Origin of the sequence: Xanthobacter autotrophicus ATCC 700552, from assembly GCF_043194565.1 — a bacterium.
GTDB lineage: Bacteria > Pseudomonadota > Alphaproteobacteria > Rhizobiales > Xanthobacteraceae > Xanthobacter > Xanthobacter autotrophicus_F.
Map to the genome: position 1 here is coordinate 1 of NZ_JBAFVS010000008.1, position 55938 is coordinate 55938.

Genomic DNA, 55938 nt, shown 5'->3' on the forward strand with positions numbered 1-55938 from the left:
GGTGCTGGGGATAGCCCGGCGGCGAGACGGCGGATGCCGCCTGCCCCCACCCTGCCCTCCCCCGCAAGCGGGAGAGGGTTCTACGCTGGTCCCTGCCCAACCAACCCGTTTCACCTCCGAACACCGAAGGTATCTACGCGCCCTCGTCCTAAAGCCCCAGCGCCCGGGCCGGCGCGCTGGTGCGCAGGCTGGCGCCGCAGGCCGCGCCCAGGCGGGCCGCGTCGGCGATGGGGGCCCGTTCCACGATCTCGGCCGCGTCCGTGCCGTCCGGCGAGAGGACGAGACCGTGCAGGCGCACGTTGTCCCCCTCCACCGTGGCGAGGCCGGCGATGGGGGTGCGGCAGGAGCCGTCCAGCGCCGCGAGGAACGCCCGCTCGGCCGCAAGCGCGATGCCGGTGTCGCGGCAGGCGATGGCGGCGATGGCGGCGTTGGTATCGGGATCGGCGATGCGGCACTCGATGGCCACCGCCCCCTGCCCCACGGCCGGCAGGAAATCATCGGTGGGCAGCACGCAGCTCGCCGCCTGTGCCATGCCGAGGCGGGTGAGGCCGGCCAACGCCAGCAGGGTGGCGTCGAAATCGCCGTCCTTCACCTTGGCGAGGCGGGTGTGGACGTTGCCGCGCAGCAGCTCCACCTTCAGGTCCGGCCGGATGCGGCGCAATTGCGCTTCCCGCCGCAGCGAGGCGGTGCCCACCTTGGCGCCCGCCGGCAGGTCGGCCAGCGCCGCGCCGGTCTTCAGAATGAGAGCATCGCGCACGTCCGCGCGCGGCAGGTAGCCGGCCAGGTGCAGGCCATCGGGCAGCACCGTCGCCACGTCCTTGGCGGAATGCACGGCGAGGTCCACGCGGCCGTCCAGCAACGCCTCCTCGATCTCCTTGGTGAAGAGGCCCTTGCCCCCCGCCTCGGACAGCGCCCGGTCCTGGATCTGGTCGCCGGAGGTCTTGATGACCTCCACGGCGATGGCCTCCTCTTCCACCCCCAGCGCGGCCGCGAGCGCGGCGCGCACCGCATGGGCCTGCCACAAGGCCAGCGGGCTGCCACGGGTGCCGATGCGCAAGCGGGGGTGGACGGAATGGTAAACGGATTTCGTATTCTCGGTCATGGCGGCGTACAATGCGCGACGGAATCAAAATGGGATAGAGCGGCGTTCGGGCGCAGCAGCGCCATATCAGGATACCGCAGAAGAACGGATCTGGGAGGGTGAGGGCGTGGCCGATCTTCTGGTGCTCGGCATCGAGACCACCTGCGACGAGACATCGGCGGCGGTGGTGGCGCGCTCGCCTTCGGGGGCGTCCGACATCCGCTCCAACGTGATCCGCTCGCAGGTGGAGATCCACTCGCCCTATGGCGGCGTGGTGCCGGAGATCGCGGCGCGCGCCCATGTGGAGATCCTCGACCACGTCATCGCCGAGGCCATGCGCCAGGCCAAGGCCGATTATTCCGAGCTGTCCGGTATCGCCGCGGCGGCGGGGCCGGGGCTCATCGGCGGGGTCATCGTCGGCCTCACCACCGCCAAGGCCATCGCGCTGGCGGCGAAGAAGCCGCTGGTGGCGGTGAACCACCTGGAAGCCCACGCGCTGACTGCCCGTCTCACCGATGGCGTCGCCTTCCCCTATCTGCTGCTGCTCGTTTCCGGCGGCCACACCCAGCTGCTGGCGGTGGAGGATGTGGGCCGCTACACCCGCCTCGGCACCACGCTGGACGATGCGGTGGGCGAGGCCTTCGACAAGGTGGCGAAGATGCTGAGCCTGCCCTATCCCGGCGGGCCGCAGGTGGAGGCGCAGGCCAAGCTCGGCTATGCCGGCCGCTTCGCCTTCCCCCGCCCCATGATGGGCCGGCGCGAGCCCGACTTCTCCCTCTCGGGCCTCAAGACCGCCGTGCGGCTGGAGGCGGACCGCATCGCCCCCCTCTCCGACGACGACGTGGCGGATCTGTGCGCCAGCTTCCAGGCGGCGGTGGTGGACCTGATCGCCGACCGGGTGCGCGCCGGCGCCCGCGCCTTCCGCGACCGGCTGGGCCGCGGCCCCACCGCGCTGGTGGTGGCGGGCGGGGTCGCCGCCAACGGCATGATCCGCGAGACCCTGGTCAAGGTGGCCGCCGAGCTGAACACCCGCTTCGCCCTGCCGGCGCCGGAGCTGTGCACCGACAATGGTGCCATGATCGCCTGGGCCGGGGCCGAGCGGCTGTCGCGCGGCCTGCGCGACCGGTTCGATTTCAGCCCCCGCGCCCGCTGGCCGCTGGACCCGGTGGCCGCCGCCTCCGCCAACGCCCGGGCCTGACGCGCAATGGCTGTTGCTTACGGACGCATCGGCGTCATGGGTGCGGGCGCGTGGGGCACCGCGCTCGCCAATGCCGCCGCCCGTGCGGGCCGCCAGATGGGCCATGAGGTGGTGCTGTGGGGCCGCGATGCCGCCGCCATGGCCGAGATGGCGCAGCTGCGCGAGAACCGGCCGGACCTGCCCGGCATCGCCCTTGATCCTGCCGTCACCCCCACCTCCGACCTTGCCGCCGTGGCCTTAACCGACGCCTTGCTGCTGGTGGTGCCGGCCCAGGCCTGCCGCGCGGCGCTGTTGCGGCTGGCCCCGCTGGCCCGCGACGGCCTGCCGGTGATCTCCTGCGCCAAGGGCATCGAGCGCGGCACCCGCGCCTTCATGAGCGAGGTGATCGGCGAGGCCATGCCCGGCGCGCGCCCGGCGGTGCTCTCCGGTCCCAGCTTCGCCACCGATGTGGCCGCCGGCCTGCCCACGGCCGTCACCCTCGCCGCCCACGACGCGCAGTTGGCGGCGGACCTCGCCGCGGCGCTCGGCTCCTCGACGCTGCGGCTCTACCATTCCACCGATGTGCGCGGGGCGGAGATCGGCGGCGCCACCAAGAATGTGCTGGCCATCGCCGCCGGCATCGTCTCCGGCCGCCGGCTCGGGGCGAGCGCTGCGGCGGCGCTGGTGGCGCGGGGCTTCGCCGAGCTGATGCGCTTCGGCCGCGCCTATGGGGCGAAGGCGGAAACCATCACCGGCCTGTCGGGCCTCGGCGACCTCATCCTCACCACCTCCGGCCCGCAATCGCGCAACTTCGCCTTCGGCCAGGCTTTGGGGGCCGGCACGGCCACCGGCGACAAGCTGGCGGAAGGCGCCTTCACCGCCGCCGTGCTGGTGGAGATGGCGCGCGCCAAGAGCGTGGACGTGCCGGTGAGCGCGGCGGTGGACGGGGTGCTGCAGGGCCGCCTGTCCATCGACGGCGCCATCGAGGCGCTGATGGCCCGGCCCCAGCGGGCGGAAGGCTGAGCCGCACGCAGGGGCGATCCGCGCGCAGGGGCGACCCGCGCCTTTGGTCGGAAGCGCTTCTTGATCCGGCGCAACATCCTCCCCGGCGCGCTGGAATATGGTATGTCAAGAACAACACGGCAGACATGCCGGAACCCAAGCCACGGCCAAGATGCACGGCCCAGGGAGACGCCAAGGCACATGCACACGCTACTCGTTACCCATCCTGCCGGCCTCAACCATGTGACCCCGCCCGGACATCCGGAGCGCGCGGACCGGTTGCGGGCCCTCGATCGTATCTTCGAGCAGGAGAAGTTCTCCCACCTCATCCGCGACCTCGCCCCCCTCGGCGCGCGCGAGGACATCATCCGCGTCCATCCGGCCGATTTCGTGGATGCGCTGGGCGAGGCCTCGCCGAAGGACGGGCTGGTGCGCATCGATTCGGACACGGTGCTGTCCCCCGGCAGCTGGGAAGCGGCCCTGCGCGCGGTGGGCGGCGCCTGCTATGCGGTGGACGAGGTGCTGGACGGCAAGGTGCACAACGCCTTCGTCGCCATGCGCCCGCCGGGCCACCATTGCGAGACGCGCAAGCCCATGGGCTTCTGCCTGCTCAACCAGGTGGCCATCGCCGCCCGCCACGCCCAGGCCAAATACGGCCTGAGCCGCGTCGCCATCGTCGATTTCGACGTGCACCACGGTAACGGTACCCAGGACATCTTCTGGGCCGACGACAGCGTGCTCTACTGCTCCACCCACGAAATGCCGCTCTATCCCGGCACCGGCGCCGTGAACGAGACCGGGGACGCGAATACCATCGTCAACGCCCCGCTGCGCTCGGGCGACGACGGGGCGGTGTTCAAGGAGGCCATGGAGACGCGCATCCTGCCGCGCATCTCCGCCTTCTCGCCGGACCTGATCCTGATCTCGGCCGGCTTCGATGCCCATATCCGCGATCCCCTCGCCTCCCTGCGCCTCGTGGACACCGACTTCGGCTGGGTCACCCGCCGGCTGATGGACATCGCCGACGAGAAGTGCGCCGGCCGCGTCGTCTCGGTGCTGGAAGGCGGCTACGACCTGGAAGGCCTCGCCTCCTCGGCCGCCGCCCACGTCTCCGCGCTCATGCACGGCTGAAGCGGGGCCGGGCTTGAACGGCGTGGCCCCCTCTCCCCAGCACGCTCCCGCGCGCGGGAGAACGCGCGAGGACGGCCGGGGTGAGGGCCATTCGCCGGGGCGGAAGCCCCGTGGCCGGACGGCGGAAGCCGCCGGCCCCGTCCCGCTGGCGGAGCCGGCTTGCTCGGCGGGGCGGCGGTCGCCCACCTGGTGGAGATCGTCACGACCGGCACCTTTGCCGCAGGCCATGCCGGGCCGATCCTCACCACAGACGTGCTGACGCCGCTTTTGCCCTTCATCCTGCTCGCCCTCACCCATCGATCCGGCCGGGCCGCCTGAGCGTAGAACCCGGCGGAACCAGCGAGCCGGGGCGCATGTCCGACAAGATCGCCGACGACGAACGCAACCGCTTTTCCGCCCGCGCCGCGCGCTATGCCCGCGTCGGCGCCAATGTGGGGGGCGTGGCGGCGCGCATCGCCGGCACCCGCCTCATGGGCCTCGACCGCGACAGCTCCAATGCCGCGGCCCTCACCGCCGCGCTCGGTGGGCTCAAGGGGCCGCTGATGAAGGTGGCGCAGCTCATGGCCACCATCCCCGATGCGCTGCCCCCCGAATATGCCGCCGAGCTGCAGAAGCTGCAGAGCGATGCCCCGCCCATGGGCTGGGCCTTCGTGCGCCGGCGCATGATGGCCGAGCTGGGACGCGACTGGGAGACGCGATTCGCGTCCTTCACCCACCAGCCCGCCGCCGCCGCCTCCCTCGGCCAGGTGCACAAGGCGCTGACGCTGGACGGGGAGGAAGTCGCCTGCAAGCTCCAGTATCCGGACATGCAGGCGGCGGTGGAGGCGGACCTCTCCCAGCTCGACATCCTGTTCTCCATCCAGCGCCGCATGGATGGCGCCATCGACACCCGCGAGATCGCCACCGAGATCGGCGAGCGGGTGCGCGAGGAGCTGGATTATCGCCGCGAGGCCCGCCACGCCGCCCTCTATGCCCTCATGCTCGCGGACGAACCGCGGGTGCGCGTGCCCCGCGTGCGCGACGACCTGTCCACCGGGCGCCTGCTGACGCTGCAATGGCTGGAGGGCGAGAAGATCCTCACCTTCACCGGCCATCCGCTGGCGGAGCGCAACGCCCTCGCCGAGGCCATGTTCGCCGCCTGGTGGCTGCCCTTCAGCCGCTTCGGCGTGATCCACGGCGACCCGCACCTGGGCAATTACACGGTGTTCTCGGAAGGGGGGCGGCCGGCCGGCATCAACCTGCTGGACTACGGCTGCGTGCGCATCTTCCCGCCGCGCTTCGTGGCCGGGGTGGTGGACCTCTATCGCGGCCTCATGGCCGGCGACGAGGCCCGCGTGGTGCACGCCTACGAGACCTGGGGCTTCAAGGGGCTGAAGCGCGAGCTGATCGACGTGCTCAACATCTGGGCGCGGTTCATCTACGGCCCGCTCATGGACGACCGGGTCCGCTCCATCGCCGACGGCGTGGCGCCGGGACACTACGGGCGCAAGGAGGCGTTCACGGTGCACAAGGCCCTGAAGGAACTGGGGCCGGTGACGGTGCCGCGCGAGTTCGTGTTCATGGACCGCGCCGCCATTGGCCTCGGCGCCGTTTTCCTGCACCTGAAGGCGGAGCTGAATTTCCACCGCCTGTTCGAGGCCGCCATGGGCGACTTCTCGGCCGAAGAGGTGGCCGCGCGCCAGTCCGACGCGCTGAAGGCGGCGGGGCTCTGAAGCGTTTTCGAGCGAAGTGGATACCGGTTCGCGTGAAGAAAACGCGTCACGAAAAATCTACAGCGCTCGCCCCTCGATCACCAGCGCGCCCTCCCGGTCGCGCAGCAGCGGCAGCGGTGCAATGCGGCGGTGGAAATGCACCATGAAGGCGGTGCCGAACACCGGCAGGATGAGGTTGAGGATGGGCACGAACAGGATCGGCGCGATCAGCAGCCCGGCCACGAACACCTGCACCCCATGGGCCTGCCGCAGCCGGCGCGCCTCCTCCGGCGTGCGATAGCGCATGGCCGCCAGCTCGAAATATTCCCGGCTGATGAGATAGGCGTTGGCCACGTAGAAGATGATGATGTTCACCCCCGGCACCAGCAGCAGCAGCAGGGCCGCAAGGTTCACCGCCAGCACCACGCCGAAGAAGCGCAGGGAATAAAATAGCGAGCGCAGCACCGGCTGGGGGCGGCCCGCCGGATCCGTGGGATAGCTCGCCTGTTCCACCCGCTCGGCCACGTCGTCGAGAAATAGGCCCGCCACCAGCGAGGACACCGCCGGCATCAGATAGATGATGCCGAAGACGAGGCCGAAGCCGGCGATGATGGCCAGTGTGGTTTCCACCCAGGGATAGGACGGCACGTGCACGAAATGGGCGAGCGCCGCCTCCAGGCCGATGGCGAGGCCCGCCAGCAGCAGCGCCGCCAGCGCCATGGACTTCAGCAGCAGGCCGCGCAGCAGCGGCGAGAAGGTCTGGCGAAAGGCGTCGAATGCAGCCGCAAGCATGGCACCGTCCCGGTTCGAACCAAGCGAGAGGTAATGCGCCGGCCGCAGCGGCTCAAGGGGACGCAGGACGAAGTCGGGCCCGCGGCCCCAGACAGGGTGACGTTCAGCGGGCTCTCCGCCGCAGCGCGCCCATAGAGCATTTCCCCGTTTCATTGAAACGTGGAAATGCTCTATATTATTGAGTTTACGCATTTTCTTTACGCGAACCGGTATCCCCTTCGCTCGAAAACGCTCTAGGTGGAACCGCGGGGGGCGCCTCGGGTCAGAAGTGCGAACGAACGTTCACTCTTGCTTGATGCACCGCAACATGTTATTGTGAGCGAACATTCGCTCTCGCATGCTCGCGCTTTCGCCGCCGGGCGGAGCCGCCGGCCATGACCTCGACCACCGCGCCAACCAAGCCCGCCCCCGCGACCCGGGCGGACCATCGCACCGGGCAGCGCCAGCGCATTCTCGCCGCGGCCGTGGCCTGCTTCTCCCGCGACGGCTTCCACGGCGCCTCCATGCAGAAGATCTGCGCCGAGGCGGGCATGAGCCCCGGCGCGCTCTATCGCTATTTCCCCTCCAAGGAATCCCTCATCGCCGCCATCGTGGAGGGGGAGCGGGCGGAGCGGCTCGCCTTCTTCGACGCCGCTTCCAAGGCGCCGTCCGTGCTTGCCGCCCTCACCGACTGCATGGCCTTGATGATGGAGGACGGCTGCCTTGCCTCGGCGCGGCTCGGCCCCGAGGTCATGGCTGAGGCCATCCGCAACGCGGACCTGCGCGCCGCGGTGGAGCCCCATGAGGAAGAAAGCCGCGTGCAGCTGCGGGCGGCCCTCGTCAATGCGGTGGAGCAGGGCGAGATCGACCCGACGCTGGACCTCGACACGGTTTTGCTGCTGCTCCAGATCGTCGGCGACGGGGTGCTGCTCCACCACCAGCTGCATCCCGAGTGGAAGCTTGCCGAGCGGCTGCCGGCCTTCGCCCAGCTGATCAAGCGCATGCTGGCGCCCCAGACCCAAGCTCAGGCGTGACCTCCATGCCACAGCCCCCCGCAAGCGGCACCGTACCCGCCTCCCGTCACGTTAATGCCGTGGTCTCGCCCCACGGTCCCGCCCCGATCCGGAAAAAGGCGTCCTTCATCATGTCCGCGACTGTCCGTCCTGCGACCCGTGCCGCGCTGGCGGCGGCCGTTCTCCTCGCCTGCGCCGCGGCGCCGGGCGGCGGGGTTCTGGCGGCGGAGCCGGCCAAGGCCGCCGAAAGCCCGATGCCCAAGGCGCCGCCCGCCCTTTCGGTGACGGTGGTGAAGCCGAAGCCCGACACCATGACCGACACCCTCCTCGTCACCGGCACCCTGAGGCCGCGCGAGGAAATCGAGGTGGGGCCGGAGATCGAGGGCTACCGCCTCATGGAGATCCTGGTGGAGGCCGGCGACAAGGTGGAGAAGGGCCAGGTTCTGGCCCGCCTCTCCCGCGAGGTGCTGGAGACCCAGCTGGCCCAGAACACCGCCTCCGCCGCCAAGGCCCGCGCCGCCATCGCCCAGCAGCGCGCCGCCCTCGACCAGGCCATCGCGCAGGAAACCGAGGCCACCTCCGCGGTGGAACGCACCCGGCAGCTGCGCAAGACCGGCACCTCCTCCCAGGAGCAGCTGGACGAGCGCGAGCGCGCCGCGAAGGTGGCCACCGCCCAGGTGGCGGCCGCCCGCGAGACCCTGATCGCCGCCGAGGCGGAAGCCGTGTTCGTGAAGGCCCAACGCGACGAACTGGACGTGAAGATGAAGCGCACCGACGTGCGCGCCCCCGCCGCCGGCCTCATCCTGTCGCGGGAGGCCCGGCTCGGCGCCATCGCCCTGTCCACCCGCTCCTCGCCCCTGTTCCGCATCGCCGAGGACGGCGCCATGGACCTGCAGGCCGACGTGCCCGAGAGCGCCATGCCGCGCATGCGGGACGGCCTCCTCGCGCAGGTGCAGCCCGCCGGCTTCGATGCGCCGCTGGACGGCAAGGTGCGCCTTGTTTCCGCCGAGGTGGACCGGGCGTCGCGGCTCGGCACGGTGAAGATCGCCCTACCCGCCGATCCGCGCCTGAAATCCGGCGCCTACGGTCGTTCCATCATCACGCTCGGCGAGGTGAAGGGGCTCACCGTGCCCCAGTCCGCCGTCATGTTCGATGCGGACGGGGCCTATGTGCTCACGGTCACCGACGGCATCGTCGGCGTGCGCCGCATCGTGCCCGGCCTCAAGAAGAGCGGGCGCATCCTGGTGGCAAGCGGGCTTTCCGGCGACGACGCCGTGGTGGCGCGGGCCGGCAGCTTCCTGCGCGACGGCGACCGGGTGACGCCGGTCACCCAGCCGCTCTCCTTGGGCGAGGCACGCTGATGGCCCTCAACGTCTCTGCCTGGGCGATCCGCAAGCCGATCCCCTCCCTCGTCTTCTTCTTCATCCTGGTGGTGCTGGGCATCGTGCACTTCCGCGGCCTGCCGGTGACGCAGATGCCGAACATCGACGTGCCCATCGTCATGGTTACGGTCACCCAGTCCGGCGCCGCGCCGAGCGAGTTGGAAACCCAGGTGACCAAGAAGGTGGAGAACGCCATCGCCGGCGTCTCCGGGGTCAAGCACATCACCTCCTCCATCTCGGAGGGCGCCAGCATCACCACGGTGGAGTTCCACCTGGAAACGCTGGTGGACCGCGCGGTGAACGACACCCGCGACGCCGTCACCAAGATCCGCCAGGACCTGCCGCGCTCCATCGACGAGCCGCAGGTGCAGCGGGTGGACATCGAGGGACTGCCCATCGTCACCTATGCGGTGTCCTCCCCCAACATGACCACCGAGGAACTCTCCTGGTTCGTGGACGACACCATCGCCCGCGCGCTGCAGGGCGTGCGCGGCGTGGCGCAGGTGAAGCGGCAGGGCGGCGTCGACCGGGAGATCCGCATCGCCCTCGACCCCGACCGGCTGATGGCGCTGGGCATCACCGCCGCCGAGGTGAGCCGGCAACTGCGCGCCACCAATCTCGACGTGTCCGGCGGGCGCGGCGAGGTGGGCACGCAGGAGCAGTCCATCCGCACGCTGGCCGGCGCCACCACCATGGAAGGCCTCGCCGAAACCCGCATCGTGCTCTCCAACGGGCGCTTCGTGCGCCTCGGCGACCTCGGCCAGGTGGTCGACGGCGCCGCCGAGCAGCGCGTCTTCGCCCGCCTCGACGGCAAGAGCGTGGTGGCCTTCGGCGTCTACCGCGCCAAGGGCTTCTCCGACGTCACCGTCTACGACCGGGTGAACGAGGACCTCGAAAAGCTCAAGGCCGCCCATCCCGGCATCACCGTCACCGAGATCGACACCACGGTCCGCTTCACCAAGTCGGACTACCGCTCCGCCATGCACACGCTGATCGAGGGCGCCATCCTCGCGGTGATCGTGGTGTTCCTGTTCCTGCGCGACGTGCGGGCAACCCTGATCACGGCGCTGGCCATCCCGCTCTCCATCCTGCCCACCTTCTGGGTCATGGACATGCTGGGCTTCTCGCTGAACGCGGTGAGCCTGCTTGCCATCACGCTGGTCACCGGCATCCTGGTGGACGACGCCATCGTAGAGATCGAGAACATCGTGCGCCACATGCGCATGGGGAAATCGCCCTATCGCGCGGCCATCGAGGCGGCGGACGAGATCGGCCTCGCGGTGGTGGCGACCACGCTCACCATCGCCGCCGTGTTCGCGCCGGTGTCGTTCATGGGCGGCATCGCCGGGCAGTATTTCAAGCAGTTCGGCCTGACAGTGGCCATCGCTGTGCTGTTCTCGCTGGCGGTGGCGCGGCTCATCACCCCGCTGGTGGCGGCCTATTTCCTGCGCGATACCGGCCACCGGGAGGCCGGCGACGGGCCGGTGATGCGCGGCTATGTGCGCCTGTTGTCGTGGTCGGTGCGGCACCGCTTCGCCACCATCGGAATGGGCATCGCCATCTTCATCGGCAGCATCTTCCTGTCCACGCTGCTGCCGTCCGGCTTCCTGCCCACCAACGACATTTCCCGCGCCCTGCTCTCGGTGGAGCTGCCGCCGGGCACCACGCTGGCCGAGACCCAGAAGGTGTCCGACGACATTACCCGAACCTTGCTCAAGCTCCCGGAGGTGCAAAGCGTCTACGCCACCGCCGGCTCCGGCGGCTCCGGCGGCCTCTCGCTCACCGCCGGCGAGGTGCGCAAGGCGCAGATCGTCATCAATTTGAAGCCGCGCGCCGAGCGGGACATGGACCAGAAGTCGTTCGAGACCGCATTCTCGCGAACGCTGGCCGCCATTCCCGACGCGCGCTTCTCCTGGAGCCAGAACGGGCAGAACACCCAGCGCGGCTTCCAGGTGGTACTCTCCGGCAATGACGGGGCGGCGGTGGAGGACGCGGGCGTCGCGCTCGAAAAGGACATCCGCGCCCACGTGCCGGAACTGGCCAACGTGGTCTCCTCGGCGGCGCTGGACCGGCCGGAGATCCGCATCGTGCCCAAACTCGACGAGGCGGCGGAGCTGGGCGTCTCGGTGGACACCATCGCCGAGACCGTGCGCATCGCCACCATCGGCGACATCTCCGCCAACCTCGCCAAGTTCTCGGCCAAGGACCGGCAGATCGACATCCGCGTGCAGCTGGATGAAAAGGCCCGCACCAGCCTTGCCACCTTCGACGCATTGAAGGTGCCCACCGCCGCCGGCGGCGCGGTGCCGCTCTCCGCCGTGGCGGACGTGCGCTTCGGCAAGGGCCCCACCGCGCTCGACCGCTACGACCGCGCCCGGCGCATCGCGGTGGAGGCCGACCTGGTGGGCGAGACCCCGCTGGGCGACGCCCTCGCCCGGGTGAAGGCCCTGCCCACGGCGCAAAGCCTGCCCGCCGGCGTGACCCTGAGGGAAGCGGGCGACGCCGAGATCATGGAGGAGGTGAACACCGGCTTCGCCATGGCCATGGCCGCCGGCCTCATGCTGGTGCTGGCGGTGCTGGTGCTGCTGTTCCACGATCTGCTCCAGCCCATCACCATCCTGGTGTCGCTGCCGCTGAGCGTGGGCGGCGCCTTCATCGCCCTGCTCATCACCGGCAATTCGGTGTCCATGCCGGTGATCATCGGCTTCCTGATGCTCATGGGGATCGTGACCAAGAACGCCATCCTGCTGGTGGACTTCGCCATCGAGGCCATGCACCAGGGCATCGACCGCACCACCGCCCTCATCGAGGCGGGCCGCAAGCGGGCGCAGCCCATCGTCATGACCACCATCGCCATGGTGGCGGGGATGATACCCTCGGCCATGGCGCTGGGCGAAGGCGGCGCCTTCCGTGCCCCCATGGCCATCGCGGTGATCGGCGGCCTCATCACCTCGACGGTGCTGTCGCTGGTGTTCGTGCCCGCAGTGTTCTCGGTGATGGACGATCTGAGCCACATCCTCGGGCGCATCTTCGGCCGCTTCATCGGCGGCAAGGACGAGCCGGGCGACCCCCACGCGGGAACCGCCCCGCCTCACGCACGGCCCGGCCTGCCCCACGCCGCGGAGTGACCCGAGACACATGAAGTCAAGCGGGGCGGGAGAGATCCCGCCCCGCTTGACTCGTGTCTGTTTATGTACCATTCAGTACATTATTGACTGATTGGTACAGGAGACGACCATGAGCCAGCGCCCACCCCTGCCGCCCTTCACCGTGGAGAGCGCCGCCCAGAAGGCCCGCCTTGCGGAAGACGCCTGGAACAGCCGCGATCCCGAGCGGGTCTCCCTCGCCTACACCCCCGACAGTCGCTGGCGGAACCGCTCCGACTTCCTCGTCGGCCGTCCCGCCATCGTCGCCTTCCTGACCGCCAAGTGGCAGAAGGAGCAGGACTATCGGCTCATCAAGGAGCTCTGGGGCCTGAACGACAACCGCATCGCCGTGCGCTTCCAGTACGAGTGGCACGATGCCGATGGCGCCTGGTTCCGCTCCTACGGCAACGAGCAGTGGGAGTTCGACGAGAACGGGCTGATGCGCCGGCGCGAGGCCTCCATCAACGATGTCGCCATCCGCGAGAGCGAGCGCCGCTTCCTGTGGCCGCTGGGTCCGCGCCCGGCCGACCATCCCGGCCTCACGGAGCTGGGCATGTGAGTTTCAGGGTATGAGTTGCAGGGACAGGAGGCCGCCATGGCACGGACGGTGAGCGAGCGCGCGGACATCCTGCCCCTGTTGGGCGAGGTGTTCCGCGAGCATGGCTTCGAGGGGGCGAGCCTCGCCCACATCACCGCCCGCACCGGGCTGGGCAAGGGCAGCCTCTATCACTTCTTCCCCGGCGGGAAGGAGGAGATGGCGGCCGCCGTGCTCGCCGAGATCGACCTCTGGTTCGAGACCAACGTGTTCGCGCCGCTGCGAACCGGGGAGGACGGCGCTGCCGCCATCCGCGACATGCTGGCCCGCACCGACGCCTATTTCCGCTCCGGCCGGCGGGTGTGCCTCGTGGGCGTGTTCGCCCTGGGCGAGGTGCGCGACCGCTTCTCCGAAGCTGTGCTCGGCTATTTCGCCCGCTGGCGGGAGGCGCTGGCCGGCGCCCTGATGCGGATCGGCCACCCGGCCGCAGTGGCGGGCGAAGAGGCCGAGGATGCGGTGCTCGCCATCCAGGGCGCGCTGGTGCTGGCCCGTGCGCTGGACGACGCCGCCGTCTTCACCCGTGCCCTGGCCCGGCTGGAACGGCGCCTGTTGCATCGGGACCTTGGCGGAACGCGCAATCAAAACTAAGTTGATTGGGTTAATTCGTGACTTGACGCGTTCGGTAAAGAGAACGATATAAAAAGGGAACATTGCCCCAGCACGGACGGGCGTCGCCATGATGATGTGTTGCTGAAACCAGCCGGAACCCGCCGGAATGCTGAGCTTATTGAAGCTTGTGCGACCCCGCGGTTGCCTCGTCGTCCCCGTAGCGTGACGCTCGCCTTCATTCGCGCGCCCCTTCCACCGGCTTGCATGGCAGGATAAAGGGACCGGTCTAGCGAACAGGCGGCAAGCCCGGAGCCTCCCGTGAACGCCCCACTCATCCTATCGGCGGATCAAGTGCAGACCCCCTCGCCCTCCCCCGCCTCGCCCTCCCCCACTTGGGCGGCCGCGCGCCCCATCATCCGCTTCGAGAGAGCGGCGAAGATCTATGCCGCGCGGGGCGCCAGTGCGCAGGTCGCCGCCCTCTCCGACATCACGCTGGACGTGCCGGAAGGCGCCATCCTCGGCGTCATCGGCCGGTCGGGCGCGGGCAAGTCCACCCTCATCCGCCTCGTCAACGGGCTGGAGCGGCCCACCTCCGGCCGCGTCACGGTGGACGGGGTGGACATCGGCGCCCTGGACGAGAAGGCGCTGCGCGCCGAGCGCCGCTCCATCGGCATGATCTTCCAGCATTTCAACCTGTTGGCGCGGCGCACCGCCTTCGACAACGTGGCCCTGCCGCTGGAGATTGCCGGCGTGCCCGGCCGCGAGATCAAGGCCCGCGTGGAGCCCTTACTGGAGCTGGTGGGCCTTTCCGACAAGCGCAACCGCTATCCGGCCGAGCTGTCCGGCGGGCAGAAGCAGCGCGTGGGCATCGCCCGGGCGCTGGCCACCCGCCCCCGCGTGCTGCTCTCCGACGAGGCCACCTCGGCCCTCGACCCCGAGACCACCAACCAGATCCTCGCTTTGCTGCGCAAGGTGAATGCCGAGCTCAACCTCACCGTGCTGCTGATCACCCACGAGATGGCGGTGATCAAGGCGGTGGCCGACCGGGTGGCGGTGATCGACGGCGGGCGCATCGTGGAGGAAGGCGCCACCTACTCCGTCTTCGCCGCGCCCCGGCACGCCACCACCCGCTCCTTCCTCTCCGCCCTCACCGGCCAGAGCCTGCCGCCGGAGCTGGCCAACCGCCTGAAAGCCGAGCCGGGACAAGGCCGCGACGCGGTGCTGCGCATCGTCTTCACCGGCACCCATGCCTCAGATCCCGTGCTGTCGCGGGTGTCGCGGCTGCTGTCGGTGGATGTGAACATCATCCAGGCGCAGGTGGACGAGATTGCCGGCGCCCCCTTCGGCGTCATCATCGTCTCGGTGCCCGGCGACGCCGCCACCGTCTCGGCGGTGGTCAATACGGTGGAACGGCTTCATCTGTCGGCGGAGGTGCTCGGCTATGTTTGATCTCAGCTTCGGCCTGCTGCCGCCCGCCATCATCGACCTGATCTTCGATGCCACCCAGCAAACCCTTTACATGGTTGCGGTTTCCGGCCTGCTGGGGACCCTCGCGGGGCTGCCGCTGGGGGTCTTCCTCGCCACCAGCCGCAAGGGCGAGCTGTTTGCCGCCCCCCTCGCCAACCACGTGCTGGGACTGGTGGTGAATGCGGCGCGCTCCACCCCCTTCATCATCCTGGTGGTGGCCATCATCCCCTTCACCCGGCTGGTGGCGGGCACCTCCATCGGCACCAATGCGGCCATCGTGCCGCTGACGGTGGCCGCCGCGCCCTTCATCGCCCGCCTCATCGAGGCGGCGATCCGCGAGGTGGATCAAGGGCTTGTGGAAGCCGCCCGGGCCATGGGCGCCAGCCCCCTCCAGATCGTCGCCAAGGTGCTGCTGCCGGAGGCGCTGCCGGCCATCACGCTCGCCCTGACGCTGGCGGCGGTATCGCTGCTCGGCTACTCGGCCATGGTGGGCGCGGTGGGCGGCGGCGGGCTGGGCGACCTCGGCATCCGCTTCGGCTACCAGCGCTTCATGCCGGAGGTGATGGCGGCGGTGGTCATCGTGCTCATCCTGCTGGTGCAGGGGGTGCAGACCCTGGGCGACCTCATCGCCCGCCGCCTCGACAAGCGCAGCCGCTCCTGAACTTCTCCACCACCTCCACGTTCGACTTCTCAACGGAGACTTCCATGAAAGCCCTCGCGACAGCCGGCGCGCTCGCCCTCGCGCTTGCCGCCGGCCTTTTCACCGCGGCGTCCGCCGAGACCATCAAGGTCGGCGTCACCCCCGGCCCCCACGCCCAGATCCTGGAGAAGGTGAAGGCCGAGGCGGCGAAAAAAGGCCTTGATATCAAGGTGATCGAGTTTTCCGACTATGTGGTGCCCAACGCCGCGCTGGCCGGCGGCGACCTGGAGGCGAACGCGTTCCAGCACCAGCCCTACCTCGACAACCAGATCAAGGACCGCGGCTACAAGATCGTGCCCGTGGGCCTGACGGTGAATTTTCCCATCGGCGTCTATTCGACGAAGTACAAGAGCTTCGACCAGATTCCCGCCGGCGCATCGATCGGTATTCCGAACGATCCCACCAACGGCGGGCGCGTCCTGCTGCTTTTGGCCGACAAGGGCATCATCAAGCTGACGGACGGCATCGGGGTGAAGGCCTCGGTGGTGGACGTGATCGACAACCCCAAGAAGCTCAAGTTCGTGGAGATCGACGCAGCCCAGCTGCCGCGCTCGCTTCCGGACCTCGCGGCGGCCGGCATCAACACCAATTATGCCAAGGAAGCCGGCCTAGACCCGGTGAAGGACCCCATCCTGCGCGAGGAGCCCAAGGGGCCTTACGTGAACATCATCGCGGTGCGGGCCGAGGACAAGGACAAGCCCTGGGTGAAGACCCTGGTGGAGACCTACCAGTCCCCCGAGACCCGCGCCTTCATCCTCGAGACCTTCAAGGGCTCGGTGCTGCCCAGCTGGTGATCCGGCGGCGACTTCTTACCGCGGAGCCGCTCACCTTTATTCTGAAGGCCGATGCGTTCAGCGCACCGGCCTTTTTCATGACTTCACCACAACCATGAACAGGCGCGGGAAGGCCAGCAACACCTTGCCATCCACCCGCGGCCGATAGCAATCGGCGAGGCGCGCCGCGTAGTCCTCCACGAACTGCGCGCGTTCGTCGCCCTCCAGCGGATCGAGGAAGGGGCGCAGGCCGGTGCCTTTCAGCCACTCGACGATGGCCGAAACCCCGTCCAGGGGGTGGTTGTAGATGGTGTGCCAGATGTCCACGCGCGCGGCGTGGGGCGCCAGCATATTGTAATAGCCGCCGGGCTCCGGCAGCACCGCGCGGGCGCGGGTGGCGTCGGAAAGCTTGTCCGCCCACGGCCCGGACATGGCGGTTTCCCGCATGGCCACATGGGACGGCTCGTCCAGATTGTCCGGCATCTGCACCGCCAGCACGCCGCCGGGCGCCAAAAGCGACACCAGCCGCGGCAACAGCACCGCATGGTCGGGCACCCATTGCAGCACCGCATTGGCGAAGATGAGGTTCGCCGGCTTGTCGAGCGTGAAGGTGGAGGCGTCGCCGGTCTCGAAGCGGGCCGACGGCAGTCGGGCGCGGGCGGCATCCAGCATGTCCGGCGAGGTATCGAGCCCCAGCACCTCGGCGCCGGGGAAGCGCTCCGCCAGAAGCTGGGTGGAATTGCCGGGGCCGCAGCCGAGATCCACCACGAAGGCGGCATCCGCAAGGGGGACTTGCGCCAGCAGATCGCGGGACGGGCGGGTGCGCTCGTCCTCGAACTTCAGATACTGGCGGGCATTCCAATCGGCAGGCATGGATCACAATCCCTCGATCCGGTTTCGCCGGTGAGGCCGCTGGAGCCCGAACGGCGAATCTATCCGTGATCTTAGCAAAGTGAGCGGCCCGGTCAGGCGGGAAAAACGGCGCCCATGTCAATGGCTGGGGAAGCCGATGGCAATCCGGTGGCGGGCGACCTGCGAAGGCGCCGGCGCGATATCATCTGAACGCGCCCTGAAGGGTGCCACGGCGCGCAGGACGCGCCGTGGCTTTCAAGATCAGGCGGCAACCGAGACGTCGGTGGGAACCGACGCGATGGTCTTCAGGATCTGCGAGGCGATCTGGTAGGGGTCGCCCATGGAATTGGGGCGGCGATCCTCAAGATAGCCCTTGTAGTCGTTCTTGACGAAGGAGTGGGGCACCCGGATGGACGCGCCGCGGTCGGCCACGCCATACGAGAACTTGTTCCACGGCGCGGTCTCATGCTTGCCGGTGAGGCGCATGTGGTTGTCCGGGCCGTACACCGCGATGTGCTCCTCGATGTTGGCATCGAAGGCCGCCATCAGCGCCTCGAAATAGGCCTTGCCGCCCACTTCGCGCAGATAGGTGGTGGAGAAATTGGCATGCATGCCCGAGCCGTTCCAGTCGGTGTCGCCGAGCGGCTTGCAGTGGAACTCGATGTCCACGCCGTACTTCTCGGTGAGACGGAGCAGCAGGTAGCGCGCCATCCAGACTTCGTCGGCCGCCTTCTTGGAGCCCTTGCCGAAGATCTGGAATTCCCACTGGCCCTTCGCGACTTCCGCGTTGATGCCTTCGTGGTTGATGCCGGCCGCGAGGCAGAGGTCGAGGTGCTCCTCGACGATCTGGCGGGCGATGTTGCCGACATTCTTGTAGCCGACGCCGGTGTAGTACGGACCCTGCGGAGCCGGGAAGCCGTTCTCCGGGAAGCCGAGCGGGCGGCCGTCCTTGTAGAAGAAGTATTCCTGCTCGAAGCCGAACCAGGCGCCGGCATCGTCCAGGATGGTGGCGCGCTTGTTGGTCGGGTGCGGCGTGACGCCATCGGGCATCATGACTTCGCACATGACCAGGGCGCCGTCGGTGCGGGCCGGATCGGGATAAACCGCCACGGGCTTGAGCACGCAGTCCGAGCTGCGGCCTTCGGCCTGCTGGGTGGAGCTGCCATCGAAGCCCCACAGCGGCAGTTCCTCGAGGGTCGGGAACACGTCGTATTCCTTGACCTGCGTCTTGCCACGCAGATTCGGGGTCGGGGTGTAGCCGTCCAGCCAGATATACTCGAGTTTAAACTTTGGCATTGCAGTCTCTCATAAGCCGATGACGTGAGATCTTGGAACTCGTGACTGAGCGTCCGGCCGCGAAGGATCCACTGACCGTTTGAGCCGCCGTTTCTCTAGCAAGCCGCGTGCCAGTGTTCATGCAACCGCCACACAAGGGCGCGCAGCGCCCTGTTCAGGCGCTGCATGCTTAGTTCTGCATCGGGATTGGGCCTTACGCTTGGGCGGCTCGCCCACGATTCGGGCAAAGCTGGAATATCCCGCAGCCCAAGCGCCACCGCCGCTGATCGTGGGGAACAAATGCGCGCCACAGGCGATGGATACGGAGCACCCTCGCTGCACTGCGATAGACGCACGGATGCCATGCACCATGCGCGCAAACAAATCGTATATCTGTCTTTAAATTATCTACGCCTATAATTTAGGCATCATACTAATTTTTTAGGCAATTTATGTATATGAAGATCCAAAACTCTGCTAAGATTGAATCAATGGATGGTGCCCAGGAGGCTCATCGACCGGAGCTTGAATGATGACTGTGATGCAGAAGCGCGAGACGGCGAAAATCTACCCCTTCCCGACGAAGAATGGCGCGAATGGCGGCATGCCTTCCAAAGAGGCGAAATGGGCGGCCGAGATCGCGGCCATGGGTGCCACCCACGCGGTCATCGGTTCCAGCTGGTATCACGACGAAGCCGTGAAGGCCGACACCCGGCCGGAGCGCCGCTGAGCCGTCCGCCACTCGGGCATCGGTTGCCGGGACAGGTCCCGGCGCCGCTCTCCCTGGGCTTGCCCGACGAATGTTAGGGTCCCGCCTCACTGGCTGGACAGGCGCAGAGCGGGTTCAGGGTTCGGCCGCGCCAGCGGCCGTTTCTGTCTTCGCCTCCCCCCTGCTCCCCTTCAGGGGCTCCGAAGCGCCGCCCCGCCGCGCATGGATCGGCTTTTGCTTCTCCTGCCTCGGGACACCTTTTCGGGTAGGGAATGCGACATGGCTCTCGACATCAACGGCGACTGGACCGACGCCGACCTCGCCAAGCTCATCGGCTCGGTGGTGGATGACCGCGACTGGCGGCTGGAAGTGACGAAGGAGGGTGTCGCCACCCTCGCCGACAAGACCGCCAACCCCACCGGCGCGGACTATGACGAGAACCTGCACTGCTTCTTCGAGACCTGGATGTCCGGCACGGACTTCGTCGGCCCCTCGGCGGCAGGCGACAAGACCCTGGTGGGCAAGATCGCCACGGCGCTGCGCGCCAATTATCCGGCGCTGCAGGGCGAGAAGTTCATCTACGTGAGCCTCTGAGCCGGCCTTTCGGCTGGCGCGAGCGTTGGCCCGGCCCTGCGCCGGGCCGCCTCACTGGCCAACTCACTGGCCGACTCACTGGCAAAGAAAGCCGCCATCCACCGGCAGGATGTGGCCGGTGATCATGGACGCCATGGGGCTTGCCAGGAACAGCACCGCATCGGCCACCTCCTCCGGCTCGGCGATGCGGCCCATGGGCATCAGCGCCTCGATCCGGGCGAGTTGCCCGGCATCGTTCATCAGCGGCGCGATGAAGGGGGTGCGCACCCAGGTGGGGGCCACGGCATTCACCCTTATGCCCGCCGGGGCCAGCTCCACCGCCAGCGCGCGGGTGAGGTTCACGATGGCGCCCTTGCTGGCCTGATAGGCCGGGTTGGGATAGGGCCCGCCCCCCGACAGCCCCATGATGGAAGCGATGTTGACGATGGCGCCCGTGCCCTGCGCCCGCATGGCCGGCACCACGGCGCGGGTGGTGAGGAAGGCGCCGGTGACATTCACCGCAAACACCTTCTCCCAGTCCGCCAGCGCCAGTTCGGCAATGCCCTTGCGGATGGAGAGGCCGGCATTGTTGACGAGAATGTCCACGCGGCCATAAGCGGAAAGGACACCATCCACGCCCTCCGTCACCGCCGCCTCGTCGGTCACGTCGAAGGCCTGGCTGGAGGCGCGCGCGCCCTGCGCCCTCAGCGCCTGCGCCGCCACCTCGGCCGCCGCGCCGTCGCGATCGGACAGCACCACCTGGGCGCCCTGCCGGGCGAGAATTTGCGCCGCCGCAAGGCCGATGCCGCTGGCCGCCCCCGTCACCAGGGCCACTTTCCCGGACAGATCGAGATCCGCCGCCATTCCCGCTTTCCTCCCCGCGATTCGCAGCGCCGATCATCCCACATGCTGAACGATCGCGCGCCCGCGCGGTCCGGCGTTGCAGGGGCGCCGGCCGGTGCCAACTTTCGGAAAGCCGGCTGCGCCCCGTGAGCGGACGCCGGCCGCTCCACCCCTCCCGTTGACGAACGCCCGCCTCAGGGTCTTACCTCCCCTCCCCTTCCTTTGCCCGTCTCCGGAGCATTGCCCTTCATGCTCGACTATCGCCCCCTCGGGCGCACCGGCCTGTCGGTGTCGTCCATTTCGCTCGGCACCATGACCTTCGGCCAGCAGAACACCGAAGCCGAGGGCCATGCCCAGCTCGACCGCGCCCGCGACGTGGGCATCAACCTGATCGACACCGCGGAGATGTATTCCATCCCGCCCCGGCCGGAGACCCAGGGCTCCACGGAACGCATCATCGGCACCTGGCTGAAATCCCGCGGCGGGCGCGATAAGGTGGTCCTCGCCACCAAGGTGTCCGGCCGCACCGACAACAATTGGCTGCGCGAGAACGGCGCCAAGACCCGGCTCGACGCCAAGAACATCGCCTATGCCATCGAGGGTTCGCTGAAGCGGCTGCAGACCGATTATGTGGACCTCTACCAGTTGCACTGGCCGGACCGCGCCGTGCCCCTGTTCGGCCAGCCGGCCAGCGCCGTCACCAGCAGCACGGGAGACGGTCCCGAAGTGCCCATCGAGGAGACGCTGGGGGCGCTTGCCGATCTGGTGACGGCGGGCAAGGTGCGCCATATCGGCCTGTCCAATGAGACGCCGTGGGGCGTCCACCGTTTCCTCAAGGCGGCGGAGACCGGCGGCGGGCCGCGCGTCGCCTCGGTGCAGAACGCGTACAATCTCATCAACCGCGTCTATGAGGCGGGGCTCGCCGAATTCGCCGCGCGGGAGGATGTGGGGCTGCTCGCCTATTCGCCCCTGGCGCAGGGCTATCTCACCGGCAAGTATCTGGATGGCGCGCGCCCGGCCGGCGCCCGCTCCACCCTGTTCAACCGCGGCCAGCGCTACCAGAAGCCCGGCGTAGACGCGGCCATCAAGGCCTATATGGCGCTGGCGGCGGATCTCGGTCTCACGGTGGTGCAGCTGGCGCAGGCGTGGGTGACGAGCCGCTCGTTCGTGACCTCCAACATCATCGGCGCCACCTCCATGGCGCAGCTGGAGGAGACCCTTGCCACCCTCGACGTGGTCATCACCCCGGAGATCGAGGCCAGGGTGAACGCGCTGTTCCAGCTCCACGGCAGCCCGGCACCCTGAGGGGCCTCGCCGGAGCCGGCAGCCCCTGCGCCGGCTCCAAACCCACGCCGGCTCCAAGCCCGTGCGGCGCTTGAGCATCGCCTTCCCGGCGCCGGTCAAAGGCCGGGGCCGCTGGTCTCAGTCACACACGGTCAGGCGGACCGGATCGGCGGCGGCGGGCGAAAGGTCGGCGGACAGCGCGCCCAGCAGCGTGCCCATGGGCCGGCAGGTTCCGTCCATGCACACCCGCCAGTCGGCGGTGGCGCCGGAGCGGCGCAGCAGCACCTCGCTCTGGGGCGGCAGAAGGGGATGGGCCACGTAGAAGCGGCCCTCCCGCGTCGCGTCCTCGGGCGGCTCCATGCCGGCGCCGGAGCCCTCTACCCGCACCGCGTCCAGCACCAGCCCCCGGGGCGTGGCGCGCCAATCCTCCTGCCACTCGGTCTTTTCGACCGAATGGGTCCAGGCGAGGGTGAAAGCCACGGCGAGCCGCGCCACGTGCGCCCCCGTGATCAGGCAGGCGACCGGCACCCGCTCAGTCCTGCGCGGACATGGGCTTGCGCGTGCACCAATAGTGCCAGGCGAGGAAGCCCACCGCCATGGTGAAGCCGGCCTCGTCGGTCAGGGGCAGGGCCACGATGAGCGCCGCCGCCGCCGCGAAGGCGAAGATGCGCTCCAGCGCGTTCAGCGGCCCCAGCAGATAGCCGGTGGCGGTGCCCGCCCACAGGATGATGGCCATGACCGCCTTCAGGAACACATAGACCACCGACGGCCAGAAGCCGATGGCCGCCGACATGGGGTCGCCGTCTTGCAGCATCAGGGCCGGCGAATAGACCGCCATGAACGGCACCACATAGCCGGCGAGGGCGATGCGGGTGGCGATCCAGCCGATAGCCTGCCCCGATGCCCCCGCGATGGGCGCGGCGGCGAACGCCGCCAGCGCCACCGGCGGGGTCAGGTCCGCCATGATGCCGAAGTAGAAGACGAACATGTGCGAGACGATGAGCGGCACCCCGAGCGACAGCAGCGCCGGCCCGGCGATGGAGGCGGTGATGATGTAGTTCGGGATGGTGGGCAGCCCCATGCCGAGGATCAGGCAGGCGATCATGGTGAGGACGAGGGACAGGAACAGGGAATTCTTGCCCACCTCCACCACGAAGGTGGCAAACGTGGTGGCCACCCCGGTCAGAGTGAACACGCCGATCATGGTGCCCACCAGCGCGCAGGCGATGCCCACGGGCAGCGCGTTGCGGGCGCCGTCCGCCATGCTCTCCAGGCTGATGCGCAGGGTCTCGCGCCCGCCCTTGACGAACAGCAGCAGCAGCACGAGCCCCGCCACCACCGCGGCGACACCATTGATGCCGTATTCAACGAAGCTTGCGGCGGCAAGGCCCAGCGCGATCCAGAACGCCACACGCAGGCCATAGGGACCGATCAGCCGCGCCACCGGGGCGCCGAGCACGATCAGCGCCGTGAGGGCAAGGCCCACCGTGCCCGCGAACAGCGGCGTGTAGCCGGAGAACAAAAGCCACACCAGCACCGCCAGCGGCAGGATCAGGTACCAGCGCGCCTTCAGCGCGGCCAGGGCGTTGGGGCACTGCTCCCGGGGCAGGCCGGTGAGGCCGCGTCGGCCGGCCTCCAGGTGCACCATGGCGAACACGGTGAAGAAATACAGGAACGCCGGGATCACCGCCGCCGTGGCGATGTCGGCATAGGGCACGTCGATGGTCTCGGCCATGATGAAGGCCACGGCGCCCATGACCGGCGGCATGATCTGCCCGCCCATGGAGGCGGTGGCCTCCACCGCGCCGGCGAAGGCCGGCTTGTAGCCGAAGCGCTTCATGAGCGGGATGGTGAAGGCGCCGGTGGTGACCACGTTGGCGACGCCGGAGCCGTTGATGGTGCCCATCAGCGCCGAGGAGATCACCGCCACCTTGGCCGGCCCGCCCTTGGCATGGCCCACCAGGCCCATGGCCACGTCGGTGAACAGCTGGACCATCCCCGCGCGCTCGAGAAAGGCGCCGAACAGGATGAACAGGAAGATGAAGGACGAGGACACATAGGTGGGGGTGCCGTAGATGCCCTCGGTGCCGAGGAACATCTGGTCCACCACCTGCACGAAATCGAACGGGCGATGATCCAGCGGCGCCGGCAGGTATTCGCCGAACAGGCCGTAGAGGATGAACATGCCGCACATGATGGGCAGCGAGGCGCCCATCAGCCGCCGCGAGCCCTCGAACACCAAAGCGACGGCCAGCGTGCCCACCACGATGTCGAGGGTGGAGGGATCGCCCGCGCGCTGGATCAGGTCCGCATAGAACACCCAGTGGTAGAGGCCGACCACGAACGACAGAAGGCCGAGTCCCCACAAGGCGAGCCGGCCGCCGCCGCCCTTGTGGTTGCCGGCGATGGCGAACACCACGAGCAGCAGGAAGCCCACATGCACCGAGCGCACGATCTGGCTCGGCAGCGGGCTCCAGGCCGCGGTGATGATCTGGAAGGTGGAGAAGGCCACCGCGATCCAGAACACCGCGCGCCCCCACCGGCCGGCGCCCCAGGTGAGGTCCAGCAGGGCGTCGTCCACCACCACGGGCGCGCCGTGGCCGGGCGTCCCAAGATCGTGGCTCACCGGCGGAACGGTGTCGGGGGTGTGCAGCGACGATGTCATGGAACCCGGCCTCCAACTGATCCCGGAGGAAATGCGCCGCGCACCGCGAGAGCGACGTGGCAATCGGCTCGCGTCATGGCGTGATGCCGAGGCCGGTCAGCGCTGCCCGTTCGAGCGACGTTCGTTTCAAGCAAGGACGCCACCTGCCGGATCGCGACGCGATCCGGCAGAAACCGGCCCAGGGTAAACCGGCTCAGAGTAAACCGGCTCAGGGCGTCACGCCCTTTTCCTTGAAATACTGCGCCGCGCCGGGATGGAACGCCACCGGCGCGCCCTTCATGGCGTTCTCGAGCTTGATGCTGCGGGCGGCGGAATGGGCGGCCGCCAGTTCCGGCAGGTTGTCGTAGATCGCCTTGGTGATGGCGTAGACGTCCTCATCCTTCATGCTGGCGCGGGTGACGAGGAAGTTGGGCACCGCGGCGGTGGCCACGTCCACGGATTGCCCCTCATAGGTGTTGGCCGGGATGGTGGCCTTGAGGTAGGGCGCGCCGATCTTGTCGACGATGGCGGCGGGCACCTCCACCACCACGATGGCCACCGAATTGGCGAGGTCCTTGATGGAGGCGACGCCGAGGCCGGACGATTGCAGCGTGGCGTCGAGCTGGCGGTTCTTCATCAGTTCCACGGATTCGGCGAAGGGCAGGTATTCCACCTTGCCGAGGTCGTCATATTTCAGCCCCGCGGCGCCGAGAATGGCGCGGGCATTCAATTCGGTGCCCGACCTCGGCGCACCCACCGAAAGGCGCCGCCCCTTGAGGTCGGCGATGGTGCGGATGCCCGACTCCTTGGAGGCGACGATCTGGATGTAGTTGGGATAGATGCCGCCCAGCGCGCGCACCTTGGTGAGCGGGGCCTTGAAGCCCGCCTCTTCCTTGCCGGCGGCACCGTCCGCCAGGCTGTCGGCGAGGGTGAAGGCCACCTCGCCCTTGCCCTGCTCGATCAGGTTCAGGTTCTCCACCGACGCCTTGGTGGCCTGCACCGAGGGCCGCGCGCCGGGCACCTTCTCGCCCACCAGCTTCGAGATGGCGACGCCGAGGGGATAATAGACGCCCGACGTGCCGCCGGTGAGGATGTTGACGAACTCGGCCCTTGCCGCCGCCGGCGCGAAGGCCAGCATGGATGCCAGGGCGATGGCGCCGAGGCGCGTGGCTTTGAAGGCGCGGGCGGTCGCGATGGTCGGCTTCACAGGCGTGCTCCCTTGCAACTCTTAATCGTTGTGGGGGAGGCTAGCGTTTCCTTCCGTCAAGGCCAGTGCCATTCTGCGGAATTAGACTAAAGTTTATACCGTTGACCGGATTCGGCGCGCCGAAGCTGGAGGACGGGCCGCCCCGCGAGCCCCCGCGAACCCTCGCGCCGCGCCGTTTTGATCCGCTAGAGCATTTTCAAGCGAAGTGGATACCGGTTCGCATAAAGAAAATGCGTAAACTCAATGATGTAGAGCGATTTCCGTGAGCCTGAGCGAACGGAAAACGCTCTACTGCGGCACCGCCGCAGAGATGCGCTGGGCGGCGTCGAGCAGCACCGGCAGGAAGCGCGTCTTCATGGTCTCGAGGGAGGTGCGCCCCTCGTGGGTGCTGACATTGAGCGCCGCCAGCACCTCCGAGCGGCGGTTCTTCACCGGCGCCGCGATGGAGCGCAGGCCCATCTCCAGCTCCTGGTCCACCAGCGTCCAGCCCTGCCGGCGGGAGGTCTCGATGGCGTCCTTCAGGGCCACCATGTTGGCCACCGTGCGCTCGGTGCGCCGCTCGATCTTCACCCGGTCGTAATAGGCGGCCAGCTCCGCCGGCGGCAGGCCGGCCAGCAGGGTGCGGCCCATGGAACTGCAATAGGCCGGCAGGCGACTTCCGATGCTGAGGCCGATGGTCATCACCCGCTCGGTGGGCACCCGCGCCACATAGACGATGTCGAGCCCGTCCAGCACCGCCAGCGAGCAGGATTCCTGCAACGCGTTCACCACGTCGCGCATGATGGGCTGGGCCACCTCCCACATGGGCAGGGAGGAGAGATAGGCAAAGCCCAGGTCCAGGACCTTGGGGCGCAGGGCGAAATACTTGCCGTCGGTCTCGGCATATTCCTCCCGCACCAGGGTGAGCAGGAAACGGCGCGCGGCGGCGCGGGTCATGCCGGTCTGCTGGGCCACCTCGGTCAGGGTCATGCGCGGCTTGTAGCGGCTGAAGGTGCGGATCACCTCCAGCCCGCGCACCAGGGACTGGACATAATCCTTGTCCTCGCCCGCCTGCACCTTCGTCATCCGCCCTCCCCCGATGCGGCGCGCCGGTCCGCAGGCGTCGCCCGACGGATCTAGCATTTGTTCGTATAACGCACAAGATATCCGATGATCGCGGGGCAGATGACCGGGAATTGCCAGCGCTGACGGCCGCGGGATGTGCCCTGTCCGATCGCGCTTCCTTTTCAAGTGCGTTCAGTTCCACCCACTCTTCACAAAACCCCCTTGACGGGCCCCACCTTCGGCCCGTATCAATTTTGCGAACTTAAGTTCGTATATCGCACAAAATGCGGGGAGACGATGAGCGACGCCTTCATCTGTGACGCGATCCGCACGCCCATCGGGCGCTATGCTGGCGCCCTCTCCTCGGTGCGGCCGGACGATCTGGCGGCCCATGTGATCCGCGCCCTGGCCGCGCGCAGCCCCGGCCTCGACGCCGCACAGGTGGAGGACGTGATCCTCGGCTGCGCCAACCAGGCCGGCGAGGACAACCGCAACGTGGCCCGCATGGGCGCCCTGCTCTCCGGCCTGCCCATCGCGGTGCCCGGCTCCACCATCAACCGCCTGTGCGGCTCCGGCATGGATGCGGTGGGCACCGCCGCCCGCGCCATCAAGGCGGGCGAAACCGACCTCATGATCGCCGGCGGCGTGGAAAGCATGAGCCGCGCCCCCTTCGTCATGGGCAAGGCCGACAGCGCCTTCTCCCGCGCCGCGAAGATCGAGGACACCACCATCGGCTGGCGCTTCGTGAACCCGGCCATGAAGGCCCTGCACGGGGTGGATTCCATGCCCGAGACCGCCGAGAACGTGGCGCAGGATTTCCAGATCAGCCGCGCCCGGCAGGACGCCTTCGCGCTGGAGAGCCAGCGCCGCGCCGCCGAGGCCTGGGCGCAGGGCCGCTTCGCCGACGAGATCGTCGCGGTCAGCATCGCCCAGCGCAAGGGCGACCCCAAGGTCTTCGACCGCGACGAGCACATGCGCCCCGACACGACGCTTGAAGACCTCGCCCGCCTCAAGGGCGTGGTGAAGCCCGACGGCACCGTGACCGCCGGCAATGCCTCCGGTGTCAATGACGGCGCGGCGGCCCTGCTGCTGGCTTCCGCCGCCGGGGTGGACAAGCACGGGCTGACCCCGCGCGGGCGCGTGATCGCCATGGCCACCGCCGGCGTGCCGCCGCGCATCATGGGCATGGGGCCAGCCCCCGCCACCCGCAAAGTGCTGGAGAAGGCGGGCCTCACCCTCGCGGACATGGACGTGATCGAGCTGAACGAGGCGTTCGCCGCGCAGGCCTGCGCCGTGCTCTCCGACCTCGGCCTGCCGGATGACGCCGCCCATGTGAACCCCAATGGCGGCGCCATCGCGCTTGGCCATCCGCTCGGCATGTCGGGGGCGCGGCTCATCACCACCGCGCTCTACCAGCTCCACCGCACCGGCGGGCGCTACGCCCTTTGCACCATGTGCATCGGCGTCGGCCAGGGCATCGCCACCATCATCGAGCGGGTGTGACCCCCGCCGCTCCCCCTATCAACAAAGGCGCACCGCCATGCTGTTCCATGTGGAGATGACCGTGAAGATCCCCCACGATTTTCCGGCGGAGAAGGCCGACGCCATCAAGGCGGCGGAAAAGGCCTATGCCCAGGACCTGCAGCGACAGGGCAAGTGGGTGCATCTGTGGCGCGTGGCCGGGCGCTATTCCAACGTCTCCATCTTCGACGTGGAGAGCGTGGACGAGCTGCACACCCTGCTCTCCTCCCTGCCGCTCTTCCCCTTCATGGACATCACTGTGACGGCGCTGGCGCGCCACCCGTCGGCGATCTAAAGGAGCGCGCGCCCATGATCGACAAGACCAGGCCCGACACCCAGAGCTGCGTCGCCGACATCCCGGACGGCGCGACCCTGCTGGTCGGCGGCTTCGGCGGCGCCGGCATGCCCCACGAACTGATCGAGGCGGTGATCGCCCGCGCGCCGAAGGAGCTCACCATCATCTCCAACAATGCCGGCAACGGCACCACCGGGCTGGCCGCGTTGCTGGCGGCGGGGCTGGTGAAGAAGGTGGTGTGCTCGTTCCCGCGCCAGGCGGATTCCTTCGTGTTCGACCAGCTCTATCGCGACGGCAAGCTGGAGCTGGAACTGGTGCCCCAGGGCAACCTGGTGGAGCGCATCCGCGCCGGCGGGGCCGGCATCGGCGCCTTCTTCACCCCCACCGGCTACGGCACCCCCATCGCGGCCGGCAAGGAGACGCGGCAGATCGACGGGCGCAACTATGTGCTGGAATATCCGCTGAAGGCCGACTTCGCCCTCATCAAGGCCCACCGCGGCGACCGCTGGGGCAACCTCACCTATCGCAAGACGGCGCGCAATTTCGGGCCGGTCATGGCCACCGCCGCCACCGTCACCGTGGCGCAGGTGGAGGACATCGTCCCCCTTGGGACGCTCGATCCGGAAAACATCGTCACCCCCGGCGTGTTCGTGGACCGCCTGGTGGCCATCGGCACGGGAGCCGCCCAATGAGCGACATCGCCACCGCCTTCACGCCCTGGACGCGCGCCGAGATGGCGCAGCTCATCGCCGCCGACATCCCGGACGGGGCCATCGTCAACATCGGTATCGGCATGCCCGAGCTGGTGGCGGACGCGCTGCCGCAGGACAAGGAAATCCTGCTCCACAGCGAGAACGGCATCCTCGGCATGGGCCCCAAGCCCTCGCCCAACGAGGTGGATTTTGACCTCATCAACGCCGGCAAGCAGCCGGTGACGCTGCTCGACGGCGGCGCCTTCTTTGACCACAGCTTGTCGTTCGCCATGATGCGCGGCGGCCACCTGGACATTGCCGTCCTCGGCGCCTTCCAGGTGGCGGTGAACGGCGACCTCGCCAACTGGGCCACCAACGATCCCAACGCCATCCCCGCGGTGGGCGGCGCCATGGACCTCGCCGTGGGCGCCCGCAACGTGTTCGTGATGATGGAGCTGCTCACCAAGAAGGGGGACTCCAAGCTGGTGGAGCACTGCACCTATCCGCTCACCGGCCTTGGCTGCGTCTCGCGCGTCTATACGGACCACGGCGTCATCGACATCACCCCAGAGGGCTTCGTGGCGCGCCTGCTGCCGCCGGGCCTGAGCCTCGACGACCTGAACGCGCGCGCCGGCATCGAGATCCGCGCCAGCTGAGCGCGGCACGCGGCGCCCCGCCCGGCCGCCCCCCATTGCGTCGCCCATTGCGTCGCACGGCCCGCCCCTTGCGCCGGGGCGGCCGGGCGGCTTTCCTCACCCCCGATCGCCCCGCCGGACCGGCGGCGCCCCCTTCCTGCCGGAGACAGCCGGATGCCCTTCATCGCCGCCGGAGAGATCACCACCCACTACGCGCTCGAAGGCCCGCAGGGCGCCCCCGTGCTGCTGCTCGCAAATTCGCTCGGCACCAGCTTCCAGGTGTGGGACGAGGTGATGGCCGAGCTTGCGGCGGCCTTCCGGGTGCTGCGCTACGACATGCGCGGCCACGGCCTGACCGACGCGACGCCGCTACCCGACGACGGCACCGGCTATTCCATCGCCCTGCTCGCTGCCGACGCGCTGGCGCTGCTGGATGCCCTCGGCATCGAAAAGGCCCATGTGTGCGGGCTCTCCATCGGCGGCATGGTGGCCCAGCACCTGGCGGCGACCGCGCCCGCGCGGGTGGACAGGCTGGTCCTGTGCGACACCGCCGCCCTCATCGGCCCCGCCTCGGTGTGGGACGAGCGCATCGCCGGCATCCGCCGCGACGGGCTCGCCGCCATCGCGCCGGGGGTGATGGGACGCTGGTTCACGGAAGCCTTCCGGGAGAAGGCGCCGCAGCTCATGCGCGGCTATGCCAACATGGTGGCCCGCACCACGCTGGAAGGCTATCTCGGCTGCGCCATGGCGGTGCGCGACGCCGATTTGCGCGCAGCCGCGGCCACCATCGCCGCGCCCACCCTCGTCATCGTCGGCGACCAGGACCCGGCGACACCCCCCGCCTCCGCGCAGGCGCTGGCCGCGTCCATTCCCGGCGCCCGGCTGGAGGTGATCGCTGAAGCCTCCCACATTCCCTGCGTGGAGCAGCCCGCCGCCCTCGCCCGCGTGCTGGTGCCGTTCCTGACCGCCGCCTGACGGGCCGACCAGGGGAGGATTGCGCCGCATGTGCGTTGCGGCGTAATCCTAGCCTCCAGATCGGGGAAACCTCAGGAGCAACGCATGACCACGAGCACCGGCACGAGCACCGGGACCGGAACCGCCCTCGCGGCGGAGGGGAGCCAGCTGCGCTCCGACTGGACCGAGGCCGAAGCCCGGGCGCTCTACGACCTGCCCTTCCCCGAACTTTTGTTCCGCGCCCAGAGCGCGCACCGCCGCCATTTCGATCCCACCACGGTGGAGACGGCGACGCTGCTCTCCATCAAGACCGGCGGCTGCGCCGAGGATTGCGGCTACTGCTCCCAGAGCGCCCACCACGAGACCGGCCTGAAGGCCACCAAGCTCATGGGCGTCGATGAGGTGCTGTCGCAGGCGCAGGCGGCGAAGGATGGCGGCGCCACCCGCTTCTGCATGGGCGCCGCCTGGCGCAGCCCCAAGGATCGCGACCTCGACGCCGTCTGCGCCATGATCTCGGGCGTCAAGGCCATGGGCCTTGAAGCCTGCGTGACCCTGGGCATGCTCACCCCCGATCAGGTGACGCGCCTGGGCGCCGCCGGCCTCGACTATTACAACCACAATATCGACACCTCGCCCGCCTTCTACCCCGAGATCGTGACCACCCGGACCATGGACGACCGGCTGGATACGCTTGCCTCGGTGCGGGCGGGCGGCATCCGGCTGTGCACCGGCGGCATCGTCGGCATGGGCGAGAGCGTGGACGACCGCATCGCCATGCTGCTGGTGCTCGCCACCCTCGATCCCCATCCCGAGAGCGTGCCGCTGAACATGTGGAACGCCATCGAGGGCACCCCGGTGATGGGCAAGGCCGACAAGCCGGACCCCATCGCCTTCGTGCGCCTCATCGCGCTGGCGCGCCTGCTGATGCCCAAGAGCATCGTGCGCCTCTCCGCCGGCCGGGACGCCATGAGCGACGAGACGCAGGCCCTGTGCTTCCTCGCCGGGGCCAATTCCATCTTCACCGGCGACGTGCTTTTGACCACCGGCAATCCGGAGCGGGACAAGGACGCGGCGCTGTTCGCGCGCCTCGGCATCCGCGCCGCCGGCCCCGCCGGAACCGAGATGCGCTCCGCCGCGGAATGAGGGGTCCGGGACGCCGGCCCAGGAGAGGCGCTGTGGAACGCCTCAGCCCTCCGCCGCGCGGGGCTGGGCCGGTGCCGCCAGGCGGGCCGGAAGCCGGATGCTGAAGATGGCGCCCTCGGACCCGTTGCGGACCGAAAGCCTGCCGCCGTGGTCGCGAATGATGCCGAAGCTCACCGACAGGCCCAGGCCAGTCCCCTTGCCCGGCGGCTTGGTGGTGAAGAACGGCTGGAAGATCCGCTCCACCACCGCCTCCGGGATGCCGCCGCCGTTGTCGGCGACCTCGATCAGCACCTGTTCCGGTGCGCCAGTCCTTGCCTCGCGGGCGATGCGCACGCCGATCCGGCCGGCGAAGGGCTCCCCCGAGTGCCCCCCTAAGTACGCGCCCAACTGCTCCCGCAGGACGGCGCGGCGCTCGTTGATGGCATCGCGCGCATTCTGGAGCAGGTTGATGATCACCTGCTCCAGCTGATCCTGGCGGCAGAGCACTTCGGGCAGGTCCGGCTCGAACAATGGGATCACCTCGATCTCGTCCAGGCGGAAATGGGCGCCCACCACCTGCAGGGCGCCCTCCACCGCATGGGTGGGCTGCGAGGGCTGAAGCTGCTCCTCGCTGGTGCGGCCGAAGATGCGCATGTGGTCGATGATGCGGCTCATGCGCACCGTCTGCTGGATGATGCGGTCGAGCTTGGCGGAAAGATGCTCCGCCGGCAGCCCCATCTTCAGGCCGGTCAACGCATTGGACGCCGCCAGCCGGATCACGCCGAGGGGCTGGTTGATCTCATGGGCGAGCCCCGTCGCCACCTCGCCCAGGGAGGCGAGCTTCGACATCTGGTAGAGCTTGTTCTCCTCCATCCGCCGCTCGGTTCGATCGACGGCGAAGACCACCATGTCCTGCTCCTCTCCCGGCGACGAGACCCGCTCCATGCCCTGGAGCGGCGCCACCACCATCTCCACCTCCAGTTCGCTGCTGCCGTCGGACAGGTGCTCGTCCCGCAGTTGCGGCTCCCTGAGCCCGCGGACCAGGGCGCGGAAGCGGCCGCTGGCGAGATAGCGGCGCAGCACGGGCGACAGGGCCGAGTTGGACGTGGTGCCCACCTCGCTCGCGCCCGCGGCGGTGACATGCATGACGGCGACGCCCGGCACGCGGCTGATGGCTTCCAGCACGTTTGCCTCGCGCTGGCGCGCCAGGGCCTGCACCTCGTTGGCCTTCAGCCGCTTCTGCAGGTTCAGGTAGCGCCCGCCCAGGAGAACCACGATGAGCAGCGCAATGGAAAGACCCAGCGCCGTGCTCCAGATGGCGGCGCGGAACTCGTCCGACTGTTGCTGCACATGGGCCAGCGCATAGGCCACAGTCACCAGGATGGGGTATTTCCCGGAGGCGACGGTGTATCCCACCCGCGCAACGCCATCGACGACGCTCACCTCCTCATAGGTGGCCCCGCCATGCGCGAGGGCGGCCTGGAAGGCCGGGCTCGCGGACACGTCATCGCCGAAGCTGGTGGTCCCGGCGGCCCGGGCACGCACGATGCCGTCGCGGCCGACGAGGGCGATCAGCATGCCGTCCTCGGTCCGAAGCTGCTTGTAGAAATCGATGAAGTCGCTGATGGCGTAGGATGCCACCGCCACGCCGGAAAACCGGCCCGAGTCATCCACAAGCGGCCGGGCAAGCGGGATTCCCCATTTTTTGGACAGCAGACCCAGCACCGGCTTGCTGATGAAGAGACCCGCATGGACCGAATCACGGCCGAGGTGGGTCCGCATGTAGTCACGCCCCGACAGGTCTTTCTGCTCGACGCCCGCGGTGGGCAGGCTGCTGGCGATCAACGCGCCCGCGCGGTCGGTGACGCTCACCTGGAGCACGGCGGGGGGCAGGCTCAGGCCGCGCAGCATCGCATGGACCTGCACCGGCGTGGCGGAAGCCTCATAGGTCCTTGCGATATGCAGGAGCAGACCGTCGACGGGCGCGATGGCCTGCTCGAAACTGCGCATCAGCAGGGTCGCGGTGCGCCGGGCATTGGTCTCGGCCTCGTCGCGCTCGGCCCTGCTGTGCAGCTGGTACAGCACGAGCGCAGCCACAAAGGGGATGACACCCACGAGGACGACGAGGCCGCCCAGCATCAGCGTGACGGGATCGAAGAGGCCCCGCAAGCCGTCGCCGCGGGTGTCAGACGCCGTCATCCCTGCCGCCATCCAGTTCCGCCAGCGCCGCACACAGATCCTCGAAGGCCAGCGGCTTGGCAAAGCATCGCACCGCGCCGCCCACGCACGCCTGAGCCATATCGCGAGGGGCGGCGTGGCCGGTCATCATCAGGAAATCGATCTTGCGCCCGGGAAAGGCATCTTGAACAGCCTTGATCAGCGTGATGCCATCCATGTCCGGCATGCGCATGTCGGTGAGGATGATACCGATGGAGGGCTCGCGCCGAAGCGTGGCAATGGCCTCGGCGCCCCGTCCGACCGAAATCGCCGAAACGCCGCGAAAGCCCAGCGCCTCGACCAGTTCCTCGAGGTAGTCAAGCTCGTCATCAACCACCAGAAGCCGGTCCATGCGTCACCGCTCACGACCATTGCCGGCAACCGAAGCCGGACGTCTCAGGTTGGACCGACCTGAACGGTGGGGGTGGCGGCGGGGAATGACGGCCTGACCGGCCTGATGACGAAGCCACCGGATCACGCCAGTGCGCTGCGCACGGCCAGTTCGGGAACGAAATGCACAACGAGGGGGCGGTAGCGTCAAGCCGAATTCAATTCATATCGGATTGATCGGGGAACCGAACTCATGCGGCCTTCGTATAGGAGCTGGGTCTACACCAAAGGCCCGTACCCGTGTCACATTCCAAAGCCCCGGTCTTCGACCGGAGCCGGGAGGGTTTTACTTGGATACCGGCGAACTTTCGTCAGGCCCGACGAGGCGCCTGTGGTCGAGGGGGTTACAGAAAGGTCGTGACGCGTTTGAGGACTTGTCGCTCAAAGCCAGAGTGGTTGATTGCGTCCAGAGCTCTTGCGTCCAGAGCTCTTGCATCCAAAACGCTCGGGATTTCAGAAAAGTTCAGCTTGCCGAGGTCTTCGGGCTGCTGAAAACTTGGTCTTAAAAACAGGCGGGCACGGCGGTGCGAGGACTCGCGAACCGGAGGAGATGATGGACGGCCAGATCAAGACGGCCCCTCGCGTATTGCTGGTGGACGACGATCCAGACGTGTTGATCGAATTGCAGGAAGGCCTCGGCCTGCTGGGCATTGCGTCCCTGACCGCCAGCACTGCGGTCGATGCGCTTGATCTCGTGCAGCGTAACGACGACCTTAAAGTCATCGTCACCGACCTGCAGATGCCGCGCATCGATGGCATCGAGTTGTTGCGGAAGCTCTCGGTGCAGCGGCGCAAGCACCCCATGGCAGCCATCGTCATCACCGGCCACGCCTCCCTCGACCGTGCGGTGGGGGCGCTGCGGCTGCAGGCGGTGGATTTCCTGCAGAAGCCGCTTGCCACCGAGGAGGTCGCCCATGCCATCACCCGCGCCTTCGCTCTGGTGGAGGACGCGGCTGCCGAGCTGGAAGCGCAAGCGCCCCCGGAAAGCCACGGTCCCCATCCCCCCGATCTGCGTGCCCATTACCTGCGTGCCCATTACCTGCGTGCCCTGGTGGCCGCCCGCGCCGACCGCGACGCCATCTTTCAGGCGGGTCTGTTTTCCGACCCGGCATGGGAGATGATGCTCGATCTCGCCGTGGCGGAGGCAAGCCAGCGCCCCATCTCTGTCACCAGCCTGTGCATCGCCTCCGGCGCGCCCGCCACCACCGCCTTGCGCCGCATCGATGACCTGGAGGCGGCCGGGCTCGTGACCCGCACGCCCGACGCCTGCGACCGGCGGCGCATCATCGTCGTTCTCACCGATCACGGGCGCGGGCGCATGGAGGCGTTCGTGCGCCGCCAGGCCGACCGCTTCGGCATCACTCTGGATTGATCTCCGCCGGCGTCTGCCCGCGCGGGCGGCGGCGCCCGCGGATCAAGGGAGGAGCGAGGGAAAGGAGCAAGAGGGAGAGAGGGCACCTTACTCCGGGAGCCGGAACGGGTCGGATGGCACCGCGGACGGCCACCACCCGACCCCCCCACCCCGTGCCGGTCAGGGCTTGGCACGGGATCCCGGCAGGCGCGCCCGACGCGAGACCGGCAGGGCGCGGGCGGCGCATGGATCGATACAATTCGGCTCTAGAGCGCTTTCCGTTCGCACGAGCTCACGGCAATCGCTCTAGATTTTTGTATTGACGCATTTTCTTCACGCGAACCGGTATCCACTTCGCTCGAAAACGCTCTAGCACGCACGATCGGGGAGTGCGTTGGGAGACTGATCCAAAAGGGACCGAATCCGCCACGCCCGATCCCATGTTGGCCTCGCTTGAAAAAAGCCCTGGGGACGGAAGCAGGCGCGGCCGCGCCGGCCACGGCGATTCGCGCCATCCCGCCCTGATTCGCCCGCGATCAGACACGCCGCTTCCTGCCTCTCAAAGCGTCGGCGCGCGGCGTGCGGTCAGGGGGTGTTGCGGCGGGGGACGGTGAAGTGGTGGAGCCAGGCGGAATCGAACCGCCGACCTCTTGAATGCCATTCAAGCGCTCTCCCAACTGAGCTATGGCCCCACGCGGGGAAGCGTGGTCGCGTCCGGGACGATCCGGGCGAACCCGAACCGCGTGCCGCACGCTTATGGGAAATTTGGTGGAGCCAGGCGGAATCGAACCGCCGACCTCTTGAATGCCATTCAAGCGCTCTCCCAACTGAGCTATGGCCCCACTTAACCGCGGCCTGCGCGCAGGACGCTCCGTTGGGGGGAGACGCCTTGTCTGCGTGCCGGGAAATCCGCGGCGGATGCTTGGTGAACCTTGATCGTGAAACCGGGTCCGCCGAGCGAGAGCGGCCTTTAAGCACAGGCCGCGTCGGGTATCAAGCCTCTTCGTCGTCCTCGAGGGCTTCACCGATGAGATCGGAGACGTCGTCCCCATCATCTTCGTCTTCTTCGAGGAAGGTGTCGTCGTCACCGGCCTCGATGTCGTCGTCCACGTCCACATCGTCGCCCACGACCACCTTGGCGGGGGCGGCGGCTTCCTCGTCGGCCTCCTCGAGGCTGATGACCTCGGCCTCGGTGTCCTCGGTTTCCACCTCCTCGACCGGGCCACGCGGCTCGGCTCGGCTCGACCCGCGGACGGCGGGCTCGAAATAGGATCGCGGATAGGACTCCCCCGTGAACGGCGACACGACGGGGTCCTTATTCAGGTCGTAGAACTTGCGCCCCGTAACAGGACAGATGCGCTTCGTGCCGAGTTCAGCTTTCGCCACGGCAAAGATCCTCGGAAGGGCTAAACAGGAGCGTGCTCCATTGGCGCCAGACGTATCCCCTGTCAAGGGCCGATCATCAGGCAAGCGCGGGGCGGTGACGCCTCGCCGCGCCCTGTGCTAGAGCACGCGACGGTCGGCTTGCACGGCGAGGCGAGTGGATACGGCTCTCCGCGAGCCGGCGTGCCAACGCAAAACCATCGCCCGGCAAACCATCGCCCAGCCGTCATCGCCCAAGATGCCAACGCTTGACGCCAACGCTTGAGGAAGGCCCCCATGTCCGCCACCCGCAGCGCCGCTCCCGCCTCCGGCCACGGCGACGGCCCGGCTGAGCCCGCGACCGCCCTTCGCTCCCCTGCGCTCACCGGCCGCGTGCGCGTGCCGGGCGACAAGTCGGTGTCGCACCGCGCGCTGATCTTCGGCCTGTTCGCGGAGGGCATCACCCGCATCACCGGCCTGCTGGAAGGCGAGGACGTGCTGAACACGGCCAAAGCCTGCGCCGCCCTTGGCGCGCGCGTCACCCGCCGCGGCCCCGGCGACTGGGAGGTGGAGGGCGCCGGCGCCGACGGGCTCTCCTCCCCCGCCGCCCCGCTGGATTTCGGCAATTCCGGTACCGGCGTGCGCCTGATGATGGGCGCCGTGGCCGGGCAGGACGTGACCGCCACCTTCGACGGCGACGCCAGCCTGCGGCGGCGGCCCATGAAACGCGTGCTGGACCCGCTCACCGCCATGGGCGTGGAAATCGTGGACAGCGCCGAGGGCGGGCGCCTGCCCCTCACCCTCAGGGGCAGCGACACCACCAGGGCCATCACCTACGAGACCCCGATGCCGTCCGCGCAGGTGAAGTCCGCGGTGCTGCTGGCCGGCCTCGGCGCCGCGGGCGAGACCGTGGTGATCGAGCGCGAGGCCACCCGCGACCACACCGAGCGGATGCTCGCCCATTTCGGCGCCGACGTGCGGGTGGAGCCCCATGGCGCCCACGGCCGCCGCATCGCGCTCAAGGGCCGGCCCACCCTGGTGGCGGCCCCCGTGGACGTGCCGGCGGACCCCTCCTCCGCCGCCTTCCCGCTGGTGGCGGCGCTGATCGTGCCCGGCTCCGACGTGACATTGACCGACGTGATGATGAACCCGCTGCGCACCGGCCTCATCACCACGCTCATCGAAATGGGCGCCAGCATCGAGGTGGTGGCCGAGCGCACCGAGGGCGGCGAGCATGTGGCCGACCTGCGGGTGCGCCATTCCCGCCTGAAGGGCGTGGAGGTGCCGCCCGAGCGCGCACCGGCCATGATCGACGAATATCCCGTCCTCGCCGTGGCCGCCGCCTTCGCCGAGGGCGTCACCGCCATGCGCGGCCTCTCCGAGCTGCGGGTGAAGGAAAGCGATCGCCTGGCGGCGGTGGCGGACGGCCTTGCCGCCTGCGGCGTGGCCCATGAGGTGGTGGGGGACGACCTCCTCGTCACCGGCGCCGCCACGGTCAAGGGCGGCGGTCCGGTGGCCACCCACATGGATCATCGCATCGCCATGTCATTCCTGGTGCTGGGCCTTGCCAGCGAAGAGGGCGTGAGCGTGGACGACGTGGCTTTCATCGCCACCTCCTTCCCCACCTTCATGCCCATGATGCGCGCCCTCGGCGCCGTCATCGCGTGAGGATTGCAGCCGTGGTCATCGCCATCGACGGGCCGGCGGCCTCCGGCAAGGGCACCCTGGCCCGCCGGCTCGCCGCGCATTACGGCCTGCCCCACCTCGACACCGGCCTGCTCTACCGGGCCGTGGGGGCCATCGTGCTGGCGCAGGGGCGGCTTCAGGACGAGGCGGCCTCGGTGGAGGCCGCGCGGGCGCTGGACGTGGCGACGCTCGATCCCGAGGCCCTGCGCACGGCGGAATTGGGCGAGGCCGCCTCGGTGGTGGCGGCACGCGGCGGCGTGCGCGCGGCGCTGCTGGATCTCCAGCACCGATTCGCGGCCCAACCCGGCGGCGCAGTGCTGGACGGGCGGGACATCGGCACCGTCATCTGTCCGACGGCGCAGGCCAAGCTGTTCGTGACGGCGACGCCGGAGGTGCGCGCCGAGCGGCGCCACCGCGAACTGATCGGACGGGGCGAGGACGTGGCCTACGACACCATCCTGGCGGACATCCGCAAGCGCGACGAGCGTGATTCGGCCCGCGCCGCCGCGCCACTGGTGCAGGCGGACGACGCGGTGCTGCTCGACACCTCGGCGCTGGACATCGCCCAAGCGTTCGCCGCGGCCCTCGCCATCGTGGAGGCGCGGGGGGCCGGGCGGTGAGGCGTCAGGCCTTCAGCCGGTCGAAGGTGCGCGCCATCTCCTCGCGGCTCACATGATCGATGATGGCGGGCTCGAACACATCGGTGCCGGCGGCGAAGGCCGCTTCCGCATCGCTGCGTGCCAAGGCGATCCGCAGCGCGCCCACCAGATCGTAGAGCGCCCAGGGGTGGCCGGCATCGCGCAGCGCCGATTGCAACGCGCCTTGCACCAGCGCGCGCACCGTGCGGTGTGATTCGGAGACCGGCACCTCGTCGGCCTCGCCCTCCAGGGCGGCGACGCAGGCTTCCTCGTTGAACGAGACGTACCCCCGGCACGCCAGCGGGCGCACCGGATAGATCACGCAGATGCCGTCCACCAGGAACGGGCATTCGCGCCCCAGCGCCATGGTGCCGGACGTCTCGGGAGTGGCGACCGACGCGGCGGCGAGGCGCGCGGGCAGGTCGATGCCCACCTTGCGGAAGCCCTCCGCCATGGCCCGCACATAGCGCGCCACCATCAGCACCTCGGGGGCCGTGGCCACCACCTGGATGCGGCAACAGGTGCCGCAGCCCTTGCGGCAGGCCAGCGGCGGAAGATCCTTGGTCTGCTCGGCCACGTTGTGCTCGTAGCTGGAAAAGGCCTGCATCCAGATGCGGTCGAGAAAATTCGCCGCGCCCTTGTTGGCCCCGAGGGTGGTGCCGAAGGCGGAATGCTGGACCCGGAAGAACACGGCCGGCCCGGCCTCCCCGTTCGCATCCTGCTCACCTGTCTCCTCTGCCCGCCCCTCTGAAGCGTTCGCCACGGCAAGCCTCCAAAACTGCCATCCGCCCGCAAAGGGCGCGCGCAACGCTCTCCGAGGCGGTGAGCCGGCGCATTGAGATGGAACAAGCTATGTTTCGTCGGGCATAACGATCAACATGGGGAAACTGCGTAGGGCGGGCTTACGCGACCGTCGAGGAAGGAGAACCCGCACCGGCACGGCGCGGGTTCCTGATGCCTCAGAAGAAGGAGCCGACCACGCTGGTGTGCTCCACCGACGGCGCGCTGGCGAAATGGGGGCTGGCGAGGCGGCGCCATTCCTGGAATTCGGGGGCATTGCGGAAGTGGACCATGTGGTCCTCCACGCTGTCCCAGGTCACCACGAGATAATAGCAGCTGGGCTTTTCCACCGAGCGCTCGAGCGACAGGCCGCGGCAGCCGCGCGACTTCTGGAAGAACGGGGCGGCTTCCTTCACCGCGGCTTCGAAAGCCGATTCCGAGCCTTCCTTGATGTCGAGCGTGGCGATCTCATAGACCATGATGTTTTCCTTCCCAGTGGCGGCCCGTCCGCGCCGCCGCGCGGGACATTAAGGCTTCGCCCCGTCGAGGCAAGATCACCCGCCGCCGGACCTGAGGCCCGCCAACACGCTCGCCGGTCGTATCTCAGTTTGAAAAGAAACGCCGTCGGCCCCCTCTCCCGCTTGCGGGGGAGGGCTGGGGAGGGGGAGGGACTGCGCATCGGCACCGACGGCGCCAAGGAAAACCACCTGTTGCCCCCACCCTGCCCTCCCCCGCCTGAACTCGGCTGTTGCCGAGTTCAGCTCCTGAGGACCGAAACCGGAAAAATCCGGCTTCGGTCGGGAGAGGGTTCCATTGTGCCCGGTCGAAGCAGCAGAACTTCAACTGGGACACCACCCCACTCGCCAACACACTTGCCAATGGACTTGCCAAGCCGGGATGGAAGAGGCAAACCCGCACCATCATTGCGAAACACGAGCTTTGCCATGGCCCATTGGCTCTACAAGTCCGAACCCTTCAAATGGTCGTGGGACATGCAGGTGAAGGCCGGCGCCAAGGGCACCCACTGGGACGGGGTGCGCAACCACCTCGCCAAGCAGCAGCTGCTGGCCATGAAGAAGGGCGACAGGGGCCTCTTCTACCATTCCAACGAGGGCAAGGAGGTCGTCGGCATCGTGGAGGTCATCAAGGAGGCCTACCCCGACCCCTCCGACCCCTCGGGCAAGTTCTTCATGGTGGACATCAAGGCGGTGAAGCCCTTCAAGACCCCGGTGACGCTGGCCGCCGTCAAGGCCGAGCCCCGGCTCCAGGAGATGGCGCTCATCAAGTTCTCCCGCCTCTCGGTGCAGCCGGTGAGCGATGAGGAATGGGATATCGTCTGCGGGATGGGCGGGGTGTGAGAGCGCCCATCGCCGACCCGCTCGCCTTCATCCGCGCCGAAACCCGCCTGAACCCGGTGCCGCTGGTGCCGGAAATCTCGCTCTACATCGCCGACGAGGCGGTGCCCATCTGGCAGCGCACCGAGGAAGAACTGGGCGAAATGGGCCTGCCGCCGCCGTTCTGGGCCTTCGCCTGGGCCGGCGGGCAGGCGCTGGCGCGGCATGTGCTCGACCATCCCGAAACGGTGGCGGGCCGCAGGGTGCTGGATTTCGCCTCCGGCTCCGGCCTCGTGGGCATCGCCGCCATGAAGGCGGGAGCGGCGGCCGTCACCTGCGCCGATATCGACCCCTTCGCCCGCGCCGCCATCGGCCTCAACGGGCAGGCCAACGGCGTGCTCCTCACCGCCACCGACCACGACCTCATCGGCACGGACGACGGCTGGCAGACCGTGCTCGCCGGCGACATCGCCTATGAAAGGGACCTGTCCGCGCGGGTGTTCGACTGGCTGATCGCCCTGTCCGCGCGCGGCGCCACCGTGCTCATCGGCGATCCCGGCCGCACCTATCTGCCGAAGGACCGGCTGGAGCACCTCGCCGCATACGCCGTGCCGGTGACGCGGGAGCTGGAGGACATGGAGATCAAGCGCACCAGCGTCTGGCGGCCGCGCGCCGCGTAAACTGGCACCCCCCTCAGCACGGCCCCTGCGCCTTGCTGCTGCAGAAGGCCTTGTGCAGCGCCTCGATGATGTGGAGCACTTCCTCGCGGGCGATGCGGTAGTGAACGCTGGTCCCCTCGCGGCGGGCCTCCACCAGCCCGTCGGCGCGCAGGCGCATGAGTTGCTGGGACATGGGCACCTGCTCGATGCCCAGTTCGTCCCGCAACTGGCCCACCGACTTCTCCCCGCTGCCCAGCGCGCACAGCACCAGCAGGCGCTGCGGATGGGACAGGCTGCGCATCAATTCGGCCGCCCGTTCCGAAGCGGGCATCATATCAACAACATTCATGATCTTGAATTTATGATATTTGAATGTTAAGTGCAAACGATCATGCACGGGCACGGGGTCCGCGCGTTTTCGAGGAACTAGGATAATGTCGGTTGATCGCGCCGTCATGTTGTTTGCCGGGATCATGGTGCTCGCCTCCCTCGGCCTCGGCCTTTTCGTCTCCCCGCACTGGTTCTGGCTCACCGCCTTCGTGGGCGCGAACCTGATGCAGGCCTCCGTCACCGGCTTCTGCCCGGCCGCCATGGTGCTGAAGAAGCTGGGCCTGAAGCCCGGCGTCGCCTTCTCCTGAGCCCACGCCCGGCGCCGGCCGGGCTGAAGAGACCCAATATGCACCTGCCCTCCCTCGCGCTCCTTGCAGCGCTCCTCGCCTCTTCCGCCGCATGGGCGGGGGATTTCACCGTGCGCCTGGAGCGGGTGCCGGAGCTGAAAGCCGTATTCGGCGAGGTGGAAAGCCGCACCGTGGTGCCCGCCCGCGCCCGCATCGGCGGCACCTTGCGCGCGGTCTCGGTGTCCGAGGGCAGCCTGGTGAAGGAAGGCGACGAGATCGCCTTGGTGGTGGACGACAAGCTCGCCCTCTCCCTCAATGCCGCCGAGGCCAAGATCAAGGAGCTGAAGTCCCAGCTCGAAAACGCCCGCGTGGAGCTGGACCGCACCCAGCAGCTCGTCGCCAGGGGCGTCGCCAGCCAGAGCCGGCTCGATACGGGCAAGACCCTGTTCGACGTGGCCACCAACCAGGTCACCGCCGCCGAGGCCGACCGCGCCGTGGTGCTCCAGCGCGCCCGCGAGGGCGCGGTGGTGGCCCCGGCCGACGGGCGGGTGCTCACCGTTCCGGTGACGCCGGGCAGCGTGGTGCTGGCCGGCGACGAGATCGCCCGCATCGCCTCCGGCCCCTATTACCTGCGCCTCAGCCTGCCCGAGCGCCACGCTGCCGACATCCGCGAGGGCGGCAGCGTGCGCATCGGCCGGCGCGGCATCACCGAGGATACGGCCGGAACGCCGGCCACCGCACGCCTCGGCCGGGTGGTGAAGGTCTATCCGGAAATCACCGCCGGCCGGGTCATGGCCGACGTGGAGGTGGACGGCCTCGGCGATTATTTCGTCAACGAGCGCACCCTGGTGTGGGTGGAGATCGGCCGCCGCGCCGTGCTCGCCATCCCCCCAGCCCTGGTCTCGACCCGCCACGGCATCGATTATGTGCGCGTCGCCACGCCGCGCGGCGGCCTCGACGTGCCCGTGGTGCTGGGCGCCCGCCTGACCGACGCCGGCGGGGAGCGGGTGGAAGTGCTCACCGGCCTTGCCGACGGCGACCAGATCCAGGCCCCGGGGCACTGACATGACCGAACAGCCCCCCCGCCCCCTCGGCCTCGCCGGCGTGCTGACGCGCGCCTTCATCACCTCGCCGCTGACGCCGCTGCTGCTCATCGCCGCCTTCGCCTTCGGCCTCATCGCGCTCATCACCCTGCCGCGCGAGGAGGAGCCGCAAATCTCCGTGCCCATGGTGGACATCTCGGTCTCGGCCCAGGGCCTGAAGGCGGAAGACGCGGTGAAGCTCGTCACCGAGCCGCTGGAAACCATCGTCAAGGCCATCGACGGGGTGGAGCACGTCTATTCCACCACCCAGGACGACGGCGTCATCGTCACCGCCCGCTTCCTCACCGGCACCAGCCCGGATGCCGCCATCCTGCGCGTGCACGAGAAGGTGCGGGCCAATCTCGACCGCATGCCGGTGGGCATCACCGAGCCGCTCATCGTCGGGCGCTCCATCGACGACGTGGCCATCCTGGTCCTCACCCTGACGCCGAAGCCGGAGGCGGCGGAGCGCTGGACCGCCAACGCCCTCACCCGCGTCGCCCGCGAGCTGCAGGCGGACATCGCCAAGCTGCCGGACATCGGCCTCACCTACATGGTGGGCGAGCAGCCGGAGGAGATCCGCGTCGCCCCCGATCCGGAGCGCCTGTCGCTCTACGGCATCACCCTCGCCCAGCTCGCCGGCAAGCTGGAGGGCGCCAACCGCACCTTCAACACCGGCACCGTGCGTGAGGCGGCCTCCCAGCGCACCCTCGTCGCCGGCCAGACGCTCCAGACCCCGGCCGAAATCGGCAACATCCTGCTCACCGCCCGCGACGGCCGTCCGGTCTATGTGCGCGACGTGGGTGAGGTGACCCTGGCCACCGACACCGCCGAGAGCCGCGTCTTCCATGTGGCGAAGACGGCGGAGGGCCTTGCCCGCCGCCCCGCCGTGTCGCTCGCCATCGCCAAGCGGCCCGGCACCAATGCGGTGGTGATCGCCGAACAGGTGCTGCGCCAGATCGAGGCCGCCCATGGGGGTACCCTGCCGGCGGACGTGGAGGTGCAGGTCACCCGCAATTACGGCGAGAGCGCCAACGAGAAGGCCAACGAGCTGCTGCTGCATCTCGGCCTCGCCACCGTGTCCATCGTGGTGCTGGTGGGATTTGCCATCGGCCGGCGCGAGGCGCTGGTGGTGGCGGTGGTGATCCCCACCACCATCCTGCTCACCCTCTTCGCCGCCCGCCTCATGGGCTACACCCTCAACCGGGTGAGCCTGTTCGCGCTCATCTTCTCCATCGGCATCCTGGTGGACGACGCCATCGTCGTCATCGAGAACATTGCCCGCCACTGGGCCATGAAGGATGGCCGCACGCGCGCCGAAGCCGCCATCGACGCGGTGGCGGAGGTGGGCAACCCCACCATCGTCGCCACGCTCACCGTGGTGGCGGCGCTGCTGCCCATGCTGTTCGTGTCCGGCATGATGGGGCCGTACATGAGCCCCATCCCCGCCAATGCCTCGGCGGCCATGGTGTTCTCCTTCTTCGTGGCGGTGGTGCTCACCCCCTGGCTGATGCTGAAGCTCGCCGGCCGGGACACCGGCGCCGTCCTCCATGCCGAGGCGGCGGACGGCGGGCGGCTCGGGCGCTTCTATCGCCGCGTGGCCGCGCCCATCCTCGCCTCGCGGGCACGCTCGGGGGCTTTCCTCGCCGTGGTCGGGGTGGCGACGCTGGCCTCCCTGAGCCTGTTCTACACCCAGGGCGTGACGGTGAAGCTCTTGCCGTTCGACAACAAGACCGAGCTGGCCGTCATCCTCGACCTGCCCGCCGATACCTCGGTGGAGACCACCAACCGCACCCTGCAGGACATGGTGAACGCGCTGGCGGACCTGCCGGAGGCGGTTTCGTTCCAGACCCACGCGGGCACGGCGGCGCCCTTCAACTTCAACGGGCTGGTGCGCCATTACGGCCTGCGGTCCGCGCCCCGGCAGGGCGACATCGAGCTCACGCTCCAGCCCAAGGGCGAGCGCAGCCGGGCCAGCCACGCCATCGCCCTCGACGTGCGCGAGCGGCTGGAAGCCATTCCCCTGCCCGCCGGCAGCGCGCTGAAGGTGGTGGAGCCGCCCCCCGGCCCACCGGTGCTGGCGACACTACTCGCCGAGATCTACGGCCCCGACCCGGACACCCGGCGCGCGGTCGCCCGCAAGGTGCGCCAGGCGTTCGAGAGCGTGCCCTTCATCGTGGACGTGGACGACAGCTTCGGCACGCCGGGCGAGCGGGTGCGCCTCGCCATCGACCAGGACAACCTCGAATTCTACAAGGTGGAGCAGGGCGACGTTTACGACGCCATCCGCTCCGTCTTCACCGGGGCGACGCTGGGCTATTCCCATCGCGGCGGCGGGCGGGCGCCCATCCCCATCCGCCTCGCCTTGCCCAAGGGCGAGCAGGCGGTGGAACCGCGCACCCTCGCCACTCCGGTGCCCGCCAACGCCCTGCCCGGCGGGCGCGGCGTGGTGGAGCTGGGCGACGTGGTGCGCGTGGTGCGCGAGCCGGCCTCCTTCCCCATCTTCCGCCATAACGGCCGCGCCGCCGAGATGGTCTCCGCCGACCTCGCCGGGGCCTATGAGGCTCCCGTCTACGGCATGCTGGCGGTGTCGAAGGCGCTGGACGCGGCGGATTTCGGCGACCTGCCGAAACCTCAGATCACCCTTCACGGCCAGCCCACCGACGAAAGCCGGCCGACCCTGCTGTGGGACGGGGAATGGGAGGTGACCTATGTGACCTTCCGCGACATGGGTGCCGCCTTCGGCGTGGCCATCCTCGGCATCTACATCCTGGTGGTGGCGCAGTTCGGCTCGTTCAAGCTGCCGCTGGTGATCCTGACGCCCATCCCGCTCACCTTCATCGGCATCATGGCGGGGCACTGGCTGTTCGGTGCGCCGTTCTCGGCCACCTCCATGATCGGCTTCATCGCGCTGGCGGGCATCATCGTGCGCAATTCCATCCTGCTGGTGGACTTCATCCGCCACGCCCGCGCGCCGGGCCGCCCCCTCACCGACGTGCTGCTGGAGGCGGGCGCCATCCGCTTCAAGCCGATCCTGCTCACCGCGCTCGCGGCCATGATCGGGGCGGCGGTGATCCTCACCGATCCCATCTTCCAGGGCCTCGCCATCTCGCTGCTGTTCGGCCTCGCCTCCTCCACCGCGCTGACGGTGCTGGTGATCCCGGCCATCTACGTGGTGCTGCGGGGCGAGCGGAAGACGGCCTGAGCCAAGGGTGAGCCAAGGCTTTGGTGGACAGCGCGGCGATGGCACGGATTTCGCGCCCCGGGGCGCTTGACAGCATGGGGGCCCAACTCATAAATGGCGCCTCCCATGGATCGGGGCCGTAGCTCAGATGGGAGAGCGCTGCAATCGCACTGCAGAGGTCAGGGGTTCGATTCCCCTCGGCTCCACCATTTAAATGACATAAGCTATTGAAATATAACGGGTTTCTGACGCTCGATTCGCATCAACCCCACTACTAACCCCACTGCGTGACACTGGCTTTGGGCGAATGCTCACGGACACATCCGGACGATTGTCCCCTGAAATGGGAAGGGGCCATCCGGTGGACAGCCCCTTAGATAACCCCTGCTTCGGCGCCCGAATCATGCTGCCCTGTCGTCATTCTCGGCGCGGGGAAAAGCCGGCGTCGCGACAGGCTTGATGCTCGTGCCTTGGATCGCCTTCACCAGCAGCGTGAGCGGGTTCTCTGCGTCGCCCTTCAGGGTGAGCTTGTCGTTCAGCATGCCCAGGTGACGCGCCAGCAGCGTGAGCGCGCCCAGCTTGTCGGCCAGCTTGATCTTCCTGACGCTGCCGGTGTGCTCGCCATCCTCGTTCAGGATCTCAGCGACCTCCAGGCCGGCAATCGCTGCGGCCGTCTCGTCGTCGAGCTGATCGAGCGGCTTCATGCTGCCGTCCGGATTGAACGCCTTGCGGATATCGAAGAAGGCGATGCGTGCCAACTCCTGAAGGACGCGTTCGGCAGTGATCCCCGTCCGAGCGGACCGTTCGTCCATCGCCCTTTGAATTTCACGAGCAATGTCTGGTTTAATGAGGTTCTCACTACCGATCTTCACCGCAGTCCAGCGGCTGTAACCTGCCCTGATCGCCGCTTGGGTGGCGTTTAGGTCCACTAGGTACTCTTCCACAAATCGTCTCTGCCGGGGTGTCATCTCTCTCTTCCTCTCTTACCCTGTCCAGAAAATCCAGTTATCCAGAAAGTGTTTTTTGTAATTAATTTCAATTAGATACGCAAATCCACTTTACGGATAGACGGCATTTTCTGGCGTCAAGTTAATCAGGCACGGCTGTCGGGGGGCACACCATGAAGTCCTTGGCCGGGCGGCCCTTGCCGCGTGATCCGGGCACTGCCGCCGCCTTTATGTACCCAAGGTCTTCCAGTTCCTCGCAAGCTGCGGTCATCGCCGCCGCTTGCCGAAGTTGCCCTCCGATCTTGTATCGGAGCTTGGACGCATTAAAGGTTTTCAGGCTGTTGGCCTGGAGGTATCTCGCAAGTGCCGCGGCGTTGCTCTCTACGGCCGGCACGGCGGCATCGCCGAACACGCGTTCAGCCATGGGAATGAAGTAGCTGAGCATCATCTCGCACGCCGTCGCGACAGCGGCCTCGCCGATCTCGGTGGGCTCATCGAACGGATCGCGCGACGAGGCAGCCCACCATAGGTAGGCGAGGATCGTGGCGAGGCGCACGACATTGCCCCGGACTTTACCGAGGGTGCCCCTCATCAGCCGGGAGGCGCCTTCCTCTCTCGCCTTCATGTCGCGCGCGATGTGCTCAAGCCGCTGGATCGCGGCTTCCTCCAGCGGCACAAGCACCGGGGTATCGGGGCGGCCGGCCGGCTGCGGGTCCATGCCGAGGCGGGCGAGGCGGCTGATCACGCGTTGCGCCACGCTGTCATCCACGCGCTCGCGAGCGACGGTGAAGCCGGGAACAGGGTCCGGCCAGCACCAGAGGAAGCGTGAGACCAAACCGTCATCAGTGCCGGTGATCAGCTCTGCCGCCCGATCCGGCTGGATGCCGCCCACAATGCCGATGGCAAGATGTGGAATGCGGATCGGATCGTCCACCTTCACCCTGTCTACGATGTGGCTGCGCCCGTTGTAGGCCTGCAACCAGAATGTCCGATCTGCGCCACCGCTCCCGCTGTATCTGCCAAAACTGGCGAAGAGACCGGCAAGTTCGTCATGGAAGGAGAGGAAGCCTTTCGGATTGCCCTGCGCGATGTGCGCCAACTTCTCGATGGTGGCATCCTGCACCATGACGCGGCCTAGGAATGGCTTTGTGGGCTCGTCCATGCCTTCGGGGACCGAAAGCGGGACGGCCCTTGTCAACTCCGGGTCGCCCCGCATCGCCTCCCGAAGGGCTGATTTGTACGCTGCGCGTACCGCCTCGGCGGCGACCTTTTTGGTCTCCCATTCGGCCATCTGCTCGCGATAGACGGAGTCGAGGCGAGCCTCCTCGTCCGAGACAAGGCTCATGACCGCGCCGAGGGCGGGTGACTTGCCCGCTGAAGGGAAACCAACGAGAGCGCTGAAAAGGATGGGGGGCTCGTTCCACTTGGCTCCGGCCAGGGCGCGGCGCTGGTTTCCGATGACCCCACCGGCCAGCGCGAGGAGCGCAGTGCCCACATAATCAACGGGCGCGCATGTCGCCTTGGCGGTTGCCCGCACCCACGCCGCGAGCTGGGGGCCGAACCAATCTGAATCGAACGCGGGAGGCGCACGGCGGTGCTCGCCGAGCATCGACATGTCTGGAGCGGCCCACGTCGCTCCCGCTGCTACGGCGGCGGCGCCTACCTCGCTGGGCGCGCCATTGTCAGGACTGGCGAGATCCCGGTTCAACTCCACCGCCCGGCGCGCCTCCTCTTCCTCATCTGCCCATGCGGCGGGGAAAGAGGCCGGCTTCGCCAAACCAGCTTTCATCCCGCTGGTGATGGTTCGACGCGCCTCGGGAACCGAGAGGCCGCATTCCAGCGCCGCCGCCAGCAGGGCCTCCCGTGCCTCGCCCTCATCGAGAAAGCCGGCAGCGGCGTAGGTGGCGCAGTTGTGTGCGGCGACATTCAAGCGGTGGTTTCGGCCGCCTTCCGCTGCTGAAGCGACGGCTTTGGCCTCCCGGTCGAGAGCAGAGCGTGCATAGGCCAGCCGGCGGGGATCAAGCGTGTCCGGCAGCAGGCGGATGGCCGGTGATGGAGCGCTAGCCGGCTCCGGCTTCGGCCGCTCGATCAGTCGGTAAAGCCAATCCGGAGCGTCGGGAAAATCGGTGTCGGCGAAGGGCACGGAGAGCCACTGATAGCTGCGACCGTCGCTGCGCACGGACGGGGCGAGGACGACGTAACCCCCGTCGCCGCGCACGTCGATGCCAGGGGCGACCTTGCCGACTGAGTTCTTGACTGGCCGATCAGGGTCGAAACGGAAGAAAAGGTGCGTGCCGCAGCGGGGCGTTTCTGCGCAGGGGCAGTTCGGTAGCCGGCCATGGGTGGCTTCAAGCTGATCGAGTGCGGCGCCGCCGTCGAGGCGCTTTTCAGGATCAACGTCGAGGTCGAGCACCCACACGCCAGATGCCGTGCCAGTGGGCAAACCAACCATCGCCTGGGGCCATCGCTGCCACCATGCGCGGATGATCGGGACGATCGTCGTGGCGTCGCGATGCCCGTGATCGGTCAAAGGTGCCTTCGTTGCGGGATCGCAGGGAAAGACTGGCCAGCCCTTCGTCGCATAATCGAGCGCGGCCGCAAGCTCTTCTGTCGCGATTTCCGAGAATTTTGCGTTGCCGGCCAGTGTCGAATTGGATATGTTACCCACGGTTGCAGGGCCTTTGTGTTTTGAATGGACTGGTCTCGGCAAAGGCCAGCCCTTTTCTTTTTCACGCACCGAAGGTGCATCCCGATCCGTCTATTCAGCTTCTCGTCGTCGGCGTTCCTCTTCAAGCTCGGCGCGCGTCTTCGTGAGATAGTCTGACGCGGGCGGGGCGGACGGATCTTGAACCCACCGGCCGCACCAGCCGATGATGGTGTCGACTTTCGGATGGGCTCCGTCTGCCCGTTTTGAGTTTACAACCCTGCATTCGCCCCTCGGCCAGTTCGTGCCGCGCTCCAGCGGGAAGAAGAAGCGGCAAGTGGAGCACGAGGTCCCATCCGGTGAGCCATTTCCTCGACGGTTTTGGAAGTTGTCCGTGCGCATCGGTCAGCCCTCCATGCCAAGGAGGGCTTCGAGGTCGCTGACGAGAACAAGTCGGCGGCCACAAATCTTGCAATCCCGAATTCGGCGCTGCGTCAAAAGCTTGTACAAGGTAGTCCTGCTGACGGAATACCGAAGTGCTGCGTCCTTGATGGAGATTGCGCGGGGAACGATTTCGTTTGTCATTGGGATCACCTTGCGTTCGCGGTGATCCACACTTATTCGCAACCATCTTCGCCTGTCGAAAACAACAATTTCGCCAAGCTCATTTTCTTGGCGTAATTTTCTTGGCGCAATTTACGTGCTTCCGCCTCCACTTTGGACGGGCGGCCTGAACCGCTGCGGGTAGGAAACAGCTTCTTGGATGCCTTCTCAACATTCCGGCGAGGGACGGGTGCGCAGCGTTCGGCCAGAGCGTTGTTCAACTCGCGGTGCAGATTAGCTGGGTTCAGCGGATGCTTGCTCGTGCCTCCAAACCAGTCGTTGATCTTTCCAATCATCAAAAGCAGTTCGGCCTCTGAGGTCGTTGGCAACGTTGTATCGGGGGCGAGCTCAAGGCCTTCTGTCGTGGCCGCACCCAGGTGATCCCGCAGAAAGGCAATGAACGCAGCGCGCTCCACGATGACAAAGCGCCACTCATCTGGGCTGTTAGGCTGGAGCGCGCCATCTAGCCGTATCAGTGATGTATACCTTCTCGTATTGTCAGCCTCGTGAGAAAACGGACTGATTGATCCATCTTCAAAATCAAAGCCCCGCACGGCATCAATTGAGAACCACCACTCGCCAATCAGCTCCGATCGTCCTGTATTATTTGGCTCATCCTCCCGGAACCGCTTGGGTTGCCCCCTCATTGGGAGCCTGCCCGCGAGCGCCGCCGCCTGGAGACAACGCTGGAGGTTTGCAACAGCCGCGTTGAACCCGTCCGCGTCGTCTGCGGCGAGACCTTCAAGCAAGGCTCCTTGAAGCGGGATCGCTTCGTATACATCACAGTCGTCAGGCGTCACCTGACCCCAAAGCGCGAACTGCATAGCTTCGTCGAGGCGAAGCCATGCTCCGGCCGGAAGACGATTGATGTCGAAAACTGGTTTCGGGTCCATTTTCGCACATCCTGCGCGTGGAATTGGTTTGTCTCGCACGTCTGCGGACGTGGTCGGACGTATTATAGATGACCCAATCTTACGGCCAGTATACAATCCACAGATTATTGTCCGGAAGCGAATTGCTTCGCCCATGAAAAATGCCCCCGCCATGGAGGTGACGAGGGCGCTGAAGGAATAGCCGAATGTGATCTGGCAGAGAAGGTTTTATGGCCTGACGTAGATATTTCCCCCAAATGGGCTACCTGCACCAAACGGATTGTTGATGCTGTCGGGAGAAGATGGGCTTCCGTAGCGCCCGAATGGATTGCTGGTGCTATCCGGATCGAAGGGATTGGTGCTGAGCCGCCCACGATAGTTGCCCTGCTCGTCATAGAGCTTCGGCGCGTTCGTGGCGTAGGGGTTTGTCCACGAATTATTGCTGTACGGGCTCCCTCGGTCGGAATAGGGGTTCATCAACCCATTGGGCTTGTAGGGACTTCCGGCGCCGTAGGGATTGGAAAGGCAATTCGGATCGAAAGGGCAGACGGCCCCGGCAGTGCTGGCAGACAGCAGCAGGACGATGGATGCGGTGATGGTGCGCATGTGATGCCCCCCATCAGGCCTGAGCGGGCGCAGGCGCCGCGTGGAATTCACAGAGCCTGTCGAAAAGAGAGACCAGCTCGACGTTCGCGCGAGCGACTTCAAAAAAATCGCCCGTGGAGCGCACGTACGCTGCCTTCGCCCGCGCCTCCTCCTCAGTCTGCGGACGGCTCACGAGCAAAGCAATCCGCGCCTCGACAAGATTGTCATACAACGCGTCCGCAATCTCGTCGGCCCGCTTGTACTCCTGCGAGCCATAAACGAAGTCGTTAGCGACAGTGAATGCCGCATTGGCAGCAATCTGGGCGTCGCGATGTGCTTCGATCAATTTCTGCATGACAGACATGGGTATTTTCCTTGGCTATAGCGTGAAGCGTGTTCAGATTTGCTCGCACTCTATGGTGATCTTCGCGAACTAAAGATCCGCTCTGCGATCATATGATCGTGCAACGCCAAGAAACTACGTGGCAGCTTTGCCGGCCGTCCAATGAAGCATTTGAATCGATCCAGCGGCATTCATCATGGGGATGAATCGTTGGGCTGGAGCGCAGGTTGACCACAAGTGCTGCTGACGGCATCTTTCGGATGGCTCCGGGTCGCCCCGTGTCTGGTCAGCCGGTCCTTCTAGATCGGATATGGCAGCGGTATTGATGGTGGCTTGGGGTCGCCGCTTTGGCCCGAGACCGCGCCAGGGGACCCAGCAATGGGTTGATGGGTCTGCGCCCCTTCCCAAAGCGGCTTCTCCCCCTCGGACGTGGGGATCAAGGCACCGCCACGACCGATGCTGGTAAGATAAAACCAACCCCAAGTCCCAACGCCCGAAGCGATGGCGGCGAAGCACTGTAAAACGCCGTCGCCGTTGCTGGCAATCCTGCGGTGGCCCGCCGGCTCACTCCTCGGGCTCAGTGGGCATATCCTCAATCGCGTCCATGACTTTTCGTGCGGCGGCCTTCGTCAGCCGCACCGCCTGAAGGTGACCGTACCCTGCATCGCGAAGCTGGCGATAGTAGGCGCTCTCCTCCGCAAGCTTTGAGGAACCTGAAGCGCCCCCTGCCGGCGTGCTCGCCATCTCATCAATCACACGGACAGCTTCACGCGCGGCCCCACCACCGCCCTGCAAGCCGCCCACAACGGCACCGGCAGTCGCGCTACCGCCGGTCGCCATCGAAGCAACGACGGTAGGCACCACGCTGCCAAGGACATCCGAGGCCAATGCGACGTAGCCGTAGAAGCTCGGGTTTTTGCCGAGTGTCCACGTCGATGGCTTGAGAAGATCACCCTCCGGCGTCGAGTTCGCAATGGCGCGCTTGGTATATTCCGAAACACCACCACGCGTCCGTTCACCCATCCCGTGAAGCGTGCTGGCAACTCCCTCCATGAGGTTGGCTGGACGATACGCCGTACCCGTCGCTGCCTCGACCAACGGCGCACTGGCATTGCGCGCGATGATCTTGGACGCAACGCCAGCGCCGTGAGCCGTATCGCCAAGAGCGCCATAGACGCCTGCGGACCCCAGCAAAGCGATGTCGCGGGCCTTGCCCGCCACGCCCGGCTCATCCGCCTCGGGTAGTTTCGCCCGTGGCGGAATGGCCGTGGTGCCGGCCTCAGGGGAGATGCCACCTGGCATCCAGATCGGAGGGGAACTCGCGGTCGGCTGCGTCCTTCCGGTCGCGCCCTGCGCAAGGAAATCAACCTGCGGCAGCTTCGCGCGTGACTTTGCCAACGCATCCTGTTGCTGAGGGCGGCCGGGCATCCACAGCGACGGGGCTTGTACCGCCGGGGGCATTGCTTGAGGCAGGATAGTAGAGGCTGACGGCGCCTGCCGTTGAGCGACCTCCTTTTGCGCCGCTGCTTCTTGCTCCCGGATAAGAGCGACGGCCCGGCTCGTCTTCTCCTGATCCGGGAGCCTGAAGAAGGTGGGGTCGTTCGCCATAAGCGTGCGCGTCGCGGACTCGATCCGCTTGCGGAACTGCTCGACGCCACCAGGACCCTGCGCTTCGGCCTGTTTCAGCATGTGCTCGAACAGCAACTTGTTTTGATCGCGCTGTTCGCTGCGATTTTCCTTCGCAATCTCAGTGCGCGCCTTATCCGTTGCCTCAAGCTGGCTCATGCCGAACTTGAACACCTGTTCCGGCGACATCACCATCATGCCGTAGCGGTACAGACTTTCCATGCCGTCGAAAGACTGCTTCGTGACCTTGCCGTCCGGGGTGGTGAACTCGATATCGGCGCCGATAGCCCGGCCACTTTGATCCTTGCGGATGGTCGCCTTGGCCTTCATTCCGTCATCGAAGTAGCCGGGTGCATTGTAGGCGTCGGAGATGTGCTTGGCGAACCCGTCTGCATCGCCCATCTGGGCCGCCTGCATGCCATGCACCCAACTCTCCATGCCCTTCTGGACCTGTTCGTTCTTCACCCACTCCTGGTAGGCCTTGGCCTTCTCCGGCTGTCCGGCACGGATGTAAGCCTCGGTCACCTTGGGTGTGCCCTCCTTCACGTAATAGTCGAGGAAGGGCTTCACGCCGTCCTGCGCGGCCGTCTTGGCCTGAGCCTGATCTGTGAAGGTCTTATCGCCTACCTGCCATGCCGGGAGGCCCTTGCCATCCATGGTCGGACCCTGCGCCTCGATAGGCTGGATCGATTTCCCGATGTCGGCATTGCGCTTCGCGGTGGCATCGGTGGCGGCCTGATCGTAGGCGCCTTTGATGGTATCCGCCGACTTCCATTCCTGCCGCTGGCGGTCACGCTGCTCCCGCTGGAAGCCGATGCTCTCGTCTTCCGACGCGCGACGCCGCGTCCGATCCTCTGCCGCAATGGTGCGGTCTTCATCCTCGTAGCGCC

General features: G+C 67.7%; 51 protein-coding genes, 3 tRNA genes and 1 pseudogene (1 of these 55 only partly in view). 31 read left to right on the top strand and 24 right to left on the bottom strand.

Annotation, left to right across the window (positions count from 1 at the left end; genetic code table 11):
* Positions 1–148 precede the first annotated feature (148 nt).
* Positions 149–1102 carry a hydroxymethylbilane synthase gene (gene hemC / locus V5F48_RS10430; protein WP_394258644.1) on the bottom strand — a complete coding sequence of 318 codons (954 nt, stop codon included), beginning with the start codon at positions 1100–1102 and terminating at the stop codon, positions 149–151.
* Between the two features lie 106 nt (positions 1103–1208).
* Between hemC and tsaD the strand changes: the two genes are divergently transcribed.
* The 5 genes and pseudogenes from tsaD to V5F48_RS10455 all read left to right on the top strand — a co-directional run bounded on the left by tsaD (position 1209) and on the right by V5F48_RS10455 (position 6103).
* Positions 1209–2279 (top strand): tRNA (adenosine(37)-N6)-threonylcarbamoyltransferase complex transferase subunit TsaD, encoded by a 1071-nt coding sequence (gene tsaD / locus V5F48_RS10435; RefSeq protein WP_394258645.1) that lies wholly within the window; start codon positions 1209–1211, stop codon positions 2277–2279.
* Between the two features lie 6 nt (positions 2280–2285).
* The gene (locus V5F48_RS10440; protein WP_394258646.1) at positions 2286–3281 is read left to right on the top strand and encodes an NAD(P)H-dependent glycerol-3-phosphate dehydrogenase; all 996 of its coding nucleotides are present in this window, start codon (positions 2286–2288) and stop codon (positions 3279–3281) included.
* Positions 3282–3461: 180 nt separating this feature from the next.
* On the top strand, positions 3462–4391 hold the full coding sequence (locus tag V5F48_RS10445) for a histone deacetylase family protein (RefSeq protein ID WP_394258647.1): 930 nt from the start codon (positions 3462–3464) through the stop codon (positions 4389–4391).
* A gap of 156 nt (positions 4392–4547) precedes the next feature.
* Positions 4548–4709, top strand: a pseudogene (locus V5F48_RS10450) (DUF6790 family protein); the annotation flags it as partial.
* 35 nt (positions 4710–4744) lie between these two features.
* The gene (locus V5F48_RS10455; protein WP_394258648.1) at positions 4745–6103 is read left to right on the top strand and encodes an ABC1 kinase family protein; all 1359 of its coding nucleotides are present in this window, start codon (positions 4745–4747) and stop codon (positions 6101–6103) included.
* A gap of 57 nt (positions 6104–6160) precedes the next feature.
* Here the strand turns inward: V5F48_RS10455 and V5F48_RS10460 are convergent, their stop codons facing one another.
* Positions 6161–6874, bottom strand: coding sequence for a sulfate transporter family protein (locus V5F48_RS10460; RefSeq protein ID WP_394258649.1), 714 nt, complete (start codon positions 6872–6874; stop codon positions 6161–6163).
* 374 nt (positions 6875–7248) lie between these two features.
* On the opposite strand from V5F48_RS10460, the gene V5F48_RS10465 reads away from it, so the two are divergent.
* The 8 genes from V5F48_RS10465 (at position 7249) to V5F48_RS10500 (ending at position 16499) form a co-directional block, all read left to right on the top strand.
* The gene (locus tag V5F48_RS10465; RefSeq protein ID WP_394258650.1) at positions 7249–7887 is read left to right on the top strand and encodes a TetR/AcrR family transcriptional regulator; all 639 of its coding nucleotides are present in this window, start codon (positions 7249–7251) and stop codon (positions 7885–7887) included.
* A gap of 110 nt (positions 7888–7997) precedes the next feature.
* Positions 7998–9227 carry an efflux RND transporter periplasmic adaptor subunit gene (locus tag V5F48_RS10470; RefSeq protein ID WP_394258651.1) on the top strand — a complete coding sequence of 410 codons (1230 nt, stop codon included), beginning with the start codon at positions 7998–8000 and terminating at the stop codon, positions 9225–9227.
* A complete protein-coding gene (locus tag V5F48_RS10475; protein WP_394258652.1) occupies positions 9227–12376 on the top strand; it encodes an efflux RND transporter permease subunit in 3150 nt (1049 codons plus the stop codon). Before V5F48_RS10470 ends, V5F48_RS10475 begins: the two co-directional genes overlap by 1 nt.
* 109 nt (positions 12377–12485) lie before the next feature.
* A complete protein-coding gene (locus tag V5F48_RS10480) occupies positions 12486–12953 on the top strand; it encodes a nuclear transport factor 2 family protein (RefSeq protein WP_394258653.1) in 468 nt (155 codons plus the stop codon).
* 36 nt (positions 12954–12989) lie between these two features.
* Positions 12990–13577 (top strand): TetR/AcrR family transcriptional regulator, encoded by a 588-nt coding sequence (locus tag V5F48_RS10485; protein ID WP_394258654.1) that lies wholly within the window; start codon positions 12990–12992, stop codon positions 13575–13577.
* Positions 13578–13856: 279 nt separating this feature from the next.
* The gene (locus tag V5F48_RS10490; protein ID WP_394258655.1) at positions 13857–14987 is read left to right on the top strand and encodes a methionine ABC transporter ATP-binding protein; all 1131 of its coding nucleotides are present in this window, start codon (positions 13857–13859) and stop codon (positions 14985–14987) included.
* The gene (locus tag V5F48_RS10495; protein ID WP_394258656.1) at positions 14980–15666 is read left to right on the top strand and encodes a methionine ABC transporter permease; all 687 of its coding nucleotides are present in this window, start codon (positions 14980–14982) and stop codon (positions 15664–15666) included. The genes V5F48_RS10490 and V5F48_RS10495 overlap by 8 nt, the downstream gene beginning before the upstream one ends.
* A gap of 44 nt (positions 15667–15710) precedes the next feature.
* Positions 15711–16499 carry a MetQ/NlpA family ABC transporter substrate-binding protein gene (locus tag V5F48_RS10500; protein ID WP_394258657.1) on the top strand — a complete coding sequence of 263 codons (789 nt, stop codon included), beginning with the start codon at positions 15711–15713 and terminating at the stop codon, positions 16497–16499.
* A 75-nt stretch (positions 16500–16574) separates the two neighbouring features.
* Here V5F48_RS10500 and tam read toward each other — a convergent pair whose 3' ends face one another.
* A complete protein-coding gene (tam, locus tag V5F48_RS10505; protein WP_394258658.1) occupies positions 16575–17351 on the bottom strand; it encodes a trans-aconitate 2-methyltransferase in 777 nt (258 codons plus the stop codon).
* A gap of 240 nt (positions 17352–17591) precedes the next feature.
* Positions 17592–18626, bottom strand: coding sequence for a glutamine synthetase beta-grasp domain-containing protein (locus V5F48_RS10510; RefSeq protein ID WP_394258659.1), 1035 nt, complete (start codon positions 18624–18626; stop codon positions 17592–17594).
* A 520-nt stretch (positions 18627–19146) separates the two neighbouring features.
* Between V5F48_RS10510 and V5F48_RS10515 the strand changes: the two genes are divergently transcribed.
* Entirely contained in the window at positions 19147–19335 is a 189-nt protein-coding gene (locus tag V5F48_RS10515; RefSeq protein WP_394109105.1) for a DUF2735 domain-containing protein, read from the top strand.
* Between the two features lie 258 nt (positions 19336–19593).
* A complete protein-coding gene (locus tag V5F48_RS10520; RefSeq protein ID WP_394258660.1) occupies positions 19594–19908 on the top strand; it encodes a hypothetical protein in 315 nt (104 codons plus the stop codon).
* A 75-nt stretch (positions 19909–19983) separates the two neighbouring features.
* On the opposite strand, the gene V5F48_RS10525 is transcribed toward V5F48_RS10520, so the two are convergent.
* Positions 19984–20751 (bottom strand): SDR family NAD(P)-dependent oxidoreductase, encoded by a 768-nt coding sequence (locus V5F48_RS10525; protein ID WP_394258661.1) that lies wholly within the window; start codon positions 20749–20751, stop codon positions 19984–19986.
* A gap of 228 nt (positions 20752–20979) precedes the next feature.
* On the opposite strand from V5F48_RS10525, the gene V5F48_RS10530 reads away from it, so the two are divergent.
* Positions 20980–22035 (top strand): aldo/keto reductase, encoded by a 1056-nt coding sequence (locus V5F48_RS10530; protein WP_394258662.1) that lies wholly within the window; start codon positions 20980–20982, stop codon positions 22033–22035.
* A gap of 117 nt (positions 22036–22152) precedes the next feature.
* Here the strand turns inward: V5F48_RS10530 and V5F48_RS10535 are convergent, their stop codons facing one another.
* The 4 genes from V5F48_RS10535 to V5F48_RS10550 all read right to left on the bottom strand — a co-directional run bounded on the left by V5F48_RS10535 (position 22153) and on the right by V5F48_RS10550 (position 26930).
* A complete protein-coding gene (locus tag V5F48_RS10535) occupies positions 22153–22542 on the bottom strand; it encodes a DUF1850 domain-containing protein (RefSeq protein WP_394258663.1) in 390 nt (129 codons plus the stop codon).
* A gap of 4 nt (positions 22543–22546) precedes the next feature.
* Positions 22547–24679, bottom strand: coding sequence for a TRAP transporter permease (locus tag V5F48_RS10540; RefSeq protein WP_394258664.1), 2133 nt, complete (start codon positions 24677–24679; stop codon positions 22547–22549).
* Positions 24680–24887: 208 nt separating this feature from the next.
* On the bottom strand, positions 24888–25865 hold the full coding sequence (locus tag V5F48_RS10545) for a TAXI family TRAP transporter solute-binding subunit (protein ID WP_394258665.1): 978 nt from the start codon (positions 25863–25865) through the stop codon (positions 24888–24890).
* A gap of 288 nt (positions 25866–26153) precedes the next feature.
* Complete coding sequence (locus tag V5F48_RS10550) at positions 26154–26930, bottom strand: IclR family transcriptional regulator domain-containing protein (RefSeq protein ID WP_394258666.1); 777 nt, start codon at positions 26928–26930, stop codon at positions 26154–26156.
* Positions 26931–27206: 276 nt separating this feature from the next.
* On the opposite strand from V5F48_RS10550, the gene pcaF reads away from it, so the two are divergent.
* The 6 genes from pcaF (at position 27207) to bioB (ending at position 32149) form a co-directional block, all read left to right on the top strand.
* The gene (pcaF, locus tag V5F48_RS10555) at positions 27207–28412 is read left to right on the top strand and encodes a 3-oxoadipyl-CoA thiolase (RefSeq protein ID WP_394258667.1); all 1206 of its coding nucleotides are present in this window, start codon (positions 27207–27209) and stop codon (positions 28410–28412) included.
* Between the two features lie 37 nt (positions 28413–28449).
* Positions 28450–28725: a muconolactone Delta-isomerase gene (catC, locus tag V5F48_RS10560; protein WP_394109096.1), complete on the top strand. Its 276-nt coding sequence runs from the start codon at positions 28450–28452 to the stop codon at positions 28723–28725.
* Between the two features lie 14 nt (positions 28726–28739).
* Entirely contained in the window at positions 28740–29417 is a 678-nt protein-coding gene (locus V5F48_RS10565; protein ID WP_394258668.1) for a 3-oxoacid CoA-transferase subunit A, read from the top strand.
* Positions 29414–30073 carry a 3-oxoacid CoA-transferase subunit B gene (locus V5F48_RS10570; protein ID WP_394258669.1) on the top strand — a complete coding sequence of 220 codons (660 nt, stop codon included), beginning with the start codon at positions 29414–29416 and terminating at the stop codon, positions 30071–30073. Before V5F48_RS10565 ends, V5F48_RS10570 begins: the two co-directional genes overlap by 4 nt.
* A 153-nt stretch (positions 30074–30226) precedes the next feature.
* The gene (gene pcaD, locus V5F48_RS10575) at positions 30227–31027 is read left to right on the top strand and encodes a 3-oxoadipate enol-lactonase (RefSeq protein ID WP_394258670.1); all 801 of its coding nucleotides are present in this window, start codon (positions 30227–30229) and stop codon (positions 31025–31027) included.
* A gap of 84 nt (positions 31028–31111) precedes the next feature.
* Positions 31112–32149: a biotin synthase BioB gene (gene bioB, locus V5F48_RS10580; protein WP_394258671.1), complete on the top strand. Its 1038-nt coding sequence runs from the start codon at positions 31112–31114 to the stop codon at positions 32147–32149.
* Between the two features lie 42 nt (positions 32150–32191).
* On the opposite strand, the gene V5F48_RS10585 is transcribed toward bioB, so the two are convergent.
* Both V5F48_RS10585 and V5F48_RS10590 read right to left on the bottom strand, forming a co-directional pair.
* Positions 32192–34327 (bottom strand): ATP-binding protein, encoded by a 2136-nt coding sequence (locus tag V5F48_RS10585; RefSeq protein ID WP_394258672.1) that lies wholly within the window; start codon positions 34325–34327, stop codon positions 32192–32194.
* Positions 34314–34697, bottom strand: a complete 384-nt coding sequence (locus tag V5F48_RS10590) for a response regulator (RefSeq protein WP_394258673.1) — start codon at positions 34695–34697, stop codon at positions 34314–34316. The genes V5F48_RS10585 and V5F48_RS10590 overlap by 14 nt, the downstream gene beginning before the upstream one ends.
* 591 nt (positions 34698–35288) lie before the next feature.
* Between V5F48_RS10590 and V5F48_RS10595 the strand changes: the two genes are divergently transcribed.
* A complete protein-coding gene (locus V5F48_RS10595) occupies positions 35289–36107 on the top strand; it encodes a response regulator (RefSeq protein WP_394258674.1) in 819 nt (272 codons plus the stop codon).
* Between the two features lie 595 nt (positions 36108–36702).
* Here V5F48_RS10595 and V5F48_RS10600 read toward each other — a convergent pair.
* From V5F48_RS10600 to V5F48_RS10610, 3 genes are all read right to left on the bottom strand, one after another.
* A tRNA-Ala gene (locus V5F48_RS10600) sits at positions 36703–36778 on the bottom strand.
* A 74-nt stretch (positions 36779–36852) separates the two neighbouring features.
* Positions 36853–36928, bottom strand: a tRNA-Ala gene (locus V5F48_RS10605).
* 151 nt (positions 36929–37079) lie between these two features.
* Positions 37080–37472, bottom strand: coding sequence for a TIGR02300 family protein (locus V5F48_RS10610; protein WP_394109088.1), 393 nt, complete (start codon positions 37470–37472; stop codon positions 37080–37082).
* Between the two features lie 273 nt (positions 37473–37745).
* Here V5F48_RS10610 and aroA point away from each other — a divergent pair, with 273 nt between their 5' ends.
* Positions 37746–39116: a 3-phosphoshikimate 1-carboxyvinyltransferase gene (aroA, locus tag V5F48_RS10615; protein ID WP_394258675.1), complete on the top strand. Its 1371-nt coding sequence runs from the start codon at positions 37746–37748 to the stop codon at positions 39114–39116.
* Between the two features lie 11 nt (positions 39117–39127).
* Entirely contained in the window at positions 39128–39754 is a 627-nt protein-coding gene (gene cmk, locus V5F48_RS10620) for a (d)CMP kinase (RefSeq protein ID WP_394258676.1), read from the top strand.
* 4 nt (positions 39755–39758) lie between these two features.
* On the opposite strand, the gene V5F48_RS10625 is transcribed toward cmk, so the two are convergent.
* Positions 39759–40535 (bottom strand): YkgJ family cysteine cluster protein, encoded by a 777-nt coding sequence (locus tag V5F48_RS10625; protein WP_394258677.1) that lies wholly within the window; start codon positions 40533–40535, stop codon positions 39759–39761.
* 196 nt (positions 40536–40731) lie between these two features.
* Entirely contained in the window at positions 40732–41031 is a 300-nt protein-coding gene (locus V5F48_RS10630) for an antibiotic biosynthesis monooxygenase family protein (protein WP_394109085.1), read from the bottom strand.
* Positions 41032–41496: 465 nt separating this feature from the next.
* Here V5F48_RS10630 and V5F48_RS10635 point away from each other — a divergent pair, with 465 nt between their 5' ends.
* Positions 41497–41910, top strand: coding sequence for an EVE domain-containing protein (locus tag V5F48_RS10635; protein ID WP_394258678.1), 414 nt, complete (start codon positions 41497–41499; stop codon positions 41908–41910).
* Positions 41877–42566 carry a class I SAM-dependent methyltransferase gene (locus V5F48_RS10640; protein WP_394258679.1) on the top strand — a complete coding sequence of 230 codons (690 nt, stop codon included), beginning with the start codon at positions 41877–41879 and terminating at the stop codon, positions 42564–42566. The genes V5F48_RS10635 and V5F48_RS10640 overlap by 34 nt, the downstream gene beginning before the upstream one ends.
* A gap of 13 nt (positions 42567–42579) precedes the next feature.
* Here the strand turns inward: V5F48_RS10640 and V5F48_RS10645 are convergent, their stop codons facing one another.
* Positions 42580–42894, bottom strand: a complete 315-nt coding sequence (locus V5F48_RS10645) for an ArsR/SmtB family transcription factor (RefSeq protein ID WP_394258680.1) — start codon at positions 42892–42894, stop codon at positions 42580–42582.
* Between the two features lie 85 nt (positions 42895–42979).
* Between V5F48_RS10645 and V5F48_RS10650 the strand changes: the two genes are divergently transcribed.
* The 4 genes from V5F48_RS10650 (at position 42980) to V5F48_RS10665 (ending at position 47637) form a co-directional block, all read left to right on the top strand.
* The gene (locus V5F48_RS10650; RefSeq protein WP_394258681.1) at positions 42980–43183 is read left to right on the top strand and encodes a YgaP family membrane protein; all 204 of its coding nucleotides are present in this window, start codon (positions 42980–42982) and stop codon (positions 43181–43183) included.
* 38 nt (positions 43184–43221) lie between these two features.
* Complete coding sequence (locus V5F48_RS10655; protein ID WP_394258682.1) at positions 43222–44226, top strand: efflux RND transporter periplasmic adaptor subunit; 1005 nt, start codon at positions 43222–43224, stop codon at positions 44224–44226.
* 1 nt (position 44227) lies between these two features.
* Entirely contained in the window at positions 44228–47449 is a 3222-nt protein-coding gene (locus V5F48_RS10660; RefSeq protein WP_394258683.1) for an efflux RND transporter permease subunit, read from the top strand.
* A 112-nt stretch (positions 47450–47561) separates the two neighbouring features.
* Positions 47562–47637 (top strand) — tRNA-Ala (locus V5F48_RS10665).
* 192 nt (positions 47638–47829) lie between these two features.
* Here the strand turns inward: V5F48_RS10665 and V5F48_RS10670 are convergent.
* The 7 genes from V5F48_RS10670 to V5F48_RS10700 form a co-directional block, all read right to left on the bottom strand.
* Entirely contained in the window at positions 47830–48396 is a 567-nt protein-coding gene (locus V5F48_RS10670) for a terminase small subunit (protein WP_394258684.1), read from the bottom strand.
* A gap of 121 nt (positions 48397–48517) precedes the next feature.
* Positions 48518–51112: a DUF3987 domain-containing protein gene (locus V5F48_RS10675; protein ID WP_394258685.1), complete on the bottom strand. Its 2595-nt coding sequence runs from the start codon at positions 51110–51112 to the stop codon at positions 48518–48520.
* A 312-nt stretch (positions 51113–51424) separates the two neighbouring features.
* Positions 51425–51604, bottom strand: coding sequence for a helix-turn-helix domain-containing protein (locus V5F48_RS10680; protein ID WP_394258686.1), 180 nt, complete (start codon positions 51602–51604; stop codon positions 51425–51427).
* Between the two features lie 32 nt (positions 51605–51636).
* Entirely contained in the window at positions 51637–52515 is an 879-nt protein-coding gene (locus V5F48_RS10685) for a hypothetical protein (RefSeq protein ID WP_394258687.1), read from the bottom strand.
* 207 nt (positions 52516–52722) lie between these two features.
* The gene (locus V5F48_RS10690; RefSeq protein WP_394258688.1) at positions 52723–53100 is read right to left on the bottom strand and encodes a hypothetical protein; all 378 of its coding nucleotides are present in this window, start codon (positions 53098–53100) and stop codon (positions 52723–52725) included.
* 13 nt (positions 53101–53113) lie between these two features.
* Positions 53114–53443, bottom strand: coding sequence for a hypothetical protein (locus V5F48_RS10695; protein WP_394258689.1), 330 nt, complete (start codon positions 53441–53443; stop codon positions 53114–53116).
* 543 nt (positions 53444–53986) lie between these two features.
* Positions 53987–55938, bottom strand: partial view of a hypothetical protein gene (locus V5F48_RS10700; protein WP_394258690.1) — the 3' portion only. It continues 94 nt past the right edge of the window; the window shows 1952 of its 2046 coding nt (coding positions 95–2046); the start codon falls outside the window, past its right edge; it ends in the stop codon at positions 53987–53989.

Coding starts and splice junctions, on each gene's coding strand:
- V5F48_RS10595 (WP_394258674.1), top strand. CDS start 35,289: ATGGACGGCCAGATCAAGACGGCCCCTCGCGTATTGCTGGTGGACGAC.
- V5F48_RS10570 (WP_394258669.1), top strand. CDS start 29,414: ATGAGCGACATCGCCACCGCCTTCACGCCCTGGACGCGCGCCGAGATG.
- V5F48_RS10495 (WP_394258656.1), top strand. CDS start 14,980: ATGTTTGATCTCAGCTTCGGCCTGCTGCCGCCCGCCATCATCGACCTG.
- V5F48_RS10440 (WP_394258646.1), top strand. CDS start 2,286: ATGGCTGTTGCTTACGGACGCATCGGCGTCATGGGTGCGGGCGCGTGG.
- V5F48_RS10565 (WP_394258668.1), top strand. CDS start 28,740: ATGATCGACAAGACCAGGCCCGACACCCAGAGCTGCGTCGCCGACATC.
- V5F48_RS10670 (WP_394258684.1), bottom strand. CDS start 48,396: ATGACACCCCGGCAGAGACGATTTGTGGAAGAGTACCTAGTGGACCTA.
- pcaD (WP_394258670.1), top strand. CDS start 30,227: ATGCCCTTCATCGCCGCCGGAGAGATCACCACCCACTACGCGCTCGAA.
- V5F48_RS10470 (WP_394258651.1), top strand. CDS start 7,998: ATGTCCGCGACTGTCCGTCCTGCGACCCGTGCCGCGCTGGCGGCGGCC.
- pcaF (WP_394258667.1), top strand. CDS start 27,207: ATGAGCGACGCCTTCATCTGTGACGCGATCCGCACGCCCATCGGGCGC.
- V5F48_RS10515 (WP_394109105.1), top strand. CDS start 19,147: ATGCAGAAGCGCGAGACGGCGAAAATCTACCCCTTCCCGACGAAGAAT.
- V5F48_RS10590 (WP_394258673.1), bottom strand. CDS start 34,697: ATGGACCGGCTTCTGGTGGTTGATGACGAGCTTGACTACCTCGAGGAA.
- V5F48_RS10690 (WP_394258688.1), bottom strand. CDS start 53,100: ATGCGCACCATCACCGCATCCATCGTCCTGCTGCTGTCTGCCAGCACT.
- V5F48_RS10660 (WP_394258683.1), top strand. CDS start 44,228: ATGACCGAACAGCCCCCCCGCCCCCTCGGCCTCGCCGGCGTGCTGACG.
- V5F48_RS10510 (WP_394258659.1), bottom strand. CDS start 18,626: ATGCCAAAGTTTAAACTCGAGTATATCTGGCTGGACGGCTACACCCCG.
- V5F48_RS10525 (WP_394258661.1), bottom strand. CDS start 20,751: ATGGCGGCGGATCTCGATCTGTCCGGGAAAGTGGCCCTGGTGACGGGG.
- hemC (WP_394258644.1), bottom strand. CDS start 1,102: ATGACCGAGAATACGAAATCCGTTTACCATTCCGTCCACCCCCGCTTG.
- V5F48_RS10655 (WP_394258682.1), top strand. CDS start 43,222: ATGCACCTGCCCTCCCTCGCGCTCCTTGCAGCGCTCCTCGCCTCTTCC.
- V5F48_RS10650 (WP_394258681.1), top strand. CDS start 42,980: ATGTCGGTTGATCGCGCCGTCATGTTGTTTGCCGGGATCATGGTGCTC.
- V5F48_RS10695 (WP_394258689.1), bottom strand. CDS start 53,443: ATGTCTGTCATGCAGAAATTGATCGAAGCACATCGCGACGCCCAGATT.
- V5F48_RS10645 (WP_394258680.1), bottom strand. CDS start 42,894: ATGAATGTTGTTGATATGATGCCCGCTTCGGAACGGGCGGCCGAATTG.
- V5F48_RS10640 (WP_394258679.1), top strand. CDS start 41,877: ATGGGATATCGTCTGCGGGATGGGCGGGGTGTGAGAGCGCCCATCGCC.
- V5F48_RS10540 (WP_394258664.1), bottom strand. CDS start 24,679: ATGACATCGTCGCTGCACACCCCCGACACCGTTCCGCCGGTGAGCCAC.
- V5F48_RS10500 (WP_394258657.1), top strand. CDS start 15,711: ATGAAAGCCCTCGCGACAGCCGGCGCGCTCGCCCTCGCGCTTGCCGCC.
- V5F48_RS10475 (WP_394258652.1), top strand. CDS start 9,227: ATGGCCCTCAACGTCTCTGCCTGGGCGATCCGCAAGCCGATCCCCTCC.
- V5F48_RS10460 (WP_394258649.1), bottom strand. CDS start 6,874: ATGCTTGCGGCTGCATTCGACGCCTTTCGCCAGACCTTCTCGCCGCTG.
- V5F48_RS10635 (WP_394258678.1), top strand. CDS start 41,497: ATGGCCCATTGGCTCTACAAGTCCGAACCCTTCAAATGGTCGTGGGAC.
- V5F48_RS10630 (WP_394109085.1), bottom strand. CDS start 41,031: ATGGTCTATGAGATCGCCACGCTCGACATCAAGGAAGGCTCGGAATCG.
- V5F48_RS10445 (WP_394258647.1), top strand. CDS start 3,462: ATGCACACGCTACTCGTTACCCATCCTGCCGGCCTCAACCATGTGACC.
- bioB (WP_394258671.1), top strand. CDS start 31,112: ATGACCACGAGCACCGGCACGAGCACCGGGACCGGAACCGCCCTCGCG.
- V5F48_RS10550 (WP_394258666.1), bottom strand. CDS start 26,930: ATGACGAAGGTGCAGGCGGGCGAGGACAAGGATTATGTCCAGTCCCTG.
- V5F48_RS10465 (WP_394258650.1), top strand. CDS start 7,249: ATGACCTCGACCACCGCGCCAACCAAGCCCGCCCCCGCGACCCGGGCG.
- V5F48_RS10520 (WP_394258660.1), top strand. CDS start 19,594: ATGGCTCTCGACATCAACGGCGACTGGACCGACGCCGACCTCGCCAAG.
- V5F48_RS10485 (WP_394258654.1), top strand. CDS start 12,990: ATGGCACGGACGGTGAGCGAGCGCGCGGACATCCTGCCCCTGTTGGGC.
- V5F48_RS10480 (WP_394258653.1), top strand. CDS start 12,486: ATGAGCCAGCGCCCACCCCTGCCGCCCTTCACCGTGGAGAGCGCCGCC.
- V5F48_RS10530 (WP_394258662.1), top strand. CDS start 20,980: ATGCTCGACTATCGCCCCCTCGGGCGCACCGGCCTGTCGGTGTCGTCC.
- V5F48_RS10680 (WP_394258686.1), bottom strand. CDS start 51,604: ATGACAAACGAAATCGTTCCCCGCGCAATCTCCATCAAGGACGCAGCA.
- tam (WP_394258658.1), bottom strand. CDS start 17,351: ATGCCTGCCGATTGGAATGCCCGCCAGTATCTGAAGTTCGAGGACGAG.
- aroA (WP_394258675.1), top strand. CDS start 37,746: ATGTCCGCCACCCGCAGCGCCGCTCCCGCCTCCGGCCACGGCGACGGC.
- V5F48_RS10455 (WP_394258648.1), top strand. CDS start 4,745: ATGTCCGACAAGATCGCCGACGACGAACGCAACCGCTTTTCCGCCCGC.
- V5F48_RS10585 (WP_394258672.1), bottom strand. CDS start 34,327: ATGACGGCGTCTGACACCCGCGGCGACGGCTTGCGGGGCCTCTTCGAT.
- V5F48_RS10685 (WP_394258687.1), bottom strand. CDS start 52,515: ATGGACCCGAAACCAGTTTTCGACATCAATCGTCTTCCGGCCGGAGCA.
- catC (WP_394109096.1), top strand. CDS start 28,450: ATGCTGTTCCATGTGGAGATGACCGTGAAGATCCCCCACGATTTTCCG.